Genomic DNA, 44,179 nt, shown 5'->3' on the forward strand with positions numbered 1-44,179 from the left:
ATCCCGCCTGGGGGTAGCCGCCCTGCGGGTATCCGGCCGACTGGGGGTAACTGGGTCCGGACTGTGGATGGCCCGCAGCCGCGGGCGGGTAGCTGGCAGCGGACTGGCCGGGTGCCGAGGGAGGGTAGCTGGGACCGGACTGGGACTGGCCCGCGCCCGCCTGGGGGTAGCCGGAGGGATCACTCTGCGCGCCGGGGTTCTGTCCGGCCTGCTGGGCGGGGTTGACGATGACTGTCTCGGTCGGCGCGACAGGCGGGACAGCGGTCTCGGGGCCGATCACCTCGGTCCCGTGGTCCTCACGCCACAGGCCGGTCCCGGCCAGCGCCGGGTCGATGGTGGGCCCGGTGCTGCCGGTCTCCGTGTCGTCGTCGCTCATCTCAAGTGTCCTTCCGCCCGGGCGGGTGGGACGCACGGCCCCTCCCGCGCGCATTCTCCCATGCCGATCCGATGGCGAGGGCGCCGGCACCGGTGGGCCGATCGGGGACGACGGCGTCCCTGCTGGGTTCTGGAGTGATCCCTGGTCGCCGTTGTCCCTCCAGTTGGGGACAACGGCGCCGGGTCACTTGATGACGTACACCTCGATGTTGTTCTCCGACTTGGTGCACATGTAGTACTGCCCCGAGGTGCAGGTGAGGGTGTAGTTCTTGCCGGTCACCGGCGAGTAGGCGGTGACGGTGAACCGGTCCCCCGGGTTGTCGGGGATCGCGGCTGCCACATTGGCGGCCAACTGGCAGGAGGTGTTCTCCGTCCCCACTCCCACCTTCGGGCTGCACAACTTCGCTCCGGCCGGCAGGGTGACGGTCTGGGTCGGCTGGCTGGTGGTCTGGGCGGAACTCGACTCGGAGCCGCTGGCGGAGGAGGTCTGGCCGGACGGCGTCGCGGTGGCGGACTGCGCGCTGCCGGCGGAGGGCTCGGAGCCGAACGGGTCCAGGAAGATCGCCCCGATCACGACGACGGCGAGCAGGGCCAGTGCCGCCACCGATATCCACAGCCCGGTGCGACGTCGGGGCCGGCTGGACTCGGTGTGCGCGGTCTGCTGGGTTCCCGCACCCCCGGAGTGGGGGAGTCCGAGCAGAGTCATCCCCGATGGCGAGGTGCCCGAGGTTCCCGCCGGGCCGGGTGGGACCGACCCGGAAGGATAGGAGCCGGGCGGATAGGAACCAGGAGCACCGGGGGAGTAGGCCCCGGAGGGGTAGGAACCCGCCGGATAGGAGCCCGAACCGTAGGACTGCGGCGCTCCCGGGTAGACCCCGGCCGGGTACCCCGACCCGGACGCTGCCGGGTATCCCGACTGCGGCGTCCCGGAGGGCTGCGGGGCAGACCCCGGGGGGAGCTGCTGGCCGCCGCCGGCCGGTTGGGGAGGCATCGACGTCCAGCCCTGCCCGCTGACCTGGCCGACGATCTGGGTCGCGGCGCCCCCGGGGAGCGGACCGGGCGCCTCCGGTGGCATCCCCGAGACCGCCGGCTGGACCAGCACGCCGGGGTCCAGACCCTCGACCAGCCGCCGCAGGCTGGTGCCGACCGAGGCGGCCGAGACGGGCCGGTGGGCGGGATCCTTGGCCAGGCAGCACGAGATGACGTACCACATGGCGTCGCTGATCCCGGTGGGTCGCGGTGGCTCCCGGTCCAGGTGGGCCAGGATCACCGCCTCGCGGTTGAGGGCCGGGAAGGGGGTGTGGCCGGCGACCATCTCGTAGAGCATCACCCCGAAGGAGTACAGGTCGCTGGCGGCCGACGGCGTCTGACCCTTGATGATCTCGGGAGCCACATAGTTCGGGGTGCCGGCGAATGCGGTCGAACCCTCGAGGGTGGAGTCCAGGATCTTCGAGACGCCGAAGTCGGTGAGCTTGGGGTGCCAGTCGCCGTCCGGCCCCTGGGAGAGCAGCACATTGGCAGGTTTGACGTCGCGGTGGCAGATCCGTGCGGCGTGGACCGCCGACAGTCCGTCGCAGACCTCGGCGCCCAGTCGTGCCGCGTAGCCCTCCTGCATGAGTTCGTGGTTCTTCGCGTGGAGCGCGAGCTCGGACCCCAGGTCGGGGCCGTCGACGTACTCCATCACGATGCCGAGGTGCTCCCCCTCCATCACCATGTCGAAGACCTCGACCACCGCCGGGCTGTGGATGGAGGTGAGCAGTTCCCGCTCCTCGATGAACCGCCTCACGATGGCGCGGTCCGAGGTGAGGTGGGGGTGGAGCATCTTCACGGCGACCTTGTCGCCGTTCTCGCGGTGGGCGAGCCACACCTGGCCCATTGCGCCGCTGCCCAGGATCCGGTCGAGGGTGTAGTGGCTGCCGAGACGGTCGCCGGACTCGGTCATCGTCTCGCTCCTTCCCGGGCGGTGGCCCCCGCCGTGCATTCGGACCCGGCCTCAGGCACTGGCCCTCTGACGTCTCAGCACCACAGCGGTCGCCACCCAGCTCACCAGGCAGATGGCCGCCAGCGCGGAACCACTGATGAGCCACTGGGTGGCCTCGTGACGCCACAGCCAGTCCTCGTGCGCCCCCGGTGAGGGCGGTCGGATATGTGTGAGATCAATCGTGCTCGCCGACTGAGCATAACCCCAGCGTCCCGGAGCGGGGGCGGCCAGAATCTCCATCGCGGTGCGTCCGGCGACCTCGATGATGCCCCCGCACAGGACCAGCTGGGCCATCACGAAGACCACCATGGCGGGCATCACCTGCTCATTGGTGCTCACCACCGAGGAGATCAGCAGGCCGGCGACGGCCGAGGAGAAGGCGGTGCCGAAGACGCACACGCCGAGCTCCAGCCAGCCCGGACCGAGGATGACGCCGTTGCCGGGGGGATCCTTGCCGATCAGGACGACGCCGATCAGCAGGGCCGACTGGACGGCGCTGATGAGCACCAGCATGGTCACCTTCGACAACAGGTACATCTGTTGGGACAGCCCCACGGCCCGTTCCCGCAGGAAGATCGGGCGTTCGGCGATGAGCTCGCGGATGCTGGCCGAGACCCCCATGAAGGAGGCACCGATGACGATGATGGTGAGCAGGGTGGAGGCCTCGCCCGGATGCTTCGGGTCGTGCGGTCCGAACCCCCCGGAGCCCGGAATGGCCAGCGCCATCAGGGCGATGACGATCGGCATGAAGAGGCTGGAGAGCAGATAGTTGCGGTCCGAGGCGATCAGCCTCATCTGGCGCGAGGCCAGCGTCGACCACTGCCGGGTGGCCGAGCTCACCCGGGTTCGACGGCGTCTGGCCCCCGAGCCGCCGGGCCGTGCGGGCGGCTGTCCGGCAGGCATCGCGTCGGGAGGGTTGCCGGCCCGCTGGGCCCACAGCTGGGGTTCGGCGGTGACAGCCTCGAAGACGTCTGCATAGTCGGCCATCTGGAAGTGCTCGAGCAGCTGGTCGGGAGCTCCGAAGTAGGCCACCCGGCCGCCCGGGGCCAGCAGCAGCACCTTGTCGCAGGCGGCGAGGTTGCTGATCGAGTGGGTGATGACGATGACCACCCGGCCGGCGTCGGCCTGGCTGCGCAGCAGCCGCATCACCGACCGGTCGAGGTTGGGGTCCAGGCCGGAGGTGGGCTCGTCGAGGAGCAGCAGGCTGGGCTGGGTGAGCAGCTCCAGGGCGACCGAGACCCGCTTGCGCTGGCCCCCCGACAGCCGCGAGATGGTGGTGGCGGCGTGCTCGGCCAGGCCCAGATCCGCCATCACCCGGTCGATCTCGTGGTCGCGCTGTGCGGCGGTGTAGTCCTTGGGCAGTCGCAGCCGGGCGGCGTAGTCGAGGGCCTGGCGCACGGTGAGCCGGGTGTGCACCAGATCGTCCTGGGGGACGACGCCGATCCGGCCCTTGAGTTCGGCGTAGTTGCGGTAGAGGTCCTCGTCCTCGTAGACGACGGCCCCGGAGGTGGCCGGCTGGGACCCGGTGAGGGCCTTGAGGAGGGTGGACTTGCCGGCCCCGGAGGGCCCGATGACGGCGACCAGGCTGCCGGTGAGCAGGCCGAAGCTGACGTCGTGGAGGAGCTGCTTGCCGTTCGGCAGGGTGAAGCACAGTCCGTGGGCGGCCAGGATGTTGCGCGGCGGGGCCGCCAGGGTGAGCTGTCCGGCCCTCAGCACCAGGTTGGTGCGCCCGACGGTGAGTCGGTCCCCCTCGCCCAGGTGGCCGCGGCTGATCCGCCGCGAGTTGATGTAGGTGCCGTTTCCCGACCGCAGGTCCCAGACGTCGAATCCGTTGCCGGCCGGCCGCAGCTGGGCGTGCGAGCGGGAGACCAGCGGGTCGTCGATGACGATGGCGTTGTGGGGGTCGCGCCCGATTCCCCAGATCGGGGTGCCCGGGCCTGGGGCCTGAGGGGTGGTCTGGGGTGCGTTCTGTGGTGGTACGGCCTGGGGTGCGGTGGCCGGGGTGGCCTGTCCTGGGCCGCCCTGTGCGCCTGGTGTGCCCTGTGCGCCGGGGCCGCCTTGAGTGCCGGGGCCGCTGGCGCTACCTGGACCGCCCGCTCCGCCGAACCCGCCCGGACCTCCTGGACCGCCGGGTTGGGAGCGCGCCCCCGGGCCGGGGGCCATGCCGGGCTGTCGGTGCACCATCACGGTGCTGAACGGGGAGGACTCCACCGGGCTGTGGCCGCTGGCGGCCTCGATGTGGACCGGGAAGCCGTCCGGGGCACCGAGCGCCAGGGTGAACGGGGCGACGAGGACGGTGCTGCCGATCCGGGACCCGTTGAGGAAACTGCCGTTGCTGGAGTGGTCCTCGACCCCGACGCGGTCGCCCCCGAGGGCGGTGAGCACGAGATGGGTCCGGGAGATGCGGCCGTCGTCGATGACCAGCTGGGCGCCCGGGTCGCGTCCGATCCGGATCGGCGTGCCCTGGGCCAGCAGAGTGGTGCGGGGTCCGCAGGTGACCGTGAGCACCGGTGCCAGGACCGTGCCCGTCCCGGCGTTGGAGGGCATGGGCGCTCCCGGATGGGGACGAGACGGCGTCTGGGTCACGTGGTGCTCCTGTCCGGTGGCGGATGGCGACAGGGTGAATCCTTCGGTCAGACTACCGACCGGACTCGCAGGAGGGGGCGAACCCGGCCCGATGGAGTCGGGCCGGGTCCGGTGTGGGCTGGGGCAGGTCAGCTGCGGGACAGGTTCGGGGCTCCCGTGCAGGGATTCCTGGGCGGCGCTGGCGAGGGCCCCTACTTGCGGACCGTGATGGTCCAGCTGGCGCTGCCGACCTTGCGGAAGTCGGTCACCTCGTGGCCGGCGTCGGCGGCCCAGGCGGGCAGCGCCGAGGTGGCCTGGGTGCAGTCGAAGTTGATCACCAGTTCATCGCCGGCCGGGATCTGGCTGATCGCCTCCTGAGCCTCGATGAGGGGGAAGGGGCAGACGTTGCCGCCGGTCTCCAGGATGTGGGTGGCCATGGCTGTCTCCTAGGGGTACGGGACGGGTGGGATGTGCTGGGTGGAACGTGCGTGGACGAGATGGTGCGTGGACGAGATGGTTCGGGGAGCCGTGTCGACGAGTCCAAGTCGGTGGTGGCGTCCGGCATGTCGTCTGCGGCAGCGCGATGAGGCCGCCGAGTCCGCGTGGGGGCGTCGGTGATCCGACTCAGAGCGAGACGGGGACCGAGGTCGGCGTCTGCGCCCCGACGGTGGTGAGGGGGTGGGGGACGGAGCGGGCGGCGCGCGGCTGGAGGTAGCGGACCGCCAGGCCGACGCCGATGAAGGTGAACCCGAAGGCCAGCCAGCCCTGCCAGGCGAGCTGGGCGGTCTCCACCATCGAGTTGCCGATGGTGCAACCGCCGGCCCAGGAGGCTCCCACGCCCAGACCGATGCCGCCGATCGCCGAGCGGATCGCGGTGCCGGCGTCGGGGACCCGGATCCGGAACTCGCCGCTCGCCCAGGCGGCCGCGGCCGATCCGAGCAGGATGCCGAGGACCAGCCACACGCCCCAGTCGATGCGGGCGGGGTTGCCGGTGACGAACCAGTTCGCGAGGTTGGCGGACGGGGTGGTGATTCCCAGGCCGGCCTGTCGGCCGCTGGCGAAGCTCAGCGGGTAGGCGACGATCGCGACGGCCGAGATGACCAGGGCGGTGACCAGCGGGTGCCAGGACTTCTCGAAGAGCAGGTGGGCCAGGCCGGTGCGGGTGGGAGGCAGGGTGGCGACCTTGGGGCGTGGGGTGGTCAGCTCCCGGTAGACGAGGTACCCGGCGCCCGCGACGATCACCGCGATGACGATCCACGAGGAGATGTGGAGACTGGCCGGAATCGTGGTGACCGGCAGGGTGACGCTGCGCAGCCCCTGGTTGAGGGGCTCGAGGGGGCCGTACTTCATGGCGGCGGCGGAGGTGGCGTAGAGCACCAGGGCGATCCAGCTTCCGACCAGACCCTCGCCGGCCCGGTACCAGGTGCCGGTGGCGCAGCCGGCGGCCAGCACCATGGACACCCCGAAGATCAGGGAGCCGAGGCTCACCGCCAGCCAGGGCAGGGCCTTGTGGGTGATGTGGATCACTCCGGTGGCGTCGAGGATGCCGACGCCGACCGCCTGGACCGCGATGACCGTCACGAAGGCGGTGAAGTAGGTGGCGCGCCGGGACTGCCAGACGTCGCGGAAGGCGGTGGTCACGCAGAATCGGCCCCGTTGAAGGGCGAATCCGAATATCAGACCGACGAGAAGTCCGGTGATGGCCATGTTTGTTCCTTGTCGATAGGGGAGGTGACAGGGGTGCAGTGTGCACCCGGAAAAGGCGTGCAGAATCTGCGGAATTGTGAGAATGAAACAGCCGTCAGATCGATGACGGAATACTGCCCGGAGTTTCGGGGGATCCGGTGAGTACTGGATGGTCTCGTCGGCGTCCGGTCAGCTGGGCCTGCGGGGGCTGAACCCTTTGAGGCTGGGCCTGCGGAGAGTGAACCCGTTGAGGCCGAGCTTGCGGGGGCCTGGGTCTGCGGAGCCTGAGCGCTACCGAGCAGGGATCCGGGGAGATGACGTCACACTGGGTCCCTTATCGGCTGCCGGGTTGGACAGATGCCGGTTCAGCGAGGCCAGACCGGTCTCACAAGGGGATCAGCGCGTCATCAGGCGGGGCTCAGCAGGCCAGACAGGGCATGCAGGCCGGACAGGAAGGACACGACATCCGGGCGGCGGTGCTGCGACCGGTCCGGAACGGGATGAACCCGAGTGTCGTCATGACGGTGTCCTTCGATGCCTTGCGACTCGTCGTGGCGCCGGGATCAACCGGGCGCCGAATCGCTGGGATGAATCGTGCTGTGAATCCAACTCGTCAACCCCTGATCGGGGTGAACGGAATTCATAGAATCACGAAATCGTTCCGAGTGCAACCCCTCGAGATCCCCTGAGATCGTTCCGAGTGCAACCCCTCGAGATCCCCTGAGATCGTTCGGAGTGCAACCGCTCGAGATCTCGTGGGAGCGATGTCGTCTGTGTTCGATCTTCGGGTGACTTTGCCCGAAGATCGCACACAGACCCCGCAGCGACTCGGCCTCAGCAGTGACCCTCCTCGGGAGCGGCGTCGTCTGGAGCGGCGCCTTTCCGAGCGGAGCCATCGGACCGCTTTGCGATCTCCGTGCGATGCCGCCAGGCAGATCAGCCGGCGGGCTTCACGTGGGTGTCCCAGGTCGTTCTTCAGGGTGCCGAGGTTGAAGGCGCAGAAGAAGTCCCCGGCGGCGATCCCCGCGGCGTAGGAGTCTGTGGCTCCACCAGGGTCGCCATGGTTCTCGAGGACGGTGCCCAGCGGCAGGGACAGGAGCTCAGCCTCGTGCTTGGCCTCGATCGTGGTGCGCAGCAGAGTCACGGCCTCCTCGAAGCGATCGTGGTCCTCGAGCCAGTATGCGAAGTCGGGGACGTAGCTGACATCCAGGTCGGCGAGGGCTGCGAGAGTCTCCTCGCTGACGTCGTCGTGGCACACCTGGGTCCAGTAGGTCAGTGTGACGTCCTTGAGGCGCAGGATCTGCGGGTCGACGGGGTCATCGACCGGGTCCACGATGTGGTGCCGGGACCTGACCCGGATCGCCTGCGCTCGTTCTCCGTCCTCCCACAACCAGTTGGAGTAGCGCATGATGCCGTCGATATCGCCCTGCCTCGCGCTCTGGCGCAGGGCGCTGAAGGACTCTCCCGGCCGGTCGACCATGTCGTAGGCCAGCGCGAGGTTCCACCAGCCCTCGCGCTGTCCCATCAGGATCTCGGAGGTGGCGTTGTCGAGGGCCTGCTCGAAGGTGGAGTCGACGCTGTCGGCCTCCCTGGCGTCGGCGTCCGGGTTCGGGTAGGTGAACTGGACTCGCCGCTGGTTGTACCTGATGGTGTCCTCCTGGGTTTGATGTCCCCACCTGACATGGGTGTCGGCTCTTGGCGTTGGGGTTTGTGTTCGATCGTTGGGTAACTTCGCCTGAGGATCGAACACGAACCCCGGAGGAGATGTGGGCCGGGCGACGTGCTGGCGGTGTCGAGGAGAAGTGATGGTGTCTTCCTGGATTGGTGTCGACTCCTGGCTCCGGGGTTGGTGTCGATCCCTGGCGTCGGGACCCACTCCTGGCGTCGCGTCATCGATGACGCCGGGCGGATCGGTGGGTGAGCGTTGGGGTGTGTGTTCGATTGTGGGGTGACTACGCCTGAGGATCGAACACAGAACCGGAGGAGAGGCGGGCTGGGGCGACGTGCTGGCGGTGTTCGAGGGACCTGGCGGTGGACGGGGAGATCCGGGGAACCCGGCGTTGTCCAGGGGCCGACAGCGTCCGGAGGGTCAGCAGTGCCCGGGGGAAACCGGCGTTGCCCGGGAGGTGCCGACAGTCCGCCCGGGGAAACGGGTCACTTGTCGGGGACGGTCTCCAGATCGGCCAGCCAGGCATGGGCCACCGCATCGGAGGGCATCCGCCAGTCCCCGCGCGGCGACAGCGACCCGCCGGCCACCACCTTGGGCCCGTTGGGCAGCGTCGAGCGCTTGAACTGGTTGGACACGAACCGCCGCAGGAACAGTCGCGTCCACTCCTTGATGTCGCCCAGCGAGTACTCGTTGCGATCCTCGGCCCGGAACCCCGGCGGCCACTCGCCGGCCGCGGCGTCGGCCCAGGCGTGATGGCTCATGAAGACGATCCGGCTCGGACGCAGCCCGCGGCGCAGCAGATGGAAGAGGGTGAAGTCCTGGAGCTCGTAGGGCCCGATCTTCGCCTGGGTCGACTGGATCTGTTCGCCGGGACGCGAGGGCACCAGTTCGGGGGAGATCTCGGTGCCGAGCACCGACTCCAGCACCGCATCGGTCGCCTCGTCGAACTGGGCCGACGAGATGCACCAGCGGATCAGGTGCTGGATGAGGGTCTTCGGCACCCCGGGATTGACGTTGTAGTGGCTCATCTGGTCGCCGACCCCGAAGGTGCACCAGCCCAACGCCAGTTCCGAGAGGTCTCCGGTACCCAGCACGATGCCGCCCCGCTGGTTGGCGATCCGGAACAGGAAGTCGTAGCGCAGCCCGGCCTGGACGTTCTCGAAGGTGACGTCGTAGACGGGCTCCCCGCCCCCGGCCGGATGCCCCATCGCCTTGAGCATCTGGGTGGCGGCCGGTCGGATGTCGAGGATCTCGCAGGGCACCCCCAGCGCCTCGCACAGCGCCAGGGCGTTGCTCTTGGTGTGGTCGCTGGTGGCGAACCCCGGCATCGTGAAGGCCAGGATGTCGGAGCGCGGACGTCCTGCCTGGTCCATCGCCTTGGCCGCGACCAGCAGGGCGTGGGTGGAGTCCAGACCTCCCGAGACGCCGATCACCACCTTGGACCCGCCGATCGCCTCCAGTCGACGTCGCAACCCGTAGACCTGAATGTTGTAGGCCTCGTAGCAGTCCTGCTCCAGCAGGGCCGGGTCATTGGGGACGAAGGGGAAGCGGCTGATCTGGCGTTCCAGACCGATGTCGGTGCGCGGCGGGTCGAGTCTCAGGTCCACGAAACGGTAGCCGGCGGACTCGCCGGTGCCGGCGGACTCGCCCCGACCGGTGGCCCGGGCATTGTCGTCGAAGGAGCCCTGGCGCATCCGTTCCTGGCGGATGGCGTCCAGATCGACGTCGGTCAGGCAGTAGCCCGGCTCCGGATCGAAACGCGGGGTCTTGGACAGCAGCTCACCGCACTCGTAGACCATCGTCTGGCCGTCCCAGGACAGGTCGGTCGACGACTCACCGGGCCCGGCCGCGGCGTAGATGTAGGCCTGCAGCTGCTTGGCCGACGCCGTCCGGCACAGCCTGTGGCGCTCCCGGGACCGGCCCACGGTGATCGGGGAGCCCGACAGGTTCGCCTCCACGGTGGCCCCGGCCAGGGCCGCCTGAGCACTCGGGGAGATGGGTACCCACAGGTCCTCGCAGACCTCCACGTGAAGAACCAGCCCGGGGACGTCGGTGACGCGGAACAGAAGGTCCGTGCCGAAGGGCACCTCGGACCGGTCGCCCGGAAGTGATCCGGCCGGTGCTGGGTGCGATCGGTCGGTCGCGCCCGACCCGGCAGTCACGCTCGACCCGACGGGCGTGCTCGACCCGTCTGCCGGGTTCGGCCGATCTCCTGCGCCCGGGACATCAGCCGTCTCCGGGCCGGTCGGCAGTCCGGTGAGGAACCCGCCGTTCTCGACCCCGTCGGCGGCCGCCGCGAAGTGCCGCTTCTCGTAGAACTCCCGGTAGTTGGGCAGGTAGCTCTTGGGCACCACGCCCAGCACCCGACCCCGGTGGACCACCACCGCGCAGTTGTACAGCCGGTTCCCCCTGCGCAGCGGGGCGCCCACGATGATCACCGGGAGCAGCCCGGCCGAGGCGGCGCGCAACGTCTCGATGGCCGCCACGGTGGCGTCCAGCACGACATCCTGGAGGAGCAGGTCGTCGATGTTGTAGCCCGTCAGGCACAGTTCCGGGAAGACGGCGACCGCCACCTCCCGGGAGTCCAGCTCGCGGGCCGTCTCGATGATGCCGGTGACATTGGCGGCCGGGTCGGCCAGGTGCACCTGCGTGGTGCAGGCGGCCACCCGGGCGAATCCCTGGTCATAGGCGGAGTGGAAGTTCACGCCCCCAGTCTGGCATCCGAGCACCCGTCAGGGTGTCGAGCGAGTCCGAGCTCAGACCAGTTCGTCGAGGCGGGGAGGATTCGCCCCGGCCCGGGAGACGGTGATCCCGGCGATGGTCGTGCAGCGGTCCAGGATCGCGTCGAGGGTTCTCGAATCGATCCGGCGCAGGGCGTCGCGGTTGTCGGCGCCCAGCAGCCCGGCGGTCCACAGTCCGTCGATGAGACCGGCCGTGAAGGAGTCGCCGGCGCCGACCGTGTCGGCCACCTCGACCTTCTTGGCGCTCGTCCTGACCCCCAGACCCGAGGCGGTGAGGGCGACCACATCCCCGGCGTTGGCGGTCATCACGACCAGCTTCGGGCCCAGGTCGAGCCAGCCCGCGAGCACCTCCTCGGGGTCGGCCCCCTCGCCGATGTAGGCGAGGTCCTCGTCGGAGGCCTTGACGACGTCGGCCAGCCGGACGAACCGCTCGGCGATGGCGCGGGCGGCCGCCGGATCGGGCTGGAGATCGGGGCGGATGTTGGGGTCGTAGCTGATCGTCGCGGCTCCCCGGACGTCCTCCACGGCGTGCCGGACGACCTCGGCGCCGGGGTCGATCGAGGTGCCCAGGGATCCGACGTGGACCACCGGGCAGTTCGGCGGCACGCTCACCGACGGGAGCGACCAGTCGAGGTCGAAGACGTACTCGGCGCTCCCGTCAGCGGCCACGTGGGCGATCGCGGTCGAGGTGCTGGAGGCCTGCCGGGAGCCCTCGGAGACGATGACGCCGTCGGCGGCCAGATGGTCGTCGATGAGCCGGCCGTGCTCGTCGGAGCCGTACCAGGTGGCCAGCTCGACCCGGCGTCCCAGCCGGGCCAGGCCTATCGCGACATTCATCGGGGACCCGCCCGGGTGCTCGACCGGAGTCTGCTCGGGGCGGCTGACGATGTCGATGAGGGACTCCCCGATGACCAGGGCGGTGGACTGGGTGGGTGCCTGCTCGGTGGTCATGGGGTCCTCCTGGAGTCGTGGGCGGAGCACGGTCTGCGGTCGCGGCCCGCCGGTCGCGTCGGCGGGGCCACGGCCCAAGTCTGCCCTCCCGTCACCGGGATCCGGTGCCCGGGTTGAGTGGCGGGACGAGCTCGGGGATCCGACCGGCCGACATGCGGGGTGCTCGTCGGTCCCGGGAGGAGCCTCGAGTGGCGCCATAGAATGCGCTGATGGGCCCGCACGGCGGTGCGGCGCCCCTGAGTCAGGGAGGTGACGGATGGTCGATCTGCGTGCGATGGTGACGGCGCTCATCACGGTGCCGTTGCTGGCGAGTTGCTCGGTCGTCGACGTCGCTGCACCCTCCGGCTCCACCGACTGCGTCGACGCGGTGCCCCGGGCCGGGGACCTCAACGATCGCACCCGGATGGCTCCCAACCGCTGCCCGGTCGGGTCGGAGGCGGAGCAGGAGGCCGCCGGCACCGGCGTCGCGGGACCGATCGTCGCCGACCCGGTGGCCCCGACCGCGCCATCTGCCTCCGCCTCGGCCCCGAGGGCACCCTCGGCGTCTGCCACTCCCCGGGCCGCGTCGACTCCCTCACCGTCCTCATCGGTTCCGCCGGCCTCGCTGCGGGTCGGCCAGAAGTCCTCGGCCGGCGGCGGGTCCTATGTCCTGTGGCTGCGTGCGGAGAACCACGTCTACCTGGTCCACAAGGGGATCGTCACCCGGGTGATGCCGACCACCGCGCTGTCGTGGAAGACCCCGCCCGGCACCTACAAGGTGAAGTACAAGGTGGCCGAGAGCGCCTCCCTGGACGGGAAGCGCACCTGGGCGCTGCCCTACTTCGTGGCCTTCTGGCGCCGTCCCGGGGCCGACGGGGACATCGCATTCCACGAGGTGCCCCACGACCGGCACAGCCGTCGCGCCCAGCCGCTGGACACCGTCGGCGAGAACGGCCGGGTCTCCGACGGGTGCGCCAGGATGAGGCCGGCCGATGCCAAGGCCATCTGGGCGTTCACCAGGGTCGGCACCCACGTCGTGGTGCGCTGAGCCCCCTGTTGGCCATCAGCTGAGACCTGTGTCCAGAGGTTGGATGGGCGATACTCCCCGCGGAAGGATGGGGAGCATGGCCACCCTGGTGTTTCTTCATGCTCATCCCGACGACGAGTCCTCCTCGACCGCCGGCACGATGGCGCGTGCCGCTGCCAGGGGGGACCGCGTCATCCTGGTGGTGGCGACCGACGGGGCGTGCGGCGAGGAGGCTCTGGACGCCGACCCCCATGAGACCGTCGCCGCCCGACGGCACCGCGAGCTGGAGGCCTCCGCGAAGGTCCTCGGGGTGTCGCGGGTGGAATGGCTCGGCTACCACGACTCGGGGATGACCGGTTGGACCCAGAACCACGCGCCGGGATCCTTCATGGACTCCGACGCCGAGGAGGCCGGTCGCAGGCTCGCCGACATTCTCGACGAGGAGGACGCCGACGCCCTGATCGGCTACGACTGGCACGGCAACTACGGCCATCCCGATCATGTGATGGTCCACCACGTCACCTGGAGCGCCGTCGAACAGGCCGCCCGAAGGCCCCGGGTGCTGGAGGTCTCGATCAATCGCGAGCGTCAGGCGAAGGCCGCCCGACTCGCCCGGTCTCGCGGACTCACCCAGAAGATGCCCGACCCGGTCTACCCCGGTGACGACGGCAACCCGATCGGCACCCCGGAGGCTGATCTCCGGTGGGCCGTCGACGTCCGCGACCTGGCGGAGGTCAAGCGGGCGGCCCTGAAGTGTCATGCCAGCCAGACCAGCGACATCACCGCCTTCACCTCCCTGCCCGACGACATCTTCGCCGAGGTCTTCGGCTGGGAGTGCTACCGCGAGCCCAGTGTCGAGGGGCCGGTCAAGGTGGCCTGGCCGTTCGACGGCGCGCCCTGGCCCGGCACCCCCTCGCGCTGCACCTGCGCCGACGAGGGGCGCCCGATGCCTGGCGATGCCCCCGACACCAGACCCGAGGACGCGGTGGGGCCGATGGATCCGGTGAATCCGGGGAGTCAGGTGGACCGGCAGGTCTCGGACCCGGGAGCTCCGGGGGTCCAGGGGCACGCCGTGGACTCGGCGGCCCGGCACTCATGAGGGGCGATCCGATCGGCGGGGAGTCGGTGCGGGTCGGGCGGGCCGCCGGCGGCCTGGTGCTCGCCGCGGTGGCCTCCGGGCTGGTGTGGGGACTCAGCCTGGCGATCTGGTCGTCGATGGGGACCGGATCGGCCGGAGACGCCGGCACCCTGTCGGCCCGTGGCTGGCTCGGCGGTCTGCTCCTGGGGCTGCTGTGCGGGGCCGGGGTGGCGGTGGTCTGCCTCATCCCGGTGCTGCTGTGCGCCGCGCTGAGCGGGTCCCGGTTGGTGGGGCGACGTCGTCAGCAACGGCTCGCCGGGGTGCTGGTCGCCCTGCTCGGCCTGGTGGTGGCGGCCGTCGGACAGTACTGGATCGTCGGCACCTGGTCGGTCATCGCACAGATCAGCTGGCCGGCGGCGCTGGTGGCGCTGGTGCTGGGTGCGATCGGCGGGCCCTTCGTGATGGAGGGCCGGTTCGGGATCCGTGCGCGCGGAGCCCGGTGAGTGCGGCTCTGGGCGACTGATCGCAGCGGCCGGAGGGGGCGAGCGGCGCGACCGGAGGGGCGGAGCGGCGCGCCCGGCCGGTAGCTGAATCCGGCGTCGCCTCGCACCGATCCTCATACTGTTGGCGCCATGACAGCATCCGACTCGCCCCACGCCTCCGACCGCCCCTCTGCTCCGCACCTGGCCCCCGGGTCGGGGCCGACCATCCCGCCGGTCCTCACCTGGGCCTCGTGGGTCGCGGTGGTGCTGGTGCTGGGGCAGCTGGTGCTCGGGATCCTGATGCTCAACGGCTCGTGGAACCTCATCGAGGCCCATGCCGGACTCGGCTACGCGGCCACCCTGGCGGCTGTCCTGGCGGCGATCTCGGCCGTGGTGTGGCGTCGGCGCGGGGGACGGTCGGGAGTGATGGCCCACGCGATCTCGATGCCGATCCTCATGATCATTCAGATCGGCCTGGGGGAGTCCGGGATCAAGTGGGTCCACGTCGTGCTGGGAGTGATCATCCTGATCGGTCTCATCGGGCTGCCGATGAGCCTGCGGTCGCGCCGCCACTGATTCAGTCGGCGATCGCGGCGGTGGTCGCCCCGATGACCCGGATGAGGTCGGCGGGGGCGAGCTCCACCGACAGTCCCCGGCGTCCTCCCGAGACCAGCATCACCTCGTGGTCCAGGGCCGAGGAGTCCACACAGGTCGGCAGCTTCTTCTTCTGACCGAGGGGGGATATACCCCCGACGATGTATCCGGTGGCCCGCTGGGCGACGTCGGGTTCGGCCATCGACGCCTTCTTGGCCCCCATCGCGGCGGCGAACGCCTTGAGGTCGAGCATGCCGCTGACCGGGACCACCGCCACCGCCAACGGGGTCCGCACCCCCGATCCCTCCAGATGGACCACCAGGGTCTTGAACATCACGTCCGCCGAGAAGCCGAGCTGGGCGACCCCCTCCTCGCCGTAGTGACGGTTCGAGGGGTCGTGGTCGTAGGCGTGCAGGGTGTGCTTGACCTTGGCCCGGGCCAGGGCCTTGGTGGCGGGGGAGGCGGCATCGGAGTGGGGCATGATCCCAGCCTAATTCCGACGCCGGGGCGGGTCGGAGACTGGACAGGCGGCAGGATGCGGCGCTGAGTCCATCGCGCCGAGGTGTCGGAGACGAGTGTTCGCAGCCGAGTGTTCGAAGCAGTTACGCGTGGCTCAGGACTCGAGCAAGACCCGGATCTCGTCGATCCCCGGTGCGGTGTCGGGTCCGCGTCGGGTCACCGAAATGGCTGCGGCGGCATTGGCCCAGCGCGCGGCGTCCTCCCAGTCTGCCCCGTTCACCTGTGCCGTCCCGCCGACCTGTGCGCCCCCGCTCGCCTGTGCCGTCTTGTCGACCTGCGCAGCTCTGCCCAACCGTGCCGTCCCGCTCAACCGCGCCGCCAGCAGGGCTCCGGTGTGGACATCACCGGCGCCATTGGTGTCCACCGCCTCCATCGGGAAACCCGGCACCACACTGAGCCGGCCATCGGCCAGGACCGCGCAGCCATTCGAACCGTCGCGGGTGATGACCACCGTCCCGCGGGGAAGCGAGCGGGCGCAGGGCTCCAGGGTCTGGGCCATCGTGAGGTCGCCGGCATCCGGTGCGACCAGCCCCGCCAGGGCGCGGGACTCCTCGAGGTTTCCGGTCCACACCGTTGTCAGGGCACGCATCCGCTCGTGCACCGCGGCGGGCAGCCCGGCCATCACGTCCCCCGGGTCCAGGACGACGTCGACCCCGGCGGGCAGCCCGGAAAGCCACTCCAGCAGAGGGTCCCGGGTCGAGGCCATCACGAGCGAGTAGCCGGTGACGCAGACGGCGTCCCCCGGCTGGGGATCACTGGTCGCCAGCGAGCCGACCGAGATGATCCGCTCGGCCCCGGTGGTGGTGATGAAGGTGCGTTCTCCGGAGGGTTCCACCAGGACGATGCACACCCCGGAATCAGCCTCGGGGACGGCCGGGGCGCTGATCTCCACCCCCTGCGCGGCCAGCACCTCGCGGATCAGACGGGCATTCGGCCCCTGACCGATCGCACCGGCATGAGTCGCCCGGCCGCCGCTGCGGGCGGCGGCCACCAGGGTGTTCACCGCCCCGCCGGCGTACTGCCGGTAGCTGCTGGCCATCGTGTTGCCGCCATTGCGCGGCACGGCCGGAATCTCGACGACCGCGTCCACCAGGGCCTGCCCGGTGTGGATCAGTCGGGACGGGTCGCGTCCGCTCGTGACTCGGCGCTCATGGGCGTCAGGCTAGACCACCGCCGAGGGTCCGGCCCGACCATTTCCGGACCGCTGTGTGCACTGACCACATCTACCGGTCGCCCGAATGCGCGACGTCGTGAGTCCCCTTGTGAACCGGCCATATGATGTCAATCAACTGTGGATCGGTGTCAACACGGGTCCGCGGGGCGCCGGGATGTCGTGGGCGTGTGCCCGGCCCCATAGAGTGGATGCTCACGAAGAATGGTGCGGGCGGCCGGATGCGGCTGTCCCGCACTTCCTACTTGGGGGACGACCATGCCGCAGGCACGCCACGCAACTGACGGACGACGAGACACATATCATCACGGTGATCTGCACCACGCCCTGGTGATGGCCGGTCTCGACCTCGCCCGCACCGGTGGACCGGACGCCGTCGTGCTGCGCGAGGCGACCCGCCGCACCGGCGTCTCCCCGAATGCCGCCTACCGACACTTCAACGGGCGGGAGGCTCTGCTCGACGAGGTTGCCGTGCGAGCCACCGGATACCTCACCGATGCGATGATTGAGGCCGTCGTGCGGGCGCGCGTCGAGTTCGCCAACGCCGAACCGAAGGTGAGAACCACCGAAGTCATCCTGGCGGCCTGCCGTGGCTACATCGACTTCGCTCTTGATGAGCCTGGCTGGTTCGGTGTCTGCGCCTCGATCTCCGACTGCAGCGTCGAGACCTATGTACGGCACACCAGTGCGGGCAGGAGCAACGGGGCGACCGACGTCGCTGAACGTCCCACCATGGTCCCCGAGGTGCTGCGCTCGGTGCTCCAGCTGCCCGAACCGTTGAGCTGGGCCCCCGATGTCACGGTGGACTACTTCGAGGTGGTACTGCGCTCGACGCTCTACGGCTTCAGCATGCTCGCGACCACCGCGACGATGCGTGTGGACGACCAGTCCCGCCGTGCCGGTCAGGTGCTCAGCCAGCTCCGCACCTGGATCTTCCACTCGATCCAGAAGTGAGGGTTCCCAGCAACGCTCAGTCGTCCAGGCATCACCAGGTACTCAACCTGGCGGTGCCTGCATTTCTGTCCCTGGTGGCTGAGCCCTTCTTCCTGATGGCCGACTCCGCGGTCATCGGCCACGTGGGCACCGTGGAACTGGCCGGGCTGGGAGTGGCCAGCACCGTGCTCACGACGGTGACCGGACTGTTCGTCTTCCTGGCCTACGCCACCACCGCCACCAGCGCCCGACGGATGGGTGCCGGGGATCGCGAGGGTGCCGCCCAGGCCGGTGTGGACGGCGTCTGGCTGTCGGTGCTGCTCGGTGTGATCTCCGCCCTGCTGCTGGTCTTCGGCGCCCCGACCGTGGTGTCCTGGTTCGGGACGGCGGCCAGCACCGCCCAGCCCGCCGTCACCTATCTGCGGATCGCCGGCTGCGGGGTGCCGGCGATGCTGGTGACGATGGCGGTCACCGGGGTTCTGCGAGGATTTCAGGACACCCGCACCCCGCTGGTGGTGACGGTGATCGCCTTCTCGGTGAACCTGATTCTCAACCTGTGGTTCGTGATCGGCCTCGGCTGGGGGATCGCCGGGTCGGCATGGGGAACCCTGATCTGTCAGTTCGGAATGGCGCTGGCCCTGGTGATCGTCTTCGTGGTGCGGACCATGGGGACCGGCGTCTCATTGAAGTTCCAGGCCGTCGGGGTGCTGGCCTCCATGCGCGACGGCGTCCCGCTGCTGATCCGGACCCTGGCGCTGCGGGCGAGCCTGCTGCTGACCACCTGGGTGGCGGCCGGCCTGGGTGTGGTGGCGCTGGCCTCCTACCAGGTGTCGATGACGGTGTGGACATTCCTCACGATGGCCCTGGACGCGCTGGGGATCGCCGGGCAGGCGCTCACTGGAGCGGCGCTGGGGGCCGGCGACAAGAGCCAGGCCCGCGAGCTCACCCGTCTGATGGTGAGGTGGGGGCTGTGGGTCGGGGTTGGCCTGGGGGTGCTGCTGCTGGCCGTCCACCGGGTGCTGCCGATGGCCTTCAGCCCCGATCCCGCCGTGCGGTCCGCGCTGGCCGCCGGGCTCATCGTCATCGCGTTGACCCAGCCGTGGTCGGGTGTGGTCTTCGTCCTGGACGGGGTGCTCATCGGGGCGGGGGACGGACGCTGGCTGGCCGGGGCCCAGGTGGTGATGCTGGTGGCCTATCTGCCGATGGTTCTCGCTGTCCGGATGGCCAGTCCGAGTGGCGCCTCGGCGATGGTGTGGATGTGGGTGGCGTTCACCGGGTTCATGGTGGTGCGCGGGGCGATCCTGGCCTACCGGGAACGGGGAGACGCCTGGATGAGAGTCGGAGTCTGACCGTCGGGGCTCTTTGTGGGCTCTCTCTGGGTTCCGGGGTGGTGGGGTGGGTGACCTGGCCGGTGTGGCCGGTCCAATCCGTGTAGCCCGTTGCAATCCACATCCGTTCTTGTCCACGATGCTCGCGAAGTTCGACGATGCTCGCGAAGGGTTCGTCGTCGAAGGCAGAGGATCCCTCCCAGACGTGCTCGGGCTCGGGCCGATCGGGGGCCGGCGAGCTCATCGGACTGGTGAGGGTGGTCTCGGACAACTGCTCGGTGGCCCTGGTTCAGGATCTCCTGGTGGCGCCTGCGTTTCACCGATGCGGTGTGGGAAGTCGCCTGTTGAGGGCGGCGATGGACCGCTACGCCGACATCCGTCAGCTGATGCTCATCACCGACGATGATCCGGCCACTGCCGCCTTCTACCGTTCGTGCGGGCTTCGGAGTCTGGACCAGACCCACGGCATCGGCTTCATCCGCTACAACTTCGCCAGCTGAACCACTGGCGCCGCGCTGCCCGCTGTCGCCGCCGGGGAGGCGCAGACGTCGGCCGGGCGGAGTCGTGACCAGGGTCGGGGCAACGCCACAGGGTCACGCACCACCGTCCACCCCGACGCCCACCACCATCCTCCACGATGCTCGCGAAGTTCGACGATGCTCGCGCTATAGCGCGAGCATCGTCGAACTTCGCGAGCATCGTGGAAAAGGCTGGAAGCATGGCCGGAAAAAGGGCGGGACGGGGCAGGGCCGTGGGAAAGGGCCGGGTCAGGGTGTCTGGGTCACTGGAAGGGGATTCTGGTGGCGTCCAGTCCGTCGTAGCGTTCCGGGGCGCTGGTGAGGACGATCACCTGGTGGTTGCGTGAACCGGTGGCCACCTCCTTGAGGACCCGGGAGGTTCGCACTCGGTCGGAGTAGACCAGAGCGTCGTCCAGAATCACCGGGACGCCGTCCTTCGGATCCACCAGCTGAGCGGTCGCCAGACGCACCACCAGGCCGAGCTGCTCCTTCGCCCCGGTCGACAACTGGTCCCAGTCCAGCCAGGCCCCGTTGAGCAGGCGCTTCGTGACCGTGAGGGAGTCGTCGACCCGCACGGCCATGTCACGCCCGAAGACACCGCGACCGAGCCTCTCGACCTCCCGGGTGAACGGCTCGAGGTATCGCCGGTGCTCCTCGTCGCGATGGCGGATGAGGGTGTCGTGCAGCAGCTGCGCGGCATCGGCCCGCCGGGTGAGGGCCGCCGACTCGATCCCGCTGCGGTGCGCCAGCCCCGACAGCTCGTCGAACCGGTCCTGACGCCCCTCCCTGTCCAGTCCCCTCAGCTGGCCGGTGAGCTCGGCATGGCGTCCACGGCTCGCCGCCAACCGCTCACCTGCACGAGCGAGACGCCGTGCGGAGGCCTGAGCCGCCTCCCGCACCTGGTCGGGGGAGTGGGACTCCAGATCCTGGGAGGCCTCAGTGACCCTATTCGCGGCGTCCTTGTGCTGCTCCTCGGCAGCGCGTGCCGCATCCTCCAGGGCCTGGTCGCTGGTCTGCTCGCGAGCTGTCTCCAGCCGGTCCTGGAGCCGCTGCACCTGATCATGACTGGAGGTCAGCGTGGAGGACGCCGCCGAGGCCGCCTCCCTGGCCGTCGAGCGGCGCTCCTGGACGGTGTCGCGGGCCGAACGCGCGGTGGTCTCCGCCAGGTCGGCATCCTCGTGGGCCGACTCCAGGAGGTCGGCCCACTGGTCGGCCTGTTCCGGGGTCTCGGTGCTTCGGTCAGCGCCTTGGAGTGCTTCGGATCCGTCGGTCATGCCGGGCGCCGTGTCGGTCTCGGTGTCGGCTGTGCTTGACCCGGTCGTGGCTCTCTCATGGACCAGGGCCGAGGAGGCCGTGATCCGGTCGCGGACCGCGATGAGATCGGCCAGACTCACCGATCCGGCTCCAGAACCGGTGCCACCGGACCTCTCGGCCTCGGCCCCGGCGTCCTCGAGTTCCCGCGCCACCCGTTGGTGCAGCGCCGTCAGTGCATCCTCCTCGCGGCGACGTCGACTCAGCAGGTCGCGGGCCTCCTCGACCGTGGCGACCCCCATCGGGTCCAGCAGCGCGGCCAGATCTCGTTCGGCCGCCTCCACCTGGTGGGCCAGGTCGTCGACGTCTGCGGCGGGGACGACCGTGATCCGCCACGCCTCGGCGATCTCGACGACGGTCCGCCGGTCGACGACCCGGCTCTCATCATCGCCTTCACCGCCGATCGGCTCGCCTTCATCGCCGATCGGCTCGCCTTCATCGCTGATCGGCTCGCCGTCGACCCGCAGTTCCGGGGCGTCCTCGGCCAGTCGGGTCAGCGTCATCCTCGGGCTGGCGGTCTCCAGCCGGATCCGGGCGGCGGTGAGCTTCTGCTCGGCCGCCCGCGCCGCCTTGATACCTGCGGCGGTGGCCGGATTGGCGTCGACCCGGTTCTCGGCCTCGGCGATCTCGGTCTGGAGCGCGGTGATGGTGGTGATCGTCTGGTTGAGCCGTTCGAGGCGGGCCTGGTCGCGCAGTTCGGAGGCGCGACGCCGGGCGGCGTCCCAGGCGTCCTTGGCCTTCCTGCGCGCAGAATCGGCCTCCCGCCACGCCTGGTCGGCCTCTGCGAACTGCGACTCGACCGCTTCGACTGCCTCGTGAGCCGTGCGCGCGGCCGCACGGGCATCCTCCTCCGCGTCCCGGGCGCCAGCCAGTTCGGCGACTGCGGCCCGGCGATCCTTCAACTCGTCGACGGCGGCGTCGCGGAGGTGCCGGGCGTCCTGCTCGGCCCGGGTGGCCTCGGTGACCGCGTGCTCCAGATCCTCCAGATCCGCCAGTGCGGCGGCGTCCCGGGCGGCCGAGACCTTCAGCGCGGCCAGGGACTTCTGCTGGTCCTCGAGATTCTCCTGGGACTCCTCCAGATCCGAGACCACGGTGTCCACCTCAGCCAGACGCGCGGCGGCCTGCTGCAGCTCGGCCGTCAGCTTCTCGGCCTCGGCGGCGGCCTCCTTGAGGACCTTGCCCGGCTTGCCGGTCGGCGTCCAGTACTGCTCGTACTCGTGCGTGACGGCGGCGAGCAGACCCGCCCCGTCACGATCGGCGCCGTTCTCGGACGCACCGTCGGGAGCGGCGACGTCGTCCCCCTCCCCGCCCTGGTCGTGGACCGCCCGGTCGAGGGCGGCGGTGAGCGCGGTGGAGGATCGCAGGGACAGAGCCTCCAGGCTGCCGGCCTGCATCAGCCGGAGCGCCTGCCACAGCGTGTCGTCGGTGCCCCGCCAGATCTCGGCCATCGCATCGGTGGCCTCCTCGCCGGTCAGCACCTCGCCGGCGCGCCGCCCCGAGACGAACTCCAGGCGGGCCTGGGGCTGGTGGAGGAACTGCTTGGAGTGGATCAGTCGCACCCCGCCGACGGTCATCTCGGCCTCCACCACGACGGGCAGGTCGGTGCCGTAGGGCTGGGTCTGAATCACTCGGCCGGCCTTGGAGGTGGCCTTGAGTTTGGGGTCCAGCAGGAGGTCCAGGGCCTCGATCATGGAGGTCTTGCCGACCTCGTTGAGACCCTCGGCGATCACCAGGCCGCAGTCGGGCAGGGTGAGGGTGCGCTCGTGGATGGATCGGAAGTTCTCGACGTGGATCCGGTGGAGTCTCATCGTCCGGCCTCCGATCGGGCGGCCAGACGTCTCAGCAGTCCGAGGGCGTCGACCGCGGTGGCGGGCGCGACGTCGCCGTCATGGCGTCCGGGACCCGCCAGGTCGGCGAGCTCCTGGGCGGCGCCGCCTGCCCAGCCCGGCAGGTCCATCCCGGCGAGGTCGTCGTCATCGGGCAGGACGGTGAGGTCGTTGCGGTCCTCGCTGGGTTCGAGGCTGGCGAAACTGTCCGACTGATCCTGCAGCAGCGCCTCCAGCCGGGCGTTCTGGGTGACGGTCAGGCCGCCGTGGAGGTCGTAGCGGATGATGGTGTGGGTCGGGTCGTCGAACCCGGCGAGCTCGGACGCCAGCGCGTCGATGTCCTCATCGGTGGACATCGGGCGACTCACCCTGGCGTGCAGCCAGATGCCCACCGGAAACGGGGTGGCGCTCACCCGGCCGTCGGCGATCTCGATGACGTCGACGCTGCCCTTGCCGGGATCGCTGAATCGCGTCGTCTCCTGGGTGCCGGAGTAGCGGATCGGCGCATCCGGGCTCTCGGGCCAGCGGATGTGACGGTCGCCGAGGGCGACGTAGCTGATCGCGCCGCGGGCGATGGCCGCGTCCAGGGCTGGCCGGTCGATGAGCACTCCCTCGACGTCCTGGCCTGACAGCCCGGGCAACTGTCCGTGGGCGACCAGCACCCGGGTGGTGCCGTCGTCGGTCAGCCCGGCGACCACCGGTCCCACCGGATCGCTGGAGGGATGACGCGACAGCAATGGGACGCCGATCACCTGGACCCCGTCGGCGGCGTCGATGGGTTTGGAGTCGCGCAGCACCGTGACGTTGTCGGGGCAGGCCTGGGTGAAGTCGGGCCGGTCCCAGATGCAGCCGGGTTCCAGGGAGTCGTGGTTGCCCGGCAGCAGGTAGACCGGCAGGGCGATCGAGGCCATCGCCCGGCAGGTCCGGGTGATCACCTGCCGGGAGACGTTCTGGGTCTCGAAGACGTCGCCGGCGACCACCACGAAGGCGCAGCCCTGGGCCCGGGCCAGGTCGCCGATCCGGCGCACCGCGTCGATCCGGTCAGAGGTGAACCGGGCCTGTGGGTCGTCGTCTCCGCCGTGACGGCGCGCCAGGTAGTGGCGGGTCATGCCGAGCTGCCAGTCGGACGTGTGCAGGAACTTCACCATCATCGGGCCTCCTGAATGGGGTCAGAGCTCACTCTAGAGAGAGGGTCTGACAGTGTTCGCCGTCGCCGTCGCCGTCGCCGTCGCCGTCGCCGTCGCCGTGTCGTGGTGCCGCTGTGTCGTGGTGCCGCTGTGTCCAGGTGTCCCTCTTGTTGTGCGCTTCCCTGTTGTGTCCCTCCTGCTGTGTCCCTCCCGAGGTGGCGACTTTCCTGCATTCGTGGGTGTGGGAGGTGGAACTGGGGGAATCGCACATGAGCGCGAGCAGCAGCAGGCCTGGTGACTCCCTGAGCATCCGATGAGGTGAACATTTCACTCGCTGAACGAGGTGCGGAGCGACGGCAGCGTCGAGATCTGCACTTTGGCGAGTGAAACGTTCACTTCTTCCATGTCATGTTGCCCAGAACCGTGCTGGAGAGGGCTCTTCGGCACGGATGCAGGGAAATGGCTGGGACGGGTGCAGGGAAACTGCCGTGGGTGGAGCGGAGAAGCGGCACGAATGCAGGGAAACTGTTGGGACAGGTGCAGGAGGAAGGACGGATGCAGGCAAAAGGCACGGATGCAGTGGAGCTCCACTGCATCCGTGCCTTTTGCCTGCATCCGTGGATGGGGGCGCCGAACGGGCCGGCGTGACCGGTGCACGGCCAGACCTGGTCCTCACCCGGCCGAACGCGGTCAGCGGCTCGATGGAGTCTGGTGGAGATTCCCGCGGAACCTCGGCCAGTGACCCAACTGAAGCCGGGAGGGGCGGTCGCCACCCAGCTGAAGCCGGGCCCCACCCAGCTGAAGCCGGGCCCCAGCCGGATCCCGGCCGGCCCCAGCCGGAGCCGGGCGGGGCCCCCAGCCGAAAAAGACGACCTCAGGCCTGCTTGATCGCGCTGACCTCGAGCTCCAGGGTGACGTCGTCGCTGACCAGCACACCACCGGTCTCCAGGGCGGCGTTCCAGGTGATCCCGAAGTCCTTGCGGGAGATCTTGACCTTGCCCTCGAAGCCGACACGGATGTTACCGAAGGGGTCCTTGGCCTCGCCGTCGAACTCGAAGGGGATGGTGACCGGCTTGGTGATGCCCTTGATCGTGAGGTCACCGGTGAGCTCCAGGTCGTCGCCCTTCACGGCCGCCGAGGTGGAGGCGAAGGTGATCTTGGGGAACTTGTCGGTCTCCAGGAAGTCGCCGGACTTGATGTGGGCGTCGCGGTCGGCGACACCGGTGGTGAAGGAGTCGGTCGCAATGCTGACCGCGACCTTCGCCGACGAGGGGTCGGAGCCGTTGCCGGAGGCGGTGCCCTCGAAGTCGGTGAAGGAGCCGCGCACCTTGGTCACCATGGCGTGACGGGTCACGAAGCCGAGGCGGGTGTGGGCGGGGTCGAGGACGTAGGTGCCGTTGAGGTCGCTGAGGTTGGTCATTGCAAGTCTCCCTGAGTGGAACACATGAGATGGAGTGGTTGACGCGTCACCAATAGTGACGCACACTGTGTGACATGTCAACCAGTGAGACCGGGAATTATTCCGCTGCCCCTCCCCGGGGGAGGATGAGCGACATGACTGAGGACACCCCGTGGCTCGACGACCATCAGCAGCGCGTGTGGAGACTCTGGCTCGACGTCACCAATGGACTCCCGGTCCTGCTGAACCGCCAACTCGCCCGCGACACCGATCTGTCCCTCCAGGACTTCGAGGTGCTGGTCTGCCTCTCGGAGACCGAGGGCCACGCCATGCGCGTGGTGGCACTGGCCGACGCCATGCACTGGGAGCGCTCGCGGCTGTCCCACCAGCTCACCCGGATGGAGAAGCGCGGCCAGGTCCGCCGCGAGTCCTGCTGCACCGACGGCCGCGGGCAGCTCGTCCGGCTCTCCGACAAGGGGTGGGACGCCGTCGTCGCGGCCGCTCCCGGCCATGCTGGTCTGGTCCGCCGGGTGGTCTTCGGAGGCCTGGACATGGATCATCTCGACGAGTTGGAGCAGATTCTCAACCACATCCGGGACAGTCTGGTCAAGGAGCGGGAGGCCCTGGAGTCCTGACAGCTCGGCGCCTCGGCCCGACGCCCTCGGATGTGCGACGCGAGAAGCGAGGGAACGGCTGAGACCAGTCCCCGTGTCCGGTGCCCATGGTCGGGGGCACACCGCGACACGCCGTAGGGCTGCTGCCGCGCGCGGCGTCCCGTCGCGGCGACCAGGAAGTGCGGACTCCCACGTCCCCGGCGTCCCACGCTCTGAGTCGACCGAGGACCACAGCGTCCGGCGGAATAGGCTCAGTGGTTGGAAATTCGTCGTGCCAAAGGAGCTCACGTGTCGAGCAGTTCCAGCCACTCGCAGGCATCCGGGGGTCAACGGGGGACCGCCCCCGCACCCAGGATGAAGGGCCGTCATCTGGTGATGATGAGCCTCGGCAGCGCCATCGGCACCGGCCTCTTCCTGGGTTCCGGCAAGGGCATCGCCGCCGCCGGACCGTCGGTGCTGGTCGCCTACGTGGTCGCCGGCCTGGTGGTCATCGCCATCATGCGGATGCTCGGCGAGATGGTCGCCGCCCACCCCGACTCCGGAGCCTTCTCCGTCTACACCTCCCGCGCCATGGGACCGGCCGCCGGATTCGCGATGGGCTGGGTCTGGTGGGTCGAGCTGGCCGTCGTGGTGGCCGCCGAGGGCACCGCCGCCGCACAGATCTTCCTGGCTGCCTGGCCGATCGCCCCCGACTGGCTGCTCACCCTCGTCTTCATGGTGGTGCTCACCGTCATCAACCTGCTGGGGGTCGACAAGTTCGGCGAGTTCGAGTTCTGGTTCGCCCTCATCAAGGTCGCCGCGGTGGTCGGCTTTCTGGTGGTCGGCGTCCTGCTGCTGTGCGGGGTGCTGCCCACCCCGGCCCCCGGCCTGTCGAACTTCCTGCACCACGGCGGGTTCATGCCCAACGGCTGGCCCGGAGTGGCCACCGGCCTGCTCATCGTCATCTTCGCCTTCGGCGGCATCGAGATCGTCGCGGTCGCCGCCGCCGAGACCGAGAACCCCCGCAAGCACATCGGCAAGGCCATCAACACCATCATCTGGCGGATCCTGATCTTCTACATGGGGTCGGTGGCCATCATGGTCTTCGCCCTGCCCTGGGACGATCCCAAGCTCGCCAGCTCCCCCTTCGTCGCGGTGCTGTCGCTGGCCCGGATCCCCGGCGCCGACGCCGTGCTGACCCTCATCATCGTGCTGGCCATCCTCAGCTCCCTCAACGCCAACCTGTACGGCGACTCGCGGATGCTCGGCTCGCTGGCCCAGCGCGGGATGGCTCCGCAGTTCATGATGCGCAAGGGACGCCGCAACGTCCCGGTCGCCGCCGTGCTGTCAAGTGTCGCCTTCGGCTACGTGTGCGTCGTCCTCACCTACATCTGGGGCGCCAAGGTGCTCGACCTGCTGCTCAACATCGTGGGCTCCACGATCATCGTCACCTACCTGTTCACCATCTCCTCGCAGATCATCCTGAGACGCCGCGCCGAGCGGACCGGTGAGAAGCTCCCCTTCAAGATGTGGGGCTACCCCTACCTGTCCTGGCTCACCCTGGCGGTGCTGATCGGGATCATCGGCCTGGGGATGACCGACCCCGGTGTCCGCGCCCAGATCCTGGCCACCTTCGGGCTGACCCTGGTGCTCTTCCTGATCGGCATCGCCCGGACCCGTCGGCTCGGCGAGGACCCGTTCCGTCCCTCCGAGACGCCGTCGAGCCCCGACGACTCCACCGATCCGGCCGATCAGCAGACCGTCGACCACGCCTGAACCGGCCCCGGGAGCGGCGATAGTGTGGCCCTATGGCCAGGATCATTGTCACTGCTCCTCAGATGCCCGAAGCTCTCGATCGGCTCAGCGACCACGATGTGGTGGGCGGGGACCACTTCATGGACCGTGCGGAGTTGGAGTCCCTCATCGGTGACGCCGACGCCCTGCTGACCTCCCTGTCGGACCCGCTGGACGCCGAGATGCTCGCCCGCGCCAACCGACTGAAGGTCATCGGGCAGTGCGCCGCCGGGTTCAACAACATCGATCTGGACGCCGCCACCGCCCGCGGGATCGTCGTGACGACCACTCCGGGGGTCCTCCACGAGGCCACCGCCGATCTCGCCTTCGGGCTGATGCTCATGGTCACCCGACGGCTCGGCGAGGCCGAGCGCCTGGTGAGGGCGGGAACACCCTGGCGATACGACCACACCTTCATGCTGGGGGCCGGTCTCCAGGGCGCCACCCTCGGCATCGTCGGTCTCGGCCAGATCGGCGAGGCGATGGCCCGGCGCGGGGCCGCCTTCGGGATGGACGTCGTCTACGACGCCCGCCACGACCACGACGTCTCGGCCATCGACGCCGTCAACCCGCACACCGCGGCGACCCGCCGGGTCGATCTCCAGGAGCTGCTGGCGGTCTCCGACGTGGTCTCCCTGCACTGCCCGCTCACCCCCCGGACGGCCCACCTCATCGACGCCGATGCGCTGGCGACGATGAAGGACAGCGCCTTCCTCATCAACACCGCCCGCGGCGGCTGTGTCGACGAGGCGGCCCTGGCCCACGCCCTGCAGACCGGCCAGATCGCCGGCGCCGGGCTGGACGTCTACGAGCACGAGCCCACGATCACCCCGGCCCTTCTCGAGATGGACAATGTGGTGGCTCTGCCGCACATCGGCTCGGCCACCCGGCAGACCCGCGGGGTGATGAGCGCCCTGGCGGCGCGCAACATCCTCGAGGTGCTGGCCGGCCGGCCCGCCGAGACCCCGGTCAACTGAGTTCTCCATCCCGGGAGTAAACCCGGAACGGCCGTATTTACAGCACGAGGAAGTGCCGTAAATAAAGGCTCCCACGACCAGGACGGCCGTAAACATGCACGGATGTGGCACTCAATGCACGTCCGTGCTATGTGGGTACTGATCCCTGCACATCGGCAGGAAAGATCGAAGATTCGCCGGAGGATTCACTACTCTCTGTAGTGGACTTTGGCAACGGCGCAGGGCAGGTAGCTCGGAGAGTTCGTCCCGGCGCTTCGGAAGGAGCTTCAAACATGAGGACCATGGACGCTGACGTCGTCGTCATCGGTGGCGGTGCCACCGGTGCGGGCGTCGTGCGGGACGTCGCGATGCGCGGGTACTCCGCCGTCCTGCTGGACAAGGCCGACCTCGGCCAGGGCACCACCGGCCGCTATCACGGCCTGCTCCACTCCGGCGGACGCTATGTCGTATCGGATCCCGAGTCGGCCACCGAGTGCGCCGAGGAGAACGAGATCGTCACCCGGATCCACGCGGACGCCGTCGAGAAGACCGGCGGCCTGTTCGTCGTCACCCCCGACGACCCGATGGAGTTCTCCGACCAGTGGACCGAGGGGGCCACCAAGGCCAAGGTCCCGTGGACCGAGATCAGCGTCGCCGAGGCACTGCGCCGCGAGCCCCGCCTCAACCCCGGACTCAAGCGCGCCTTCGCCGTCCAGGACGGAACGGTCGACGGCTGGCAGATGGTCTGGGGCGCCGCTCACTCCGCCGAGGACCACGGAGCCCAGGTGCTCACCTACACCGAGGTCACCGAGATCATCCGCGAGGGCGACCAGGTGACCGCGGTCGTCGCCCACGACCTCAAGAAGGATGAGCAGGTCAGGATCTCGACCCGCTTCGTCATCAACACCGCAGGCCCCTGGGCCGGCCGGATCGCCGACCTGGTCGGCTGTCACGACGTCGAGGTGGTGCCCGGTCGCGGCATCATGATCGCGATGAACCACCGCCTGGTGAACACCGTCGTCAACCGCTGCATCTACCCCGCCGACGGCGACATCCTGGTGCCCGTGCACACGGTCTCCATCATCGGCACCACCGACGTCAAGGCCGACGATCCGCAGCGCCTGGCGGTCCCCCGCAACGAGGTCCAGCAGATGCTGGACTCCGGCGAGGCCCTCATCCCCGGATTCCGCGACTCCCGAGCCGTGCACGCCTGGGCCGGCGCCCGCCCGCTGTTCAAGGACAAGCGGGTCGCCGCCACCGACACCCGGCACATGTCCCGCGGCATGAGCATCCTCGACCACGGCACCCGCGACGGCGTCAACGGCATCGTCTCGATCATCGGCGGCAAGCTCACCACCTACCGCCTGATGGCCAAGAACGTCGTCGACGTGATGTGCGAGCAGCTCGGCGACGACCGCCCCTGCACCACCGACAAGGAGGCCGTGCCGGGATCCACCGAGGGCCACACCTACGTCATCACGCACCGCCTCCACGACAACGAGGTGGCCCGGGCCAAGCATCTGAAGACCACGCCGAACAAGACGCCCTCGCGCGCCGCGATCGACGACCAGATCATCTGCGAGTGCGAGCTGATGAGCCGCAAGATGCTCACCGACCTGCTCGCCGAGCAGCCCGACTCCACCTTCGACGACCTGCGCCGCCAGCTGCGCCTGGGCATGGGCCCCTGCCAGGGCGGCTTCTGCTCGATGCGCGCCACCGGCGTCGCCCTTGAGGAGGGCGCTGTCGACGTCGAGCGGGCCACCGGCCTGCTGCGCCTGTTCCTCAAGAACCGGTGGATCGGCCTGTGGCCCATCCTCTACGGCGAGCAGGTCCGACAGACCGCTCTCGACGACTGGATCTTCCAGGGCACCTTCGACGTCGAGCATCTTCCCGTCCCCGAGAGCGAGGTTGAACTGTGACCGCCACAGCCATTACCACCACCGCCAGCTGGGCCGGCGCCCAGCCGCACGTCGTCGTCATCGGTGCCGGCATCGCCGGGCTCACCGCAGCCCTGCGGCTGCGCCGGGCCGGCGCCCGCGTCACCCAGATCACCAAGGGGCTGGGCGGCATCCAGCTCGGCCAGGGGTCGATCGACATCCTGGGCTACGCCCCCGAGCGGGTCGAGCGTCCGTTGGACGCCATCGAGGCCTTCACCGCCGCCAACCCCGAGCACCCCTACGCACGGATCGGGGTCGACGCCGTCCGCGCCGGCGTCGACTTCCTGCGCGAGGCCGCCGGTGAGGACCTGCTGGTCGGCGATCCCGAGCGCAACGTCAACCTGCCCACCGCCGTCGGCGCCGTGCGGCCCACCGCTCTGGTGACGCCGACGATGACCGCCGGGGAACTGCACGACGGGCTCAAGCTCGTCATCATCGGGGTGGCCCAGCTCAAGGACTTCCACCCGATGCTCATCGCCCAGAACCTGGAGCGCACCACGCTGCCGGACGGCGGCAAGGTGTCGGCCCGCGCGGTGATGACCGATTTCGAGCCCCGCCAGAACGAGTACGACGCGACCGGGCTCACCTTCGCCCGGGCCCTGGACGACCCGAAGACCCGACGCACCTTCGCCGAGGGGATCAAGGGATTCGTCAACGAGGGGGAGACCGTCGGCCTTCCCGCCATCCTCGGCGAGGAGGACCACAAGGCCGCCTTCGCCGAGATCTCCCAGATCATCGGCGCCCCGGTCTTCGAGATCCCCGCCCTGCCGCCGTGCGTGCCGGGCATGAGGCTCAACGAGGCTCTGGTCAAGGCCGTCAAGGATGCCCGGGTGGAGTTCATCCTGGGCACCAAGGTGACTGGTTTCACCGCCGGTCCGGACGGCCGGCTGGCCTCGGTGACCGCCTCCACCGCGGGTCACCGTCGTGAGATCGCGGCCGACGCCTTCGTGCTGGCCGCCGGCGGCTTCGAGTCCGGCGCGCTGAAGCTGGACTCCCACGGACACGTCCTGGACACCGTCCTGGGGCTGCCGCTGACCCTCCCCGAGGGGGTCGACGAGGACCATCTGGTCACCGACAAGTACTGGGGAGTGGCCCAGCCGCTGTTCAAGGTCGGCGTCGCCGTGGACGACTCGATGAAGGTCGTGGCCGACGGCAAGCCGGTCTACGACAACGTCTACGCCGCTGGTGGCGTGATCGCCGGAGCCACCCGTTGGCAGGAGAAGAGCGGCGAGGGCATCGCGCTGGGTTCGGCCGTCAAGGCCACCGACGCCATCCTCGCCTCACTGCCGGTCGTTGCCGCGAGCGCGGCGGCCCCGACTGCGGAAAGGAACTGAAATGGGAGTCATTGAGGAGACATTCGCCGGCCATGAGGTGGCCCGCGCCTCCCTCGACAACTGCGTCAAGTGCACCATCTGCGAGACGGTGTGCCCGGTCGCCAAGGCCAACCCGCTGTTCACCGGCCCGAAGTACAACGGCCCGCAGGCCGAGCGGTACCGCGACGGTGCGTCGGTGGACCACTCCCTGGAGTGGTGCGACTTCTGCGGCATCTGCACGCTGAACTGCCCGCAGGGGGTCAAGATCGCCGAGCTCAATGAGCAGGCGGCGACCAAGATGAAGGAGCAGAACGGCTTCCCGCTGCGGGACCGGATCATCCCCGAGACCAACATGGAGGGGATGCTGCTGTCCCCGATGGCTCCGGTGGCGAACTGGGCCCTGGGGCTGCGTCCGCTGCGGATCGTGGTCGAGAAGGTCATCAAGATCCATCGCGACGCCCCGATGCCGACCGCCCACACCGAGACCCTCGCCAAGTGGCTCAAGCACCGCAAGAAGCCTGACATCACCCCCACCAAGGGGCCGGTGGTCTTCTTCCAGGGCTGCGCCGGCGGGTACTTCGAGACCGAGACCTCCAAGAAGTCCATCGAGGTGCTGGAGCACCTGGGCTACGAGGTCTTCGTCCCGAAGCAGTCCTGCTGCGGGCTGGCCAAGCAGTCCAACGGGCTGTTCAAGGGAGCCACCAAGGACATCCTCAACCTGTGCGACAACCTCCTGAAGTTCGGCAACGAGCTCCCGGTGGTGTCCTCCTCGGGTTCGTGCATCGGGATGGTCAAGCACGAGGCCCACGAGGTCATCGGGGTCGACGACCCGCGGCTGGCCAATGTGTCGGTGCGCTCGCGCGACTTCTGCGAGTTCCTCATGGAGGAGTATCGGGCCGGTCGCCTGGACGCCTCGGAGTTCAAGGAGATCGATCTCACGGTGCCGTACCACCAGCCCTGCCAGGTGAAGAGCCAGGGAATGGGCTTCCCGGCCGTTCAGCTGATGGAGCTGATCCCCGGGGTCAAGGTGATCGAGTCCAACGAGCCGTGCTGCGGAATCGCCGGCACCTACGGCCTGAAGGCCGAGCGCTACGACACCGCCCAGAAGATCGGCAAGGGCGTCTTCGAGCACATGCAGAACTACAACGAGGGCGTCGGTGTCTGCGACACCGAGACCTGCCGCTGGCAGATCGCCAAGTCCTCGGGGGTCAAGATCGTGCACCCGGTGTGGCTGCTGCACCATGCCCTGGGACTGTCGGACAATCTGCTGAAGTGAGTCCGCTGGTCGGCTGGTTCGGCTGGCTGGGCTGAGGTCGGCTCTGGCCGGCCTGGGCCCGGCCGGTCGGGCCTGTCCGTCCAGCACGGTCTGGTCTGCGGTCTTTGGTGGCCCGGCCAGCCTTTCGGCACGGATGCAGGGAAATGGCACGGATGCAGTGGAGCTCCACTGCATCCGTGCCATTTCCCTGCATCCGTGGTCTGGGGCGGTGGATGTCAGGGTGCTGATCGGTCTGTCGACAATTGCCCGATCGGGCAGACTTCTGGTCCTTCTCTGTACGAGAGGATTCGACGGGTCTAATGTGACAACCATGTTCGCGGATGCGAGCTCCACCAATCGATCAGGGAGGCTTGTTATGAGAATCAAGAAGGCGTTTATTGGAGTCGGAGCAGCAGCCCTGCTCCTTGGGGGGCTCGCGATACCAAGTGCGCATGCGGGTAGCTCGCTGTGTCCGGCAAGCAGAGTGTGCATCTATTCAGATAACAACTATGTCGGGCTCCTTGGATACCGAAAAGCGGGGCTCGGTGTTATGAATGTGTCTGGAGGGGCAAATGACAGAATGTCATCATATGAGAATAAGACGAGCACGAACGCTCGCTGGTATCATGATGCGAGCGCTAAGGGGCGATGTGTGAATATGCTAGCCCATAAGCAGGATAACGACATCAACACCATTGACGACAACACGCTCACCTCATGGGCCACGAACGGTTCATGCTGACCGCCCCCGGTGGACCGTCCCCACAGAGACGGTCCACCGGGATGGTCGAAAGTTCGCGTCCAGAAGTGGTACGGGTGGAATCAGTGACCCGGACATACGTCAGCCAGGCCGGGCGGGTGTGCGCTGTTGATTGCGCCAGTGTCTCACTCATGGCCGGCGAGATGTGCGCGATGCTCGGGGCGAGCGGGTCCGGAAAAACCACCCTGCTCAATATCATCGCAGGATTGGATGTTCCTGACTCTGGATCAGTGATGGTGCGAGGTGTCGCCCTCAATGGACTCTCGGAGAAGGAACGTGCCCGGATTCGCCTGGAGAATGTCGCCGTCGTATTCCAGGACGACAATCTCATCGCGGAGTTCACTGCGCGGGAGAACATCGCAATTCCGCTCCTGGCCAGGGGGATGACCTTCCGCGAGGCGGATCAACGCGCGGATGACGCTCTCCAGGAGCTGGGAATCGGTGACCTCGGTGACCGTCCTCCGGCGGACATGTCCGGTGGACAGCGCCAGCGAGTCGGGATCGCACGGGCCTTGGCCGGCGAACAGTCCGTTCTGCTCGCCGATGAGCCTACCGGGGCGTTGGACAGCAAGGCGTCCCGTGCGCTGTTCGAACGGTTGGGAGGACTTGCTCATGATCATGGGGTGTGCGTTCTCATCGCTACCCATGACCCGCTGTGCACCGAGTATGCCGACAGGATCGTGAATGTGAATGATGGCAGGATCCTGGAATGAGGGTCCCCATTCGATTGGCGATCCTATGGATCGGGAACAGGAGGCGCAGGGTCAGCTCCATACTCATTGCCGCCTCGATGGCGTGTCTTGTGATGCTCTACATCGTCCTTAACTCGTTTGCCCTGAGTGGAGCTCAGATCGCAGACAAAGTGATGTCGAACCATGATTATCAGATCGGGATTCCGAGCACGGCCCCGGGGGTGGCGTCAACCGTCGAGTCTCGGGTTAGACATGACCTTGAAACGGCGGGTGCTCATAATGTGGCGACACAGGTACAATCGTCAGATCTGACTGTTGATGGGGCTCGAACAACGGGGCTTGCTACGGGATTGCAAACAGTTGTCGAGTTCAGTGAGGTTTCGAATGGAGGATCGGACAGGCGCATAGTGTTGCGATCTGGTCGCATGCCCAAGAGTAGTTCAGAAGTGGCACTGTCACGCTCCTTGGATGAGAAGCTGGGAAATCCGGGCCAGATATCAGTATTCTCCGGGGTGAAGCAGATTGCTGTTGTCGGAGTGTTCGTGGATCCATATGCGACCGATATCTTGGAGGTGTATGGCGGTTCGAACCTGTGGCAGTCTCTGCCCGCGTCGATAAGAGGATCATTTCCTCAGAGCTCGTCCAGTCTTGTCGTGTCCTGGGACTCGTTGCCGATTTCCGAGGGTGCAGCTGTCCTCTCGAGGATCTCGGGTATTCCCGTGGACTCTCTGATGAATGGCTCGAACAGCAGGTCGTTCTATCTGACGTCGTCGCAGCGCTCGCTCACCCAGAGAACTCCAGGTCTGTTCACCTTCCCGTCCTTGGGGTTGATGGCTCTGGCAGGAATCGTCATGGTGGGCATGCTCATGCCCAGGCTCCGGGATGAGGCGGATGCGATCACGAGACTCGGCGTGCCTGGGCGGCCCGTCATCACCGGGGTTCTTCTGGCGATTGCCTCGCTTGTGATATCGGCAGCAGTGGTTGGTTCTCTGGCAGGCGTGCTGCTGGGGTGGCTGGCTCGCCTGTGGGTGATACCGCGGTTGCTGACTCAACCCATGTCCCCGTTCCCGCCGTTGGGAGGGTTGTTGGTGCGCCTGAGCGTGGTCTCGCTCACGTCGGCGCTGGTATCCGCGGTTTTCGTCTCCATTCCCCGGCGTGGATATCGCACATCGGGCCGTATCAGGAGGTGGACGAGGGTTGCGAGGCGTGGGGTGGCTGCCGGTGCGGTGGCCTGGTGCCTGTACCAGCTGGCGGTGGTGCGCTCGATCGAGGATGCGCTTGTCCTGGGCATTGTCATGACAGTCGCTGCGCTGCTGATCCTCCCCGATGCGGTGCATCTGGCTGTGCGGATGCCCCTTCCACCCAGCGTGAATGGGAGAATCGCGCACCGCCTCGCCCACACGCAGGCCGGGAGGGTGACGACCGTTGCCGTCCTGCTGTGCGGATGCTTGGCCCTGCCGTGTTCGCTGACGGTGCTGGTGACCTCGATCCAGGTGTCGAACGCCGCCCAGGCGCTGGTGCCGAGAGGCCAGCTCGTCCTTCAGGATCCGATGGGTGAAGCTCCTTCTCCTGCCATTGTGCGAGCTGTTGAGCGCACGTCAGGTGTGCGCGACCCTGTGGCGGTGGGGAGCGCTGCCGGCGCGGTGGAGGGATCCGCGAGCAACTGCTTCGGCGTCATGGTGGTCTCCAGCACTGACGACCTGGCACGCCTGAATGACGCCCCCTTGGATGCGGCCGTCGTGAAGACGCTCAAGGCGGGAGGCGTCCTGGATATCAGCGGCGCGACCTCGAATCTCACCCTTGTGCCCGACAAGGGACGGCCAACAACACTTCCGACGGCTCACATGGAGTTCCGGCCGGCATGGGCCCAGAAGTATGCCGCAGCAATGCTGGCCTCCACCGCGGCAGCGATGAAGTTGGATCTTGGGAAGGATGCCTACGTCTACACCGGTGTCACGGATCGCCAGATCACCCTCACCAAGAGCGCGGTGTTCTCGGCCGGGGGTGATCCACGCGTCGTGAACTATCACGTCGACCCCGAGCCGCCGCCGATCCCGTGGGAGTGGTGGCTCGCAGTCGGGGCACTGTCGGTCATCGCCCTGCTCGCGACCTTCGTCTCCACCCGCGCCCTGGGGGCCGACCTGCGCCAGCATTCTGCGCAGTTCCTCGCCATCGGGCTTCCTCCTGCCACCGGTCGGTGGGTGCTCGCCAGTCAGCTCGGGGTGCTCACCTTCACTGTTGTTCCGCTGACGATCGCTGTCGGGATTCTTCCCACAGCGTTGGTGGCGGCGGTGAACAAGGGTTTGGAGTTGAGCGTGCCGACCGGTGTCATGGCGCTGGCTGCTGGTGTGCTCGTCGGTGCGGTTGCGATCTCAGGAGCTGGCGCGATGGTTGGGGTGACGGCCAAGGAGAGGACGGTGGACGCGCTGGTGTGAGGGAGCCGTTGATCGACAGGGTGGCCGATGCCCGATCCGCGCCATCGAGTGGTGATGACGGGGGAGGCTCAGCCGCGGCACTTCTGCAGCGCTGCCAGGGTCTTGCCCATGGTCGGTGTCTGGACGTACTGGTCGACCCCGAAGAGTTTCTGCAGGTCCGCCAGGTCGGTGCCGGCGCACCAGGCCTGGGTGGAGTAGGTGAGCGAGTCGCCTGCCGCCGACCCCAGAGCTGTGGGCGGGGTGAGACCGCGTCCCGGAGCGGCCCCGAGGTCCGGCGGGTGTTCCAGGCCCTTGGGGTGTATGCCGCCGCCCATGGTGCCTGTGGTGGTCAGGTGTATCAGCCGGGGCAGTGCCTCGGGGTGGGCGGACTGGTCGTAGATCTGCGAGACGGTGGTGACGGCGGCGGGCAGGTACCCCTTGTCGGGGGCGGGCGCGCAGACCGTGACGTTGTGGCCGGTCACAGTGGCGCAGGTGGTGTACCCGTACCGGTCGGCCCACAGCTGGTCGACGTCCTGAGCGGGTGGCCGCGGCGTGGCGATCATCGCCGCGAGGGCCAGGATCAGGCATGCCGGGGCCAGCCAGATCCGACCGTTCCACCAGCCCGCGCAGACGCCGAGCACCGCAGCGGCGGCCACCTCGGCCAGTACGACGAGGGTGGGTGGCCATCCGGCGAGGAACTCGGTGACGACGACGCTCGCCCCGACGTCGTGGGAGGCCAGGTCCCAGGTGGCCATCAGTGCCATCACCAGTGCGGGGGTGCCCACCGCGATGACGGCGGTGAGGGCTGCGGCACCGCAGGCCCGTCCCAGCAGTGTCCAGGCCGGGCGGCCCGACAGCTTCTGCCAGACCGCGACTCCGCTGCGCCACCGGTACTGGCCGGTCACCACGCCGGCCAGTACCGCGCAGGGTATGGCGAGGAACGAGGCGGGGATCTCGCCGGCCAGCAGCAGCCTGGGGCTGCCGCCCCACCACGACAGCGACGTCACCCACGGCCAGGCCGAGACGACGGCGACCAGGCAGGCCATCGGCACGGCCAGGGAGGCTCTCCTGATGCCGGCCCGGGCACTGGAGCGGTGGGGCGTCACGCTGCGGTTGTGTGGTCGCCCAACGGGGGCGGTTGGGCGTGGGGACCATGTCAGGCCGTTGACGAGGACGACGACTCCGGCCGCCCCGATCAGCAGGCACAGCGGAATACTCAGATTGGGCACGCCCGGGTCCAGCAGCAGGTCGGCCGGGGCGCGCAGCGCTCCCCACAGTCCCAGGGACAGTCCCGGGTGCAGCGGCCAGCTGAACATCATCGATGCCAGTGCTGCGACCAGCGGGGCCACCCAGATGGCGGCCGGCGGTAGGACGGCCAGGCTCAGCAGGCCCAGCCCGAGCAGGGCGACGGCGTCGCGCCAGGTGGCGATGAATCCCCATCCACCGATGGCGGTGGGGAAGGCTGCCAGGGCGATGACCCCGCTCGTGAGGACAGCGATCCCCAGCAGGGCCCACCGGCGGGCTGCCAGGGATCGTGGGGCGGTGCGGTCGGCGTCGGTCTCGGTGGTAAACATGAACAGCAACGGGACGGCACAGACGGTGGCGATCCACAGTGGGGCCACCTCGATCCCGCTTCCGTCGGAGGTGATGAGGAGCACCAGTCCGCGCACGACCGCCGAGGCGATCACGGCCACCGCGACCGATGGTCCCACCCGGTGGTGACGGGCCCACAGTGCCAGACCGCGACCACTCACGGTGCCACCGTCCCCAGGTAGCGCGATCTCACGGCTTCCAGGTCGCGGGATCCGGCGAACTCGTCGAAGGCCCCGCTGAAGACAAATCGGCTCTGATCCATCACGGTCAGGGTGTCGGCGTGGTCGAGCACGTCCTCGACGATGTGGGTCGACACGACCGTGATCGCGTCGGCTGCGACGCGTTGCAGCACTGCCGACAGCGATTCACGCTGGGCGACGTCCAGACCGGCCGAGGGCTCATCGAGGATCACCAGGGACGGGTTGCCCACCAGGGCCGAGCCGATGCCGACCCGCCGTCGCATCCCGCCGGACAGCGCTGAGATGCGATCATCGGCACGGTCGGTGAGGGACACCAGTTCGACGATGCGGTCCACCTCGGCCGGGGTCTTGGGGTCGGGGATGCGGTGCAACCAGCACATGTAGGCCAGGTGCTCGCGCACCGTGAATCGTGATCTGCCGAGGTTCTCCTGGGGGCAGTAGCCCAGCTGTTCGCGGATCCCCTCCCCGGTGTGCCCGTCGAGCTCGACGGTTCCCGACGCTGGCTGCAGGGTGGCGATGGCGCGCAGCAGTGAGGACTTCCCCGCGCCGTTGGGGCCCAGCAGCGCGTGGAAGCCCTCATCAAGCCGCCAGGACACCGCGTCGACGGCGGTCCGCTTCCGGTATCGGACCGTCAGCTCGTCGACCGTGAGTGTCATGCGGACCCCTCCGTGACATTTCCGCCTGTCGATCCAGCATGCACCAGTAAGTCTGATCGGGGCGGGTACGAGTCGGGAACCGATGGAGACGGTGGGAGTGCCCGCTCCCTCACGGCGCGAACGGCGTCAGAAAGAAGGATCGCGAAGACGGCCAGGGGAATAGTGCTACTGACCCACCAGACGACCAGACTCTGCGGGTCGTGGGCGTCGGCGCCGAAGGCTCTGCAGATCAGCAACGGTCCCACGGTGACGATCGGGAGGGTGAGTATCCCGAGCAGCCACCGGATGGCTCTGCTTCTGATGACGGTGGACGCCCACATGGCGATGAACGGGATCCATACCCAGTGGTGGTTCCATGACACTGGTGAGATGAGCAGCATCACGGCGGCTCCGACGCCCAGGGATGCGGTGGGGCGTGCGCGGTCCCTGGGTAGGGCGAGGAATCCGGCGATCACGGTGATCGTCACGGCGGCCCCCCAGGCGATCGTGGTTGCCGTTCCGGACCCGTCGGATGCGGGGGAGATCATCTGGGCCAGACGCCGGATGACGGCGTTGAGAGAGGTGTTGGCGGCGAAGCTCACCTCTCCGGTTCTCGCCGGGTCCCAGGCGAGGCGTCCCCAGTAGAGCCGTGATTCCACGGGCAGGAGCAGGAGCCCGGCGGCGATCGAACCGGCGAATCCGCATCCCATGCCCAGGATGAATCTCCAGTCCCGCTGCCGCAGGGCGACGAGCCCCAGAGCCAAGGGGGTCAGCTTGATACCGCCGCACAGACCGACCAGAACTCCTCCGGTGAATCGTCGGTCAGTGGTGAGGGCGAACAGGCAGACGGCCGCGAGAATGAGGTTGATCTGGCCTTTCGCGAGGGTCTCCCACACCGGGTTGAGACCGCACATCAGAGCCGTCCCGAGAACGAGAAAGCACCACGGATGAGAGTTCCGAATATGTGCGAATCTGCGGGGTGCCAGGTCGATAACCCGTGACGCCAGGTAGGCCGTGGCCACGCATGACAGGAGCTCCATCAAGACCGCGGATGACGTGGGACGCAGGAGCGCCCCCGGTGCGAAGACCAGACCGGCGAAGGGCGGGTAGGTGAAGGGCAGCGCGGGGCGGGGAGCATAGAGGGCCCCGGTCCGCCTCAGGACGTCGGAGCCCCCCTGCCAGTACACGTTGAAATCGATCGGTACCAGCCGCTGGCAGACGAGGTGGATCAGGAGGAAGAGCATGACCCCGGCCGACACGACTCGACCGGGGTCAGCACTGTCATTGGACGACGCGAACTGTGTCATTGGCTCACGTAGTCCGTTGCGTGTCAGGCGCACCAGTCACTTCCCGGGCGGTTGTGAACCGCAATGCAGACCGTCCACCCACGCCCTGAGACAGACCCGGTCATGGGGCTTGTCGTTGAGCCTGATGCAACACGCACACCACCAGCGGTACTGCCGCCGTTTTTCATGTACACGAGATCACCGGGAGATGCGTGCGTCGCCTGCCCGCGAAGTCCCTCAGTGCACTGGTAGAGCGTGAGGGTGCGGCCATCCTTCGTTTTGGATCGATTGGCCGTGCAACCTGCTTTGGAAATCGCAACGGGATCCGCCGACGCGGACGTCGCAGCGAGCGGTGCAAGTACTCCAACCGTCACAACGGTTGCCATAAGGGCTGAGACGGCCCTATTCTTTGAAATCATGAATGTACTCTCCATTGAGTCGTTTCGGTGCGGATTTGGTTCGCCATATTTGGGTCTTGCTCCCCTTCGATATATGAGATCTCTTCTCCTCCCTGTCGCTGAAGTGACGTTATGACTTGGGATGTGTGCCCAGCAAGCGGTTCAGACGAACTCTGCCCGATCGGGCAGAAAATTGCCCGATCGGGCAATTGTCGACATTTCGTACTCCGGCCGACCGGGTCCGTGCCCCGGGGGCTATGATCCGGCTATGAGCGCTGGGGGCATCAGGGTCGGGATCTGCGACGACAGTGAGCAGGTCCGTCGGCAGACGGGGGTCTTCCTCTCCGCCGCCCCGGATCTGCTGGTGTGCGGGATGTACGGGTCCGGTCGCGACGCCATCGCCGGCGTCCCCAGGGATGATATCGAGGTCCTTCTGCTCGACGTCCGGATGCCCGGCATGACGGGGCCCGCCGTAGCGTCGGGGCTGGCGGCGTCGGGAAGCAACTGCAAGATCCTCTACGTCACGTCGTATCCCGATGAGGTGCCGGTGCGCGGTGCCCTGCGGCAGACGGTGCTCGGTGCGCTGACCAAGGACGTGAGGCCCGAGAACATGGTCTCGGCCGTCCGCCTCGTGGCGTCGGGCGTATCCCTGCTGGCTCCCGAGTTCATCCGGGAGTCCGCGGCTGGCGGGGAGGGCCTGATGGACTGGTTGGCCGACCCGCGGGAGCGCGAGGTGTTCAGGCTCGTCCAGACAGGTGCGACGAATGCGCGTATCGCCGAGGAACTGAACATGTCGACATCGTGGGCGAAGCAGACGATCTCGGCACTGTGCCGCCGTTTCGGCGTGAAGGGAAGGGCCGCGCTCGCGGCGTACTCAGGAGGCGCTGCCTTCGACCATGGCGTCAGGAATTGAGACCCTGACCGTCCAGCGGCCGTCCGACAGTCGCGTGTCAAGGGTGCCGCCGAGGCCTTCCGCCAGGTCCCTCATGCCGGTGATGCCCAGATCGTCTCCGTGGTAGGCGGTGGTCGTGGCGTTGGTGAACGTTGCCCTGAGACCGCTGCTGTCGGCTCGCGCCGTCACCCTGCACAGGCCATCAGGGGAGCCGTGCCGGAGGATGTTGTTGAATGCTTCGTGGGCGATGTGCCCCAGGGCGCTCGACATCGCCGGTGATATCGAGTCGACGCCGTCGCCGATTTCGGGCTCGACGCTGAAGCCGGCGTCGGCAAGGCGGGCGAGGCCGTTTCTGATCTCGGTGGAGAATGACAATGGTGGCGATGCGATTCCGGCTCGCATGAGGCTCACCATGTGTCGTACATAGGCGGAACTGCGGCGGCTCATGGCTGCGATGTCGACCAGTGCGTCGTCCTTGTCGATAGTGGGATCTATCCGGGTGGCTTCCGCGGTCATGGTGATGAGTGCCAGCTCGTGCGTGACGTTGTCGTGCAGCTCGGCGGCGATTTCCCGGCGCTGAGCCTCGGCGCGAGCCGCGATCCGGCGACGCTCGACGAACTGGGTGTTGCGCAGGGCCAGCCCGACAACCCACGGGAGAGCGTAGACGCCGAGCCACACGACGATGGCCTGGAGGTCCTCGCGCATCGTCGTGGTGTTGCGGAAGGACAGCCACAATGACACCCCATATCCCCAGGCTGAGGTCGCCACCGCCGTCCAGAACTCCTCATGCCAGGCGCACGAGAGGATGACGGGCTCATCACAGATGAGGGTGTAGGGGGCTGTTCGGCGCGTCGGGCCGGGTAGGGGTCGAGGTCTCCCGATGATGGAAGTTCTCACACTGCCCATCTGGAAGACCTCGACGTGTCTGATGCTACCCCTGTGGCGGGGTTCGCCTGCCCTGACCTGTCCTCGTTCTGTCGGCTCGATGAGCTCGGCTTGGAGGTCACCGGCCAACTGCTGGAGCCTGGCCGCGCGGTCCTCGCCTGCCGGGTCGTGGAGCCGGATCAGTGGTGCCGACGTTGCGGCTGCGAGGGCCTCGCGCGTGACACCGTGACGCGGGCGTTGGCGCATGAGCCGTTCGGCTGGCGGCCGACGACGCTGGAGGTCGTCGTGCGCCGTTACCGCTGCAGCGGCTGCGGGTATGTGTGGCGCCAGGACACGAGCCGGGCCGCGGAGGCCAAGACCCGACTGTCGCGCCGCGGGCTGCGGTGGGCGTTGGAGGGCTTGGTAGTTCAGCATCTCACCGTCGCCCGGGTCGCCGAGGGGCTGGGGGTGTCGTGGAACACCGCCAACACGGCGGTCCTGGCTGAAGGCAAGCGGGTCCTGATCGACGACCCGACCAGGTTCGACGGTGTGAAGGCCATCGGCGTGGATGAGCACGTGTGGCGCCACACACGCCGCGGCGACAAGTACGTCACCGTGATCATCGACCTGACCGGCATCCGCGACCGGACAGGGCCTGCGAGGCTCCTCGACATGGTCGAAGGGCGCTCCAAGCAGGCGTTCAAGCAGTGGCTGGCCGAACGCGACCAGGCATGGCGCGACAGAGTTGAGGTCGTCGCGATGGACGGGTTCACCGGGTTCAAGAGCGCCACCACCGAAGAACTGCCCGACGCGACCGCCGTCATGGATCCCTTCCACGTGGTCCGCCTCGCCGGCGACGCCCTCGACCGATGCCGGCGACGCGTCCAACAGGCCATCCACGGACATCGAGGCCGCACCAGTGACCCGCTCTACTCGGCGCGCCGGACCCTGCACACCGGCGCCGGCCTCCTCACCGACCGGCAGAAGGACCGGCTCACTGCCCTGTTCACGGGCGATGATCATGTCGAGGTCGAAGCCACCTGGGGCATCTACCAACGGATGATCGCGGCCTACCGTGAACCCGACCCGGCCAGAGGCCGGGCCATGATGACCAGCCTGATCGCCTCGATCAGCCACGGCGTCCCCGCCGCGTTGACCGAGGTGATCACACTGGGCCGAACACTGAAGAAGCGAGCCGACGATGTGCTGGCCTACTTCGACCGGCCCGGCACCTCGAACGGTCCCACCGAGGCGATCTGTGAGTCTGGGGGTGGCTGGTCTGGGATCGGCTGGTCAGGATGGTGTTGGTCGTGCTGACGCGGATGTGACCCTCGAAG

Annotated in this window: 35 protein-coding genes and 1 pseudogene (1 of these 36 running past the window's edge); 18 read left to right on the forward strand and 18 right to left on the reverse strand. The window is 68.4% G+C overall.

Annotation, left to right across the window (positions count from 1 at the left end; genetic code table 11):
* The 8 genes from H590_RS0108660 to H590_RS0108695 all read right to left on the reverse strand — a co-directional run.
* Positions 1-376 carry the 5' portion of a hypothetical protein gene (locus H590_RS0108660; protein WP_028703247.1) on the reverse strand. Its footprint begins 1,154 nt before the window's first position, so 376 of the gene's 1,530 nt are visible here — the first part of the coding sequence; it begins with the start codon at positions 374-376; its stop codon lies off the left edge, out of view.
* A gap of 183 nt (positions 377-559) precedes the next feature.
* Positions 560-2,317 carry a serine/threonine protein kinase gene (locus H590_RS17325; protein ID WP_051238332.1) on the reverse strand — a complete coding sequence of 586 codons (1,758 nt, stop codon included), beginning with the start codon at positions 2,315-2,317 and terminating at the stop codon, positions 560-562.
* 51 nt (positions 2,318-2,368) lie between these two features.
* Positions 2,369-4,903 (reverse strand): ATP-binding cassette domain-containing protein, encoded by a 2,535-nt coding sequence (locus H590_RS15755; protein ID WP_051238333.1) that lies wholly within the window; start codon positions 4,901-4,903, stop codon positions 2,369-2,371.
* A 230-nt stretch (positions 4,904-5,133) separates the two neighbouring features.
* Positions 5,134-5,358, reverse strand: a complete 225-nt coding sequence (locus H590_RS0108675; protein ID WP_028703248.1) for a sulfurtransferase TusA family protein — start codon at positions 5,356-5,358, stop codon at positions 5,134-5,136.
* Between the two features lie 187 nt (positions 5,359-5,545).
* Entirely contained in the window at positions 5,546-6,628 is a 1,083-nt protein-coding gene (locus tag H590_RS15760; protein WP_051238334.1) for a YeeE/YedE family protein, read from the reverse strand.
* Between the two features lie 619 nt (positions 6,629-7,247).
* A complete protein-coding gene (locus H590_RS0108685) occupies positions 7,248-8,357 on the reverse strand; it encodes a tetratricopeptide repeat protein (RefSeq protein ID WP_028703249.1) in 1,110 nt (369 codons plus the stop codon).
* A gap of 404 nt (positions 8,358-8,761) precedes the next feature.
* A complete protein-coding gene (locus H590_RS0108690; RefSeq protein ID WP_028703250.1) occupies positions 8,762-10,981 on the reverse strand; it encodes an NAD(+) synthase in 2,220 nt (739 codons plus the stop codon).
* Between the two features lie 51 nt (positions 10,982-11,032).
* Positions 11,033-11,968, reverse strand: coding sequence for a carbohydrate kinase family protein (locus tag H590_RS0108695; RefSeq protein ID WP_028703251.1), 936 nt, complete (start codon positions 11,966-11,968; stop codon positions 11,033-11,035).
* Positions 11,969-12,224: 256 nt separating this feature from the next.
* On the opposite strand from H590_RS0108695, the gene H590_RS17930 reads away from it, so the two are divergent.
* From H590_RS17930 to H590_RS0108715, 4 genes are all read left to right on the forward strand, one after another.
* A complete protein-coding gene (locus H590_RS17930; protein ID WP_232020884.1) occupies positions 12,225-12,995 on the forward strand; it encodes a L,D-transpeptidase in 771 nt (256 codons plus the stop codon).
* Between the two features lie 76 nt (positions 12,996-13,071).
* A complete protein-coding gene (locus tag H590_RS15765; RefSeq protein ID WP_084149384.1) occupies positions 13,072-14,073 on the forward strand; it encodes a PIG-L deacetylase family protein in 1,002 nt (333 codons plus the stop codon).
* The gene (locus H590_RS15770; RefSeq protein WP_084149385.1) at positions 14,070-14,555 is read left to right on the forward strand and encodes a hypothetical protein; all 486 of its coding nucleotides are present in this window, start codon (positions 14,070-14,072) and stop codon (positions 14,553-14,555) included. The genes H590_RS15765 and H590_RS15770 overlap by 4 nt, the downstream gene beginning before the upstream one ends.
* Before the next feature lie 129 nt (positions 14,556-14,684).
* Positions 14,685-15,110, forward strand: coding sequence for a hypothetical protein (locus tag H590_RS0108715; protein ID WP_051238335.1), 426 nt, complete (start codon positions 14,685-14,687; stop codon positions 15,108-15,110).
* Between the two features lies 1 nt (position 15,111).
* On the opposite strand, the gene ybaK is transcribed toward H590_RS0108715, so the two are convergent.
* Together ybaK and H590_RS0108725 are read right to left on the reverse strand one after the other, a co-directional pair.
* The gene (ybaK, locus tag H590_RS0108720) at positions 15,112-15,609 is read right to left on the reverse strand and encodes a Cys-tRNA(Pro) deacylase (protein ID WP_028703254.1); all 498 of its coding nucleotides are present in this window, start codon (positions 15,607-15,609) and stop codon (positions 15,112-15,114) included.
* A 132-nt stretch (positions 15,610-15,741) separates the two neighbouring features.
* Positions 15,742-16,737 carry a PfkB family carbohydrate kinase gene (locus tag H590_RS0108725; protein WP_232020883.1) on the reverse strand — a complete coding sequence of 332 codons (996 nt, stop codon included), beginning with the start codon at positions 16,735-16,737 and terminating at the stop codon, positions 15,742-15,744.
* Between the two features lie 414 nt (positions 16,738-17,151).
* Between H590_RS0108725 and H590_RS0108730 the strand changes: the two genes are divergently transcribed.
* The 3 genes from H590_RS0108730 (at position 17,152) to H590_RS15775 (ending at position 19,579) form a co-directional block, all read left to right on the forward strand.
* Entirely contained in the window at positions 17,152-17,772 is a 621-nt protein-coding gene (locus H590_RS0108730) for a TetR/AcrR family transcriptional regulator (protein WP_051238336.1), read from the forward strand.
* Complete coding sequence (locus H590_RS0108735; protein ID WP_028703257.1) at positions 17,769-19,100, forward strand: MATE family efflux transporter; 1,332 nt, start codon at positions 17,769-17,771, stop codon at positions 19,098-19,100. The genes H590_RS0108730 and H590_RS0108735 overlap by 4 nt, the downstream gene beginning before the upstream one ends.
* Positions 19,101-19,237: 137 nt before the next feature.
* Positions 19,238-19,579: a GNAT family N-acetyltransferase gene (locus tag H590_RS15775; protein WP_051238337.1), complete on the forward strand. Its 342-nt coding sequence runs from the start codon at positions 19,238-19,240 to the stop codon at positions 19,577-19,579.
* Between the two features lie 281 nt (positions 19,580-19,860).
* On the opposite strand, the gene H590_RS0108745 is transcribed toward H590_RS15775, so the two are convergent.
* From H590_RS0108745 to H590_RS0108755, 4 genes are all read right to left on the reverse strand, one after another.
* The gene (locus H590_RS0108745; RefSeq protein WP_028703258.1) at positions 19,861-22,716 is read right to left on the reverse strand and encodes an AAA family ATPase; all 2,856 of its coding nucleotides are present in this window, start codon (positions 22,714-22,716) and stop codon (positions 19,861-19,863) included.
* Positions 22,713-23,882: a metallophosphoesterase family protein gene (locus H590_RS0108750; RefSeq protein WP_028703259.1), complete on the reverse strand. Its 1,170-nt coding sequence runs from the start codon at positions 23,880-23,882 to the stop codon at positions 22,713-22,715. The genes H590_RS0108745 and H590_RS0108750 overlap by 4 nt, the downstream gene beginning before the upstream one ends.
* A 28-nt stretch (positions 23,883-23,910) precedes the next feature.
* Positions 23,911-24,171, reverse strand: coding sequence for a hypothetical protein (locus tag H590_RS18360; protein ID WP_126412705.1), 261 nt, complete (start codon positions 24,169-24,171; stop codon positions 23,911-23,913).
* A 564-nt stretch (positions 24,172-24,735) separates the two neighbouring features.
* Complete coding sequence (locus tag H590_RS0108755; protein ID WP_028703260.1) at positions 24,736-25,281, reverse strand: YceI family protein; 546 nt, start codon at positions 25,279-25,281, stop codon at positions 24,736-24,738.
* A 134-nt stretch (positions 25,282-25,415) separates the two neighbouring features.
* On the opposite strand from H590_RS0108755, the gene H590_RS0108760 reads away from it, so the two are divergent.
* From H590_RS0108760 to H590_RS17330, 9 genes are all read left to right on the forward strand, one after another.
* Entirely contained in the window at positions 25,416-25,895 is a 480-nt protein-coding gene (locus H590_RS0108760; RefSeq protein ID WP_036981718.1) for a MarR family winged helix-turn-helix transcriptional regulator, read from the forward strand.
* Positions 25,896-26,228: 333 nt separating this feature from the next.
* On the forward strand, positions 26,229-27,629 hold the full coding sequence (locus tag H590_RS15780) for an amino acid permease (RefSeq protein WP_232021196.1): 1,401 nt from the start codon (positions 26,229-26,231) through the stop codon (positions 27,627-27,629).
* A gap of 32 nt (positions 27,630-27,661) precedes the next feature.
* A complete protein-coding gene (locus H590_RS0108770) occupies positions 27,662-28,624 on the forward strand; it encodes a 2-hydroxyacid dehydrogenase (protein ID WP_028703262.1) in 963 nt (320 codons plus the stop codon).
* 272 nt (positions 28,625-28,896) lie between these two features.
* Complete coding sequence (gene glpA / locus H590_RS0108775) at positions 28,897-30,522, forward strand: anaerobic glycerol-3-phosphate dehydrogenase subunit GlpA (protein WP_028703263.1); 1,626 nt, start codon at positions 28,897-28,899, stop codon at positions 30,520-30,522.
* A complete protein-coding gene (glpB, locus tag H590_RS0108780) occupies positions 30,519-31,874 on the forward strand; it encodes a glycerol-3-phosphate dehydrogenase subunit GlpB (protein WP_028703264.1) in 1,356 nt (451 codons plus the stop codon). Before glpA ends, glpB begins: the two co-directional genes overlap by 4 nt.
* Before the next feature lies 1 nt (position 31,875).
* On the forward strand, positions 31,876-33,129 hold the full coding sequence (locus H590_RS0108785; RefSeq protein ID WP_028703265.1) for an anaerobic glycerol-3-phosphate dehydrogenase subunit C: 1,254 nt from the start codon (positions 31,876-31,878) through the stop codon (positions 33,127-33,129).
* 355 nt (positions 33,130-33,484) lie between these two features.
* A complete protein-coding gene (locus H590_RS17935; protein WP_084149386.1) occupies positions 33,485-33,850 on the forward strand; it encodes a peptidase inhibitor family I36 protein in 366 nt (121 codons plus the stop codon).
* Positions 33,851-33,891: 41 nt separating this feature from the next.
* Positions 33,892-34,581, forward strand: a complete 690-nt coding sequence (locus H590_RS0108790) for an ABC transporter ATP-binding protein (RefSeq protein ID WP_172599499.1) — start codon at positions 33,892-33,894, stop codon at positions 34,579-34,581.
* Positions 34,582-35,024: 443 nt separating this feature from the next.
* Positions 35,025-36,995, forward strand: a complete 1,971-nt coding sequence (locus tag H590_RS17330; RefSeq protein WP_154655316.1) for a hypothetical protein — start codon at positions 35,025-35,027, stop codon at positions 36,993-36,995.
* 68 nt (positions 36,996-37,063) lie between these two features.
* On the opposite strand, the gene H590_RS0108800 is transcribed toward H590_RS17330, so the two are convergent.
* The 3 genes from H590_RS0108800 to H590_RS0108810 are packed head-to-tail and all read right to left on the reverse strand — an operon-like array spanning position 37,064 to position 40,646.
* A complete protein-coding gene (locus H590_RS0108800) occupies positions 37,064-38,728 on the reverse strand; it encodes a hypothetical protein (RefSeq protein WP_028703268.1) in 1,665 nt (554 codons plus the stop codon).
* Entirely contained in the window at positions 38,725-39,423 is a 699-nt protein-coding gene (locus H590_RS0108805; RefSeq protein WP_028703269.1) for an ABC transporter ATP-binding protein, read from the reverse strand. The genes H590_RS0108800 and H590_RS0108805 overlap by 4 nt, the downstream gene beginning before the upstream one ends.
* A complete protein-coding gene (locus H590_RS0108810) occupies positions 39,420-40,646 on the reverse strand; it encodes a glycosyltransferase 87 family protein (RefSeq protein WP_161626014.1) in 1,227 nt (408 codons plus the stop codon). Before H590_RS0108810 ends, H590_RS0108805 begins: the two co-directional genes overlap by 4 nt.
* Positions 40,647-41,354: 708 nt before the next feature.
* Between H590_RS0108810 and H590_RS15790 the strand changes: the two genes are divergently transcribed.
* Positions 41,355-41,999: a response regulator transcription factor gene (locus H590_RS15790; RefSeq protein WP_051232576.1), complete on the forward strand. Its 645-nt coding sequence runs from the start codon at positions 41,355-41,357 to the stop codon at positions 41,997-41,999.
* On the opposite strand, the gene H590_RS0108820 is transcribed toward H590_RS15790, so the two are convergent.
* Positions 41,961-42,719: a sensor histidine kinase gene (locus H590_RS0108820; protein ID WP_028703270.1), complete on the reverse strand. Its 759-nt coding sequence runs from the start codon at positions 42,717-42,719 to the stop codon at positions 41,961-41,963. The two genes, H590_RS15790 and H590_RS0108820, sit on opposite strands and share 39 nt — an antisense overlap.
* Before the next feature lie 180 nt (positions 42,720-42,899).
* Here H590_RS0108820 and H590_RS15795 point away from each other — a divergent pair.
* Positions 42,900-44,099 (forward strand): annotated as a pseudogene (locus H590_RS15795) (ISL3 family transposase); the annotation flags it as partial.
* Positions 44,100-44,179 lie beyond the last annotated feature (80 nt).

Origin of the sequence: Acidipropionibacterium jensenii DSM 20535 (genome assembly GCF_000425285.1) — a bacterium.
Lineage (GTDB): Bacteria > Actinomycetota > Actinomycetes > Propionibacteriales > Propionibacteriaceae > Acidipropionibacterium > Acidipropionibacterium jensenii.

Coding starts and splice junctions, on each gene's coding strand:
- H590_RS15780 (WP_232021196.1), top strand. CDS start 26,229: ATGAAGGGCCGTCATCTGGTGATGATGAGCCTCGGCAGCGCCATCGGC.
- H590_RS15765 (WP_084149384.1), top strand. CDS start 13,072: ATGGCCACCCTGGTGTTTCTTCATGCTCATCCCGACGACGAGTCCTCC.
- H590_RS18360 (WP_126412705.1), bottom strand. CDS start 24,171: ATGCTCAGGGAGTCACCAGGCCTGCTGCTGCTCGCGCTCATGTGCGAT.
- ybaK (WP_028703254.1), bottom strand. CDS start 15,609: ATGCCCCACTCCGATGCCGCCTCCCCCGCCACCAAGGCCCTGGCCCGG.
- H590_RS17325 (WP_051238332.1), bottom strand. CDS start 2,317: ATGACCGAGTCCGGCGACCGTCTCGGCAGCCACTACACCCTCGACCGG.
- H590_RS0108745 (WP_028703258.1), bottom strand. CDS start 22,716: ATGAGACTCCACCGGATCCACGTCGAGAACTTCCGATCCATCCACGAG.
- H590_RS0108695 (WP_028703251.1), bottom strand. CDS start 11,968: ATGACCACCGAGCAGGCACCCACCCAGTCCACCGCCCTGGTCATCGGG.
- H590_RS15775 (WP_051238337.1), top strand. CDS start 19,238: ATGCTCGCGAAGGGTTCGTCGTCGAAGGCAGAGGATCCCTCCCAGACG.
- H590_RS15790 (WP_051232576.1), top strand. CDS start 41,355: ATGAGCGCTGGGGGCATCAGGGTCGGGATCTGCGACGACAGTGAGCAG.
- H590_RS0108755 (WP_028703260.1), bottom strand. CDS start 25,281: ATGACCAACCTCAGCGACCTCAACGGCACCTACGTCCTCGACCCCGCC.
- H590_RS0108805 (WP_028703269.1), bottom strand. CDS start 39,423: ATGACACTCACGGTCGACGAGCTGACGGTCCGATACCGGAAGCGGACC.
- H590_RS0108750 (WP_028703259.1), bottom strand. CDS start 23,882: ATGGTGAAGTTCCTGCACACGTCCGACTGGCAGCTCGGCATGACCCGC.
- H590_RS0108790 (WP_172599499.1), top strand. CDS start 33,892: ATGGTCGAAAGTTCGCGTCCAGAAGTGGTACGGGTGGAATCAGTGACC.
- H590_RS0108760 (WP_036981718.1), top strand. CDS start 25,416: ATGACTGAGGACACCCCGTGGCTCGACGACCATCAGCAGCGCGTGTGG.
- H590_RS17935 (WP_084149386.1), top strand. CDS start 33,485: ATGAGAATCAAGAAGGCGTTTATTGGAGTCGGAGCAGCAGCCCTGCTC.
- H590_RS0108675 (WP_028703248.1), bottom strand. CDS start 5,358: ATGGCCACCCACATCCTGGAGACCGGCGGCAACGTCTGCCCCTTCCCC.
- H590_RS15760 (WP_051238334.1), bottom strand. CDS start 6,628: ATGGCCATCACCGGACTTCTCGTCGGTCTGATATTCGGATTCGCCCTT.
- H590_RS0108730 (WP_051238336.1), top strand. CDS start 17,152: ATGGCCGGTCTCGACCTCGCCCGCACCGGTGGACCGGACGCCGTCGTG.
- H590_RS15770 (WP_084149385.1), top strand. CDS start 14,070: ATGAGGGGCGATCCGATCGGCGGGGAGTCGGTGCGGGTCGGGCGGGCC.
- H590_RS0108715 (WP_051238335.1), top strand. CDS start 14,685: ATGACAGCATCCGACTCGCCCCACGCCTCCGACCGCCCCTCTGCTCCG.
- H590_RS17930 (WP_232020884.1), top strand. CDS start 12,225: ATGGTCGATCTGCGTGCGATGGTGACGGCGCTCATCACGGTGCCGTTG.
- glpA (WP_028703263.1), top strand. CDS start 28,897: ATGAGGACCATGGACGCTGACGTCGTCGTCATCGGTGGCGGTGCCACC.
- H590_RS15755 (WP_051238333.1), bottom strand. CDS start 4,903: ATGCCCTCCAACGCCGGGACGGGCACGGTCCTGGCACCGGTGCTCACG.
- H590_RS0108785 (WP_028703265.1), top strand. CDS start 31,876: ATGGGAGTCATTGAGGAGACATTCGCCGGCCATGAGGTGGCCCGCGCC.
- H590_RS0108810 (WP_161626014.1), bottom strand. CDS start 40,646: ATGCTCTTCCTCCTGATCCACCTCGTCTGCCAGCGGCTGGTACCGATC.
- H590_RS0108770 (WP_028703262.1), top strand. CDS start 27,662: ATGGCCAGGATCATTGTCACTGCTCCTCAGATGCCCGAAGCTCTCGAT.